The organism is Stenotrophomonas indicatrix, assembly GCF_002750975.1.
GTDB lineage: Bacteria > Pseudomonadota > Gammaproteobacteria > Xanthomonadales > Xanthomonadaceae > Stenotrophomonas > Stenotrophomonas indicatrix.
This window is the reverse complement of sequence record NZ_PEJS01000001.1, coordinates 2,273,253-2,328,981: the sequence shown is the minus strand read 5'-3', so window position 1 is coordinate 2,328,981 and position 55,729 is coordinate 2,273,253. Positions and strand designations below refer to the sequence as shown.

Annotated in this window: 50 protein-coding genes and 7 tRNA genes (1 of these 57 running past the window's edge); 24 read left to right on the top strand and 33 right to left on the bottom strand. The window is 66.7% G+C overall.

Going from position 1 to position 55,729, the window contains the following annotated elements:
• Nucleotides 1-484: 484 nt before the first annotated feature.
• The 4 genes from CR918_RS10770 (at nucleotide 485) to CR918_RS10755 (ending at nucleotide 6,007) form a co-directional block, all read left to right on the top strand.
• The gene (locus CR918_RS10770; protein ID WP_025879252.1) at nucleotides 485-700 is read left to right on the top strand and encodes a hypothetical protein; all 216 of its coding nucleotides are present in this window, start codon (nucleotides 485-487) and stop codon (nucleotides 698-700) included.
• A gap of 207 nt (nucleotides 701-907) precedes the next feature.
• Complete coding sequence (locus tag CR918_RS10765) at nucleotides 908-3,301, top strand: Tex family protein (RefSeq protein WP_099842846.1); 2,394 nt, start codon at nucleotides 908-910, stop codon at nucleotides 3,299-3,301.
• 200 nt (nucleotides 3,302-3,501) lie between these two features.
• The gene (locus tag CR918_RS10760) at nucleotides 3,502-5,703 is read left to right on the top strand and encodes a PAS domain S-box protein (protein ID WP_099842844.1); all 2,202 of its coding nucleotides are present in this window, start codon (nucleotides 3,502-3,504) and stop codon (nucleotides 5,701-5,703) included.
• A gap of 64 nt (nucleotides 5,704-5,767) precedes the next feature.
• On the top strand, nucleotides 5,768-6,007 hold the full coding sequence (locus tag CR918_RS10755; protein ID WP_099842842.1) for a hypothetical protein: 240 nt from the start codon (nucleotides 5,768-5,770) through the stop codon (nucleotides 6,005-6,007).
• A 30-nt stretch (nucleotides 6,008-6,037) separates the two neighbouring features.
• Here the strand turns inward: CR918_RS10755 and CR918_RS10750 are convergent, their stop codons facing one another.
• Nucleotides 6,038-7,126: a DUF5694 domain-containing protein gene (locus CR918_RS10750; RefSeq protein ID WP_099842840.1), complete on the bottom strand. Its 1,089-nt coding sequence runs from the start codon at nucleotides 7,124-7,126 to the stop codon at nucleotides 6,038-6,040.
• Nucleotides 7,127-7,286: 160 nt separating this feature from the next.
• On the opposite strand from CR918_RS10750, the gene CR918_RS10745 reads away from it, so the two are divergent.
• Together CR918_RS10745 and CR918_RS10740 are read left to right on the top strand one after the other, a co-directional pair.
• Nucleotides 7,287-7,580 (top strand): hypothetical protein, encoded by a 294-nt coding sequence (locus tag CR918_RS10745; RefSeq protein WP_025879246.1) that lies wholly within the window; start codon nucleotides 7,287-7,289, stop codon nucleotides 7,578-7,580.
• 256 nt (nucleotides 7,581-7,836) lie between these two features.
• Entirely contained in the window at nucleotides 7,837-9,672 is a 1,836-nt protein-coding gene (locus CR918_RS10740; RefSeq protein WP_099784582.1) for a methyl-accepting chemotaxis protein, read from the top strand.
• A gap of 19 nt (nucleotides 9,673-9,691) precedes the next feature.
• On the opposite strand, the gene CR918_RS10735 is transcribed toward CR918_RS10740, so the two are convergent.
• Entirely contained in the window at nucleotides 9,692-10,258 is a 567-nt protein-coding gene (locus CR918_RS10735) for a GNAT family N-acetyltransferase (RefSeq protein WP_099842838.1), read from the bottom strand.
• An 81-nt stretch (nucleotides 10,259-10,339) separates the two neighbouring features.
• Nucleotides 10,340-10,425, bottom strand: a tRNA-Leu gene (locus tag CR918_RS10730).
• Between the two features lie 138 nt (nucleotides 10,426-10,563).
• Here CR918_RS10730 and CR918_RS10725 point away from each other — a divergent pair.
• Complete coding sequence (locus tag CR918_RS10725) at nucleotides 10,564-10,944, top strand: response regulator (protein ID WP_025879243.1); 381 nt, start codon at nucleotides 10,564-10,566, stop codon at nucleotides 10,942-10,944.
• 9 nt (nucleotides 10,945-10,953) lie between these two features.
• Here the strand turns inward: CR918_RS10725 and CR918_RS10720 are convergent, their stop codons facing one another.
• The gene (locus tag CR918_RS10720) at nucleotides 10,954-11,910 is read right to left on the bottom strand and encodes an SOS response-associated peptidase family protein (RefSeq protein WP_165780897.1); all 957 of its coding nucleotides are present in this window, start codon (nucleotides 11,908-11,910) and stop codon (nucleotides 10,954-10,956) included.
• Between the two features lie 78 nt (nucleotides 11,911-11,988).
• Here CR918_RS10720 and CR918_RS21050 point away from each other — a divergent pair, with 78 nt between their 5' ends.
• Nucleotides 11,989-12,405 (top strand): GNAT family N-acetyltransferase, encoded by a 417-nt coding sequence (locus tag CR918_RS21050; protein WP_025879241.1) that lies wholly within the window; start codon nucleotides 11,989-11,991, stop codon nucleotides 12,403-12,405.
• Between the two features lie 63 nt (nucleotides 12,406-12,468).
• Here CR918_RS21050 and CR918_RS10715 read toward each other — a convergent pair.
• From CR918_RS10715 to CR918_RS10685, 7 genes are all read right to left on the bottom strand, one after another.
• Nucleotides 12,469-12,544: transfer RNA gene (locus CR918_RS10715), tRNA-Glu, on the bottom strand.
• A 49-nt stretch (nucleotides 12,545-12,593) separates the two neighbouring features.
• Nucleotides 12,594-12,669, bottom strand: a tRNA-Ala gene (locus CR918_RS10710).
• Between the two features lie 43 nt (nucleotides 12,670-12,712).
• A tRNA-Glu gene (locus CR918_RS10705) sits at nucleotides 12,713-12,788 on the bottom strand.
• Between the two features lie 49 nt (nucleotides 12,789-12,837).
• Nucleotides 12,838-12,913: transfer RNA gene (locus CR918_RS10700), tRNA-Ala, on the bottom strand.
• 182 nt (nucleotides 12,914-13,095) lie between these two features.
• Nucleotides 13,096-13,171: transfer RNA gene (locus tag CR918_RS10695), tRNA-Glu, on the bottom strand.
• 53 nt (nucleotides 13,172-13,224) lie between these two features.
• Nucleotides 13,225-13,300: transfer RNA gene (locus tag CR918_RS10690), tRNA-Ala, on the bottom strand.
• A 143-nt stretch (nucleotides 13,301-13,443) separates the two neighbouring features.
• The gene (locus CR918_RS10685; RefSeq protein ID WP_099842834.1) at nucleotides 13,444-13,842 is read right to left on the bottom strand and encodes a MerR family transcriptional regulator; all 399 of its coding nucleotides are present in this window, start codon (nucleotides 13,840-13,842) and stop codon (nucleotides 13,444-13,446) included.
• A gap of 183 nt (nucleotides 13,843-14,025) precedes the next feature.
• Between CR918_RS10685 and CR918_RS10680 the strand changes: the two genes are divergently transcribed.
• The 8 genes from CR918_RS10680 to CR918_RS10645 all read left to right on the top strand — a co-directional run bounded on the left by CR918_RS10680 (nucleotide 14,026) and on the right by CR918_RS10645 (nucleotide 24,033).
• The gene (locus CR918_RS10680; RefSeq protein WP_099842832.1) at nucleotides 14,026-15,093 is read left to right on the top strand and encodes a GlxA family transcriptional regulator; all 1,068 of its coding nucleotides are present in this window, start codon (nucleotides 14,026-14,028) and stop codon (nucleotides 15,091-15,093) included.
• Between the two features lie 85 nt (nucleotides 15,094-15,178).
• Nucleotides 15,179-15,982 carry a TlpA family protein disulfide reductase gene (locus CR918_RS10675; protein WP_099842830.1) on the top strand — a complete coding sequence of 268 codons (804 nt, stop codon included), beginning with the start codon at nucleotides 15,179-15,181 and terminating at the stop codon, nucleotides 15,980-15,982.
• A gap of 30 nt (nucleotides 15,983-16,012) precedes the next feature.
• Complete coding sequence (gene dsbG / locus CR918_RS10670; RefSeq protein ID WP_032975238.1) at nucleotides 16,013-16,855, top strand: thiol:disulfide interchange protein DsbG; 843 nt, start codon at nucleotides 16,013-16,015, stop codon at nucleotides 16,853-16,855.
• Nucleotides 16,856-17,376: 521 nt separating this feature from the next.
• Complete coding sequence (locus CR918_RS10665) at nucleotides 17,377-18,819, top strand: DcaP family trimeric outer membrane transporter (protein ID WP_099842828.1); 1,443 nt, start codon at nucleotides 17,377-17,379, stop codon at nucleotides 18,817-18,819.
• A gap of 78 nt (nucleotides 18,820-18,897) precedes the next feature.
• Nucleotides 18,898-20,250 (top strand): arginine/agmatine antiporter, encoded by a 1,353-nt coding sequence (adiC, locus tag CR918_RS10660; protein WP_025879235.1) that lies wholly within the window; start codon nucleotides 18,898-18,900, stop codon nucleotides 20,248-20,250.
• A gap of 20 nt (nucleotides 20,251-20,270) precedes the next feature.
• A complete protein-coding gene (locus tag CR918_RS10655; protein ID WP_099842826.1) occupies nucleotides 20,271-22,559 on the top strand; it encodes an Orn/Lys/Arg family decarboxylase in 2,289 nt (762 codons plus the stop codon).
• Between the two features lie 28 nt (nucleotides 22,560-22,587).
• Nucleotides 22,588-23,490: a cation diffusion facilitator family transporter gene (locus tag CR918_RS10650; RefSeq protein WP_099842825.1), complete on the top strand. Its 903-nt coding sequence runs from the start codon at nucleotides 22,588-22,590 to the stop codon at nucleotides 23,488-23,490.
• 108 nt (nucleotides 23,491-23,598) lie between these two features.
• Nucleotides 23,599-24,033: a RidA family protein gene (locus CR918_RS10645; RefSeq protein ID WP_099784571.1), complete on the top strand. Its 435-nt coding sequence runs from the start codon at nucleotides 23,599-23,601 to the stop codon at nucleotides 24,031-24,033.
• Here CR918_RS10645 and CR918_RS10640 read toward each other — a convergent pair.
• The 10 genes from CR918_RS10640 to CR918_RS10595 all read right to left on the bottom strand — a co-directional run bounded on the left by CR918_RS10640 (nucleotide 24,030) and on the right by CR918_RS10595 (nucleotide 32,472).
• The gene (locus CR918_RS10640) at nucleotides 24,030-24,743 is read right to left on the bottom strand and encodes an energy transducer TonB family protein (RefSeq protein ID WP_099842823.1); all 714 of its coding nucleotides are present in this window, start codon (nucleotides 24,741-24,743) and stop codon (nucleotides 24,030-24,032) included. The two genes, CR918_RS10645 and CR918_RS10640, sit on opposite strands and share 4 nt — an antisense overlap.
• Nucleotides 24,736-25,536 carry a ChaN family lipoprotein gene (locus CR918_RS10635; protein WP_099784567.1) on the bottom strand — a complete coding sequence of 267 codons (801 nt, stop codon included), beginning with the start codon at nucleotides 25,534-25,536 and terminating at the stop codon, nucleotides 24,736-24,738. The genes CR918_RS10640 and CR918_RS10635 overlap by 8 nt, the downstream gene beginning before the upstream one ends.
• Nucleotides 25,523-27,997 carry a TonB-dependent receptor gene (locus CR918_RS10630; protein ID WP_099844340.1) on the bottom strand — a complete coding sequence of 825 codons (2,475 nt, stop codon included), beginning with the start codon at nucleotides 27,995-27,997 and terminating at the stop codon, nucleotides 25,523-25,525. The genes CR918_RS10635 and CR918_RS10630 overlap by 14 nt, the downstream gene beginning before the upstream one ends.
• A gap of 79 nt (nucleotides 27,998-28,076) precedes the next feature.
• Nucleotides 28,077-29,000 carry a FecR family protein gene (locus CR918_RS10625; protein WP_099842822.1) on the bottom strand — a complete coding sequence of 308 codons (924 nt, stop codon included), beginning with the start codon at nucleotides 28,998-29,000 and terminating at the stop codon, nucleotides 28,077-28,079.
• Nucleotides 28,997-29,506, bottom strand: a complete 510-nt coding sequence (locus CR918_RS10620) for an RNA polymerase sigma factor (protein ID WP_099842820.1) — start codon at nucleotides 29,504-29,506, stop codon at nucleotides 28,997-28,999. Before CR918_RS10620 ends, CR918_RS10625 begins: the two co-directional genes overlap by 4 nt.
• Before the next feature lie 141 nt (nucleotides 29,507-29,647).
• Entirely contained in the window at nucleotides 29,648-30,187 is a 540-nt protein-coding gene (locus CR918_RS10615; RefSeq protein WP_099842818.1) for a hypothetical protein, read from the bottom strand.
• Nucleotides 30,184-30,711 (bottom strand): hypothetical protein, encoded by a 528-nt coding sequence (locus CR918_RS10610; RefSeq protein ID WP_099784559.1) that lies wholly within the window; start codon nucleotides 30,709-30,711, stop codon nucleotides 30,184-30,186. Before CR918_RS10610 ends, CR918_RS10615 begins: the two co-directional genes overlap by 4 nt.
• A 68-nt stretch (nucleotides 30,712-30,779) precedes the next feature.
• Nucleotides 30,780-31,004, bottom strand: a complete 225-nt coding sequence (locus tag CR918_RS10605) for a hypothetical protein (protein WP_099842816.1) — start codon at nucleotides 31,002-31,004, stop codon at nucleotides 30,780-30,782.
• Entirely contained in the window at nucleotides 30,989-31,702 is a 714-nt protein-coding gene (locus CR918_RS10600; protein ID WP_099842814.1) for a glutamine amidotransferase, read from the bottom strand. Before CR918_RS10600 ends, CR918_RS10605 begins: the two co-directional genes overlap by 16 nt.
• A complete protein-coding gene (locus tag CR918_RS10595) occupies nucleotides 31,699-32,472 on the bottom strand; it encodes a YggS family pyridoxal phosphate-dependent enzyme (protein ID WP_099842812.1) in 774 nt (257 codons plus the stop codon). Before CR918_RS10595 ends, CR918_RS10600 begins: the two co-directional genes overlap by 4 nt.
• A 76-nt stretch (nucleotides 32,473-32,548) precedes the next feature.
• On the opposite strand from CR918_RS10595, the gene ptsJ reads away from it, so the two are divergent.
• Nucleotides 32,549-33,832, top strand: coding sequence for a MocR-like B6 salvage transcription factor PtsJ (ptsJ, locus tag CR918_RS10590; RefSeq protein ID WP_099842810.1), 1,284 nt, complete (start codon nucleotides 32,549-32,551; stop codon nucleotides 33,830-33,832).
• 10 nt (nucleotides 33,833-33,842) lie between these two features.
• Here the strand turns inward: ptsJ and CR918_RS10585 are convergent, their stop codons facing one another.
• The 7 genes from CR918_RS10585 to CR918_RS10555 form a co-directional block, all read right to left on the bottom strand.
• The gene (locus tag CR918_RS10585; RefSeq protein WP_025879224.1) at nucleotides 33,843-34,349 is read right to left on the bottom strand and encodes a hypothetical protein; all 507 of its coding nucleotides are present in this window, start codon (nucleotides 34,347-34,349) and stop codon (nucleotides 33,843-33,845) included.
• A gap of 82 nt (nucleotides 34,350-34,431) precedes the next feature.
• Nucleotides 34,432-37,542, bottom strand: a complete 3,111-nt coding sequence (locus CR918_RS10580) for an error-prone DNA polymerase (protein WP_099842808.1) — start codon at nucleotides 37,540-37,542, stop codon at nucleotides 34,432-34,434.
• Between the two features lie 5 nt (nucleotides 37,543-37,547).
• Nucleotides 37,548-38,957, bottom strand: a complete 1,410-nt coding sequence (locus tag CR918_RS10575) for a Y-family DNA polymerase (RefSeq protein ID WP_099842806.1) — start codon at nucleotides 38,955-38,957, stop codon at nucleotides 37,548-37,550.
• Between the two features lie 9 nt (nucleotides 38,958-38,966).
• Complete coding sequence (gene imuA / locus CR918_RS10570) at nucleotides 38,967-39,581, bottom strand: translesion DNA synthesis-associated protein ImuA (protein WP_099842804.1); 615 nt, start codon at nucleotides 39,579-39,581, stop codon at nucleotides 38,967-38,969.
• 286 nt (nucleotides 39,582-39,867) lie between these two features.
• Nucleotides 39,868-40,875, bottom strand: a complete 1,008-nt coding sequence (locus tag CR918_RS10565) for a cyclase family protein (protein ID WP_099842803.1) — start codon at nucleotides 40,873-40,875, stop codon at nucleotides 39,868-39,870.
• Between the two features lie 34 nt (nucleotides 40,876-40,909).
• Nucleotides 40,910-41,560: a DsbA family oxidoreductase gene (locus CR918_RS10560; protein WP_099842802.1), complete on the bottom strand. Its 651-nt coding sequence runs from the start codon at nucleotides 41,558-41,560 to the stop codon at nucleotides 40,910-40,912.
• 92 nt (nucleotides 41,561-41,652) lie between these two features.
• Nucleotides 41,653-42,558 (bottom strand): LysR family transcriptional regulator, encoded by a 906-nt coding sequence (locus CR918_RS10555; RefSeq protein ID WP_099844338.1) that lies wholly within the window; start codon nucleotides 42,556-42,558, stop codon nucleotides 41,653-41,655.
• Between the two features lie 178 nt (nucleotides 42,559-42,736).
• On the opposite strand from CR918_RS10555, the gene CR918_RS10550 reads away from it, so the two are divergent.
• Nucleotides 42,737-43,615, top strand: coding sequence for a sterol desaturase family protein (locus tag CR918_RS10550; RefSeq protein WP_243379065.1), 879 nt, complete (start codon nucleotides 42,737-42,739; stop codon nucleotides 43,613-43,615).
• An 8-nt stretch (nucleotides 43,616-43,623) separates the two neighbouring features.
• Here CR918_RS10550 and CR918_RS10545 read toward each other — a convergent pair whose 3' ends face one another.
• Nucleotides 43,624-44,328 carry a helix-turn-helix domain-containing protein gene (locus CR918_RS10545; RefSeq protein ID WP_099842798.1) on the bottom strand — a complete coding sequence of 235 codons (705 nt, stop codon included), beginning with the start codon at nucleotides 44,326-44,328 and terminating at the stop codon, nucleotides 43,624-43,626.
• 268 nt (nucleotides 44,329-44,596) lie between these two features.
• The gene (locus CR918_RS10540) at nucleotides 44,597-45,031 is read right to left on the bottom strand and encodes a VOC family protein (RefSeq protein WP_025878496.1); all 435 of its coding nucleotides are present in this window, start codon (nucleotides 45,029-45,031) and stop codon (nucleotides 44,597-44,599) included.
• Between the two features lie 336 nt (nucleotides 45,032-45,367).
• Between CR918_RS10540 and CR918_RS10535 the strand changes: the two genes are divergently transcribed.
• Nucleotides 45,368-48,163, top strand: a complete 2,796-nt coding sequence (locus CR918_RS10535) for a beta-glucosidase family protein (RefSeq protein WP_099842796.1) — start codon at nucleotides 45,368-45,370, stop codon at nucleotides 48,161-48,163.
• A 147-nt stretch (nucleotides 48,164-48,310) separates the two neighbouring features.
• Here CR918_RS10535 and CR918_RS10530 read toward each other — a convergent pair whose 3' ends face one another.
• Nucleotides 48,311-49,216 (bottom strand): LysR family transcriptional regulator, encoded by a 906-nt coding sequence (locus tag CR918_RS10530; protein WP_099842794.1) that lies wholly within the window; start codon nucleotides 49,214-49,216, stop codon nucleotides 48,311-48,313.
• Nucleotides 49,217-49,320: 104 nt separating this feature from the next.
• On the opposite strand from CR918_RS10530, the gene CR918_RS10525 reads away from it, so the two are divergent.
• The 3 genes from CR918_RS10525 to CR918_RS10515 all read left to right on the top strand — a co-directional run bounded on the left by CR918_RS10525 (nucleotide 49,321) and on the right by CR918_RS10515 (nucleotide 53,178).
• Nucleotides 49,321-50,679: an MFS transporter gene (locus CR918_RS10525; protein ID WP_099842792.1), complete on the top strand. Its 1,359-nt coding sequence runs from the start codon at nucleotides 49,321-49,323 to the stop codon at nucleotides 50,677-50,679.
• Nucleotides 50,679-51,065, top strand: coding sequence for a DUF4440 domain-containing protein (locus CR918_RS10520; RefSeq protein ID WP_099842790.1), 387 nt, complete (start codon nucleotides 50,679-50,681; stop codon nucleotides 51,063-51,065). Before CR918_RS10525 ends, CR918_RS10520 begins: the two co-directional genes overlap by 1 nt.
• Nucleotides 51,066-51,267: 202 nt before the next feature.
• Nucleotides 51,268-53,178: a CocE/NonD family hydrolase gene (locus CR918_RS10515; protein WP_025878501.1), complete on the top strand. Its 1,911-nt coding sequence runs from the start codon at nucleotides 51,268-51,270 to the stop codon at nucleotides 53,176-53,178.
• A 150-nt stretch (nucleotides 53,179-53,328) separates the two neighbouring features.
• Here the strand turns inward: CR918_RS10515 and CR918_RS10510 are convergent, their stop codons facing one another.
• Together CR918_RS10510 and CR918_RS10505 are read right to left on the bottom strand one after the other, a co-directional pair.
• Nucleotides 53,329-54,282 carry a helix-turn-helix transcriptional regulator gene (locus tag CR918_RS10510; protein WP_099842788.1) on the bottom strand — a complete coding sequence of 318 codons (954 nt, stop codon included), beginning with the start codon at nucleotides 54,280-54,282 and terminating at the stop codon, nucleotides 53,329-53,331.
• 91 nt (nucleotides 54,283-54,373) lie between these two features.
• Complete coding sequence (locus CR918_RS10505; protein ID WP_080148554.1) at nucleotides 54,374-54,706, bottom strand: hypothetical protein; 333 nt, start codon at nucleotides 54,704-54,706, stop codon at nucleotides 54,374-54,376.
• A gap of 128 nt (nucleotides 54,707-54,834) precedes the next feature.
• Between CR918_RS10505 and CR918_RS10500 the strand changes: the two genes are divergently transcribed.
• Complete coding sequence (locus CR918_RS10500; protein WP_099842786.1) at nucleotides 54,835-55,593, top strand: SDR family NAD(P)-dependent oxidoreductase; 759 nt, start codon at nucleotides 54,835-54,837, stop codon at nucleotides 55,591-55,593.
• Nucleotides 55,594-55,725: 132 nt separating this feature from the next.
• Nucleotides 55,726-55,729: the start of an MgtC/SapB family protein gene (locus CR918_RS10495; RefSeq protein ID WP_032975262.1), read on the top strand. The gene runs 446 nt beyond the window's last position; the window shows 4 of its 450 coding nt (coding positions 1-4); the start codon lies at nucleotides 55,726-55,728; its stop codon lies beyond the right edge, outside the window.

Here is a 55,729-nt window from a genome sequence, read left to right as displayed (position 1 = left end):
TGCAGAGCCGAGCCTGTGCTCGGCTCTACAGAAAGCGGCCAACCACGCCGCTTTTGCTTTTGATCTTCTTTTCTCTTCCGTGGGTGGCGGCAGGCACCAGAAACTTGTCAGCGGCCGGGTGGGTAGGCATTGCGGGGTGTCCGCGGCATGGATGCCGCGGCCAAGCCCCCAGGGATGGGTTTACGGCGTCCCCGCAATGCCTACCCACCCGGCCAGCCCCAGTAATCTGGCTTTTGCATTCCGCGACCAACCAACCCCACCCACGAGGGGCTGCGCCGTTGGCTGAAACCCTCGTATTCGTTAGTCGGAAGTTAAAGATCCGTAAGCATTCTGCTGCGATCCCGCAGTCATCTGCATGCAACCGATCGTCATTAGTCTTCGTGACGTTCCAGTCAGCTTGGTCGCGGTAAGCTCTATCCCGATGAGCCAACAAGTACCGCTCATCGTGTGCAGTACGCAGTAGCAATTTGGAGGAAGACATCACATGGCAATCGTTCTTTATGTCGGTGGTAGCAAGGATGGCGAGAAGGGCGTGGTGCCCTACGGCTTCAGCAAATCCCGCGCCGATACCGCGCTGGGGCCGGAGTTCTACACGGAGCGGTTCATGGAACTGCAGGGTGTCGGCAAGGTCCGCCTGATGGCGCTGGAGAGCCTGCGTGACGACATCGTCATGCAGCGTGCCGCCCGCCACTACCGCTGACCTTCGCAGTACGCGGCAGGACGCGCTCCACCATCGCGCGTCCGCGCCGGCATCCCAGCCCCGGGGCCAGTCCGAGCCCCTTTTGCCAGGATGCCGGCGTCCCATCCGGACCCGCCGCCTGAACCGCCGCTCTGTCAACGCCTTGTCCCTGCCGCCCGCGCATTGCAAGAATGGGCCTTTCCCGCAATGCGGCCCAGGCCGGAAACAATGCACGACGCCACGCACGCCCAGCGCCAGCTCGCCCAGCAGATCGCCCAGACCATCGCCGATGAAATCGGTGCCCAGACCGCCCAGGTCAGCGCCGCTGTCGGCCTGCTCGATGAAGGCGCCAGCGTTCCGTTCATCGCCCGCTACCGCAAGGAAGTCACCGGCGGCCTGGACGACACCCAGCTGCGCAACCTGGAAACCCGCCTGACCTACCTGCGCGAACTGGAAGACCGCCGTGCGGCGGTGCTGGCCAGCATCGGTGAGCAGGGCAAGCTCAGCGATGAGCTGCGCAACGAGATCCTCGCTGCCGACACCAAGAGCCGGTTGGAAGATCTGTACCTGCCGTACAAGCCCAAGCGTCGCACCCGCGCGCAGATCGCCCGCGAAGCAGGACTCGAGCCGTTGGCCGATGGCCTGTTGGGCGACCCGACACAGGACCCGCAGGTCTTTGCCGCCACGTTCGTGGATGCCGACAAGGGCGTGGCCGATACCAAGGCCGCGCTGGAAGGTGCCCGCGCGATCCTGATGGAGCGCTGGGGCGAGGACGCCACGCTGGTTGGCGAGCTGCGCAGCTGGTTGAGCGAGCAGGGCGTGATCCGTGCCCGCGTTGCCGAGGGCAAGGAAACCGAGGGCGCCAAGTACCGCGATTATTTCGAGCACGCCGAGTCGTTGGCGAAGATTCCCTCGCACCGGTTGCTGGCGTTGTTCCGTGCGCGCCGCGAGGAGATCCTGTTCCTGGAGCTGGACCCAGGCAAGGATGCCGAGGCCGGACATCAGTACGCCGAAGGGCGCGTGGCGCACAACGCCGGTATCCGCGATGCGGGACGCCCCGCTGATCGCTGGCTGCTGGACGCCTGCCGCCTGACCTGGCGGGCCAAGCTGCACATGCACCTGCTGCTGGACCTGTTCAACCAGGCCCGTGAGAAAGCCGAAGCCGAAGCCATCGCGGTGTTCGGTGACAACCTCAAGGACCTGCTGCTGGCCGCACCGGCCGGCCCGAAAAGCGTGCTGGGCCTGGACCCGGGCATCCGCACCGGCTGCAAGATTGCCGTGGTCGACGCCACGGGCAAGCTGGTGGCCACCGACACCATCTACCCGCACGAGCCCCGCCGGCAGTGGGAGCAGTCGCTGCAGACGATCAAGCAGCTGTGTGCCAAGCACAACGTGCAACTGATCGCGATCGGCAACGGCACCGCCAGCCGCGAGACCGACAAGCTGGCCGGTGAAGCCATCAAGGCGCTGGGTGACAACGCGCCGCAGAAGATCGTGGTCAGTGAAGCCGGGGCTTCGGTGTATTCGGCGTCGGAAACGGCGGCCAGGGAATTCCCGGACCTGGACGTGTCGATCCGTGGTGCGGTATCGATCGCGCGTCGCCTGCAGGACCCGCTTGCCGAACTGGTGAAGATCGAGCCGAAGGCGATCGGCGTGGGGCAGTACCAGCACGACGTGGATCAGTACCGCCTGGCGCGTGCACTGGATGCGCGCGTGGAGGACTGCGTGAATGCCGTCGGCGTGTACGTCAACACGGCGTCGGCTGCACTGCTGTCGCGCGTCTCGGGCCTGTCGTCGACGGTAGCCGAGAACATTGTGCGCCACCGCGATGACAACGGTCCGTTCAAGCGTCGCAAGGACCTGCTGAAGGTGTCGCGCCTGGGCGAGAAGACGTTCGAGCAATGCGCAGGTTTCCTGCGTATCGCCGATGGCGATGAGCCGCTGGATGCATCGTCGGTGCACCCGGAAGCCTATCCAGTGGTCGAGCGCATCGTCGCCAGCACCGCGCGCCCGATCAAGGCGCTGATCGGCGACGGCAGTTTCCTGCGCGGCTTGAAGGCCGAGCAGTTCACCGACGAGACATTCGGTGTGCCGACGGTGCGCGACATCCTCAAGGAACTGGAAAAGCCGGGCCGTGATCCGCGCCCGGAATTCAAGGCGGCCCGTTTCGCCGATGGCGTCGAGGACATCAAGGACCTGCGCGAGGGCATGGTGCTGGAAGGCGTGGTCAGCAACGTGGCCGCGTTCGGTGCGTTCGTCGATATCGGCGTGCACCAGGACGGCCTGATCCACATCTCGGCGCTGTCTGATACCTACGTGAAGGATCCGCGTGACGTGGTCAAGGCCGGCGACATCGTCAAGGTGAAGGTGCTGGAGGTGGACGTGCCGCGCAAGCGCATCGCCCTGACCCGTCGTCTGGACGACACGCCCGGCCAGGCCACCAGCCGCCCGGGCAGCCGTGACGAACGCAGCCAGGGGCAGGCGCCGCGCCGCGACGCTGGCAACCCCGGGCAGGGACGTGGCCAAGGGCGCAACCCGGGCAATGGCGGACGCCCGGCACAGGCCGCGCCGCCAGCCAACAATGCCCTGGCCGAGGCGTTCGCCCGGGCCAAGCGCAGCTGAGTCCGCCGTCCCCCTCCCGGCGCGATCCGGGCGGGGGACTTGTCGATGTTCCCCGGCAATGCGCACACTTGCGCCGGAAGGGGCGCCTGGGCCCCTGCTGTCGCTGGGGAGGCCATGCCGTCAGCACCATCCGCCCTGTTCCGTGACCGCTGTGGCTCGCCACGGCCTGCGGGCAGCTGCGTCGGCAGGGGAGGCGGCTGATGGCCGATCAGGGCAACAGCGGCAACGCACTGCTGGAGCGCCGGCTGCAGGAACTGGCCGAAGAGCGCCGCCGCCTGGCGATGATCATCGAGGGCACCGCGGCCGGCACCTGGGAATGGAACGTCCAGAGCGGGCAGATGCGGGTCAACGAACGGTGGGCCGAGATCGTCGGCTACCGGTTGGACGAACTTGAACCGATCTGCCAGAAGACCTTCATCGCGCTGGTCCATCCGGATGATCTGGCGCTGTCCGATGCGGCCCTGCAGGACCACTTCGATGGCCGCACCGACCACTATGTCTGCCTGTTGCGGATGCGCCACAGGAATGGCGAATGGATCTGGATCCACGATCGCGGACGGGTATTCGAATGGGACGGGCAGGGCAGGCCACTGTGGATGGCCGGCGCCCATGCCGACGTCACCGAACTGCAGCAGGCGCGCCAGGACGCGGCCGAAATGCGGCAGCGCCTGCAGGCGATGGTGGATGCTTCAGACGAAGTCGCGGTGATCGCGACCGACACCGATGGCATCATCACCATTTTCAATACCGGCGCGCAGCGCCTGCTCGGCTACACCGCCGCTGAAGTAGTGGGTGAGCGCCGCCTGGATGCCTTCCACGACCCGGTTGAACTGCAGGCGTGGCTGCGACCGCTGGCGACCGCCGATGGACAGGTTCCGGGTGTGTTCGAGGCACTCAGTGCACGTGCCGAGGGCCAGACGTATTCGCGGCAGTGGACACTGCTGCGCAAGGACGGTCAGCGTCGCCAGGTACGCCTGTCAATCAGCCGCATGGATGGCGCCAATGGCGAGCGCATCGGCTATGTCGGCATGGCCATCGACATCACCGAGATCCTGCAGGCGCGCGCCGAGGCTCGTCTTGCGGCGGAAAAGTTCGCCGGAGCGTTCACTTCGGCGGCACTGGGCATGGCGCTGGTGTCGCTGGAAGGGCGCTGGCTGGATGTCAACGATGCGCTGTGCCGCATTCTCGGCTACACGCGCGAGGAACTGCTGCAGGTCGATTTCCAGCGGTTGACCCATCCGGCCGATCTGCAGACCGACCTGGCCCTGGTGCAGGACCTGCTGGCGGGGCGACGCACGCACTATCACCTTGAAAAGCGTTACCTGGGCCGTGAGGGCAACACCATCTGGGCACGGCTGTCGGTATCGCTGGTACGCAATGAGCGCGGTGAACCGTTGCATTTCGTGTCGCAGATCCAGGATGTCAGCGCCCAGCGCAGCAGCGAGCAGCGCCTGTTCGAAAGCGAGCAGCGCAGCCGCATCACCCTGGATGCGGTTGCCGACCTGGTACTCAGCGTGGCCCTGGATGGCCACATCGAATATGCCAACGCGGCCGCCGTGCGAATGCTTGCCGGCGATGGAGCGCTGTCGCTGGCCGGGCATCTCGTGCAGGACGTGCTGTCGTTGACCACCGAATACGCGCCGCAATCGCAGCTCGACGTCAGCGTGCTGCTGGATCCGGAAAGCAACGCCGTTGATCTGCATGCCGATCTGCTGCTGCAGTTGGGCACCGCCGTGGTGCCGGTTGACCTGACCCGGGCCTGGCTTCGTGACGACGAAGGCCAGGTGCGTGGTGCAGTGTGGGTCCTGCGCGATGACACCCAGCAGCGCGCACGCGAGCGCGAGGCACGGCACCTGGCGGAGATGGACCCGCTGACCGAACTGGGTAATCGCCGCGGCTTCGAAGTGCATCTGCAGCAGGCGATCACCCGGGTCGAGCGGACCGGGCAGGCGGCGTCATTGATGTACATCGATCTGGACCGCTTCAAGCCGGTCAACGATACCTTTGGTCATCTGGCCGGCGACGCCGTGCTGTGGGCCGTGGCCAGCGTATTGCGCCATGGTGTGCGCGACTCGGATGTGGTGGCGCGCCTGGGTGGTGACGAATTCGCGGTGATCCTGTCCGGGTGCAGCCCGCGGCGCGCGGCGCGCATCGGCGGCGAGTTGCTGCATACCCTGGCCAACCTGTCCATTCCGTGGGACCAGCACCAGCTGCGGATCGGCGCCAGCATCGGCATCGCACCGCTTGCCGCCGGCATGAGCGTGGACCAGGCCGTCGCCGCCGCCGATGCCCAGTGCTACCGGGCCAAGGCGATGGGTCGCAACAATGTGCAGGTGCAGGGCGAAACCGGCGAACTGCCCGGTAGCTCGCCGGCGGACGGCGGCGACCTCAGCGACGGCTGATCTCAGCCTGTGAGAGGGGCGCGGCGAATACTGCGCCAACGCCCCACCTTGGCAGGAAAACAACATGACGTCCTGGAACCTGAGTGCAGTCCGTGCTTATGCACCGGCCGTTGTCGGCTGGTCCCTGGCTCTCTCCGGCTGGCTCCGGCTGGAGCAGCTGCGCAATGACCAGCAGGCCCGGATGCTGGTCCCCGTGGTGCAGTGGGGCGTGGCGCTGATGCTGCTGGTCACGCTGGGCTGCATCGTCGCTGCCAGCGTGATGATCTGGCGCGCTGCGCGTCGCGATGCGCAGCAACGTGGGTAGCGGATCTGCTGCGTTGATCAGGTGCGGGCCTCAGCGCAGCACCTCTTCGGCATCCACCAGCTGCACGTCGTGCATCATGTTGAGGTAGGCCTCGTAGTAGCCTTTGTGCGAGGCGCCAACGATGGCCAGCAGGCGCGTTCCCGGCCGCTGGCCCAGCACTTCGCGGATGTTGGCGACCATGCGCAGGTTGCGGGTTTCCCAGTAGCCCACATAGTTGCGGCCAAAGCCCTGGGATGAGGGTTCGACCAGCGCGGCACCGAAATCGGCCTGGTAGGCCTGCAGGCCGACGCCGGGGCGGTTGTAGGCGCGATACAGGTCCAGCACGCCACCGACCTTGCCGACGTTGGCATACAGCGGCTCGTCGGCGTCCAGCCGTGCGTTTGCGTGCGGGTTGTCCCAGGCCTTCATCATCGCTTCGCGTGCCGCCTTCTTGTCCTCGGGCGGGGTGGGCGAATCGGCGGTGTGGTCGTCCACGGCCCACAGGCGTTCCAGCCCCAGGCGGGCAGCGAGGACTGCCGCCACCAGGTTGGTTTCATTGCGGCGGGTCAGGCTCTTGTCGAGAATCTCGACCAACGCAGCATCCAGCCCGTCGCCGGCGACGCGCTCCTGCACAGGCAGGCGCAGCCATTGCACCTGCGCCGATCCGCGCTCGCCAGCGGCCAGGAACACCGCGGTCAGATGTCGACGCTGCGCGGCTGTCGGGCTTGCCGGCCATGCCGACAGCAGGCGCCCCATCTCGGCGTTGGCGCTGGGCACGTCGAGGCCGGTGGCGACGCGGGCCTCATCGGTGTCGTAGCAGTAGGTTTCAACGCTTTCGGCATAGCGGCTGGGATTGCGACGCATGAAGTCGCACTGCAGGCCGGACAGGTTTTCGGTGGCAATCGCCTGCGGGCGCCAACGCGCCAGGCGCTGCAGCAAGGGCTCCAGCATGGTCGGCTCGAAGGCCTTTGGCAGTTCCGACAGATGTGCTGTCCCAAGCACCAGTACTTCGTTGTGGCGACCGGCGGGTGGCCCCTTCAGCTGGTCGGGATGGAAGCTGGGACGGAAGCCCGCGTCGCTGGCCAATGCGCCTGCGCTGCAGAGACTGAGGATGATGATGGCGTTCAAGCGTCGAAGCATGCTGCCTCCCAGGAAAAATCCATTCAGTGGGCACATGCTGCCGGCAGTGCGCAGGCAAGGGATGTCCCGATGGTCATTGCAACCTTCTGCGTGCCTGCCGCATCCCCTTTCCGTCAGCGCTGGTCCAGAATGGTGGCTGGAAGACTTCCGGAAGCGCGTCATGGATGAAATCGCCACCATCGTAGCCGCGGGTGCCGTGCTGGGTGCACTGGCCGGCTGGATCGGGCCGGGGAGGTGGCGGTGGCAGCTGTTGCGGCTGGCACCGTTGCTGCTGGTGCCGTTCGCGCTGTACATCCTCGCCACCCGCAGCTGGATCCTGGGCGGAGGCGGGCCGCTGGCGGGGCCGTCCCTGCTGGTCGTCTGCGGCAGTCTGGGCTACCTGCCGGCGGTGCTGGCAACGATGCTGCTGCGCTGGGTTCTGCGGCGCGCTGCCGACCAGGGGCTGGCCCCCTAAAGTTGCTGGCCGTCGCGCCGTTACCTTCTCTGGAGCCCGCTGCAGGCTCCCGCCGCCCGACCCGAGGCTGCCTCCGATGCGCGGCCCGTGCCGTGTGCCTCGCCGCTGTTTGATGACGATCGCAGCTGCCGTACTGTTTTCTGCCAGTCGCTCGAGTGACGCCGGTCGGCGTCTGCACGTCCCAGGCAATCGAAGTTGCCGCCGGGCATCCCGCCCGGCGGGTCGCAACCGCTACCCGGACACCGAGGATCAGACGATGCTTATTTCAGGCTCCATGGAAGGTGCTCAGGCGCCGGTCGAAGTGCTCACCCGTTGGTCTCCCCTGCGCGCGCTGCGGGGGGTGTTGGGCAGGCAGCGCCGCGCCACGGAGGTGGCCGAGCAGCATCGGCGGCACGTCGAGCTCGAGGCCCAGGTGGCCGCATTGCACCGGGTGCAGGCGGTCATCGAGTTCGCCCTCGACGGCACCATCCTGCAGGCCAATGACAACTTCCTGCAGGCAGTGGGATATCGCCTGGATGAGATCCAGGGCAGGCATCATTCCCTGTTCGTCGATCCCGAGGACGCGCGCAGTACCGGATACCGCGACTTCTGGGCGCGGCTGGGCCGCGGTGAGTTCGATGCAGGTCAGTACCGGCGCTTCGGCAAGGGGGGGCGCGAAATCTGGATCCAGGCCTCCTACAACCCGGTGCTTGACCAGCACGGTCGGCCGTACAAGGTGGTCAAGTTCGCCACCGACATCACCGCGCAGAAGCAGCAGGCGGCCGAATCGGCGGGGCAGCTGGCCGCCATCGACAAATCGCAGGCGGTCATCGAGTTCAGCATGGATGGCCGCATCCTGGCGGCCAATGCGAACTTCCTGGCCGCCACCGGCTATACGCTGGAAGAGGTGCGTGGCCAGCATCATTCGCTGTTCGTCGAGCCCGACTACCGGGCCAGTGTCGAGTATCGGCGCTTCTGGGAAAAGCTCGGCTCCGGCGAGTACGACGCAGGCCAGTACCGGCGGCTGGGCAAAGGTGGTCGTGAAGTGTGGATCCAGGCATCGTACAACCCGATCCTTGATGCCGGTGGCCGGCCGTTCAAGGTCGTCAAGTACGCCACCGACATCACCGCACAGGTGCATGAGAGCCAGGCCATGCAGCGCGCCGTCGCGCAGACGCGCGAAGTGGTGGCGTCGGCAAAGGAGGGCGATCTGACCCGGAGCATCGGCATGGCCGACAAGACGGGCCCGATCGCCGAGCTATGCGGTGGCGTCAACGCGCTGGTCGAGGCGATGGCGGCCATCATCGGTCAGATCAAGTTCGCCGCAGACACCATTGCGGTCGGTGCGAGCGAGATCGCCGAAGGCAACAACGACCTTTCCCAGCGTACCGAACAGCAGGCTGCCTCTCTGGAAGAAACCGCCGTGTCGATGAAGGGGCTGGCCGAGACCGTGCAGCGCACCGCGACCAACGCGCGCCAGGCCAGCCAACTGGCCGGCGGCGCCGCCGATGTGGCCGCACGGGGTGGCCAGGTGGTGCATGACGTGGTCTCGACGATGGAGGTGATCAATGCTTCCTCGCGTCGCATCGTCGACATCATCGGTGTGATCGATGGCATTGCCTTCCAGACCAACATCCTGGCATTGAACGCGGCGGTGGAAGCGGCGCGTGCCGGTGAGCATGGTCGTGGTTTCGCCGTGGTTGCCACCGAGATCCGCGAGCTCTCGCATCGCTCGGCAGGTGCGGCAAAGGAGATCAAGCAGCTGATCGATGCGTCTGTTGCCAACGTCGGTGCCGGAACGGCGCAGGTCGAGAGCGCCGGCCGGACCATGGACGAGATCGTGGTCGACGTGCGTCGCGTCAGCGACCTGATGACCGAGATCAGCGCGGCTGCGCAGCAGCAGAGCGATGACATCCAGCAGATGAACCACGCGGTGGATCTGATCGATCAGGGTACGCAGCAGAATGCAGCGCTGGTGGAAGAGGCCTCAGCGGCCGCGCGCAGCATGGAAGAGCAGTCTTCGCAGCTGCTGCAGACGGTGGCAGGGTTCCGTGTGCACGCGGGGGCAGGGCATGGCCATGGCGTGCATTCCCCGGCGCTGCGGGTGGTGTAGGGCGCCGGCCCGCGCCGGCCTATGGGGCGGCGCGGTCTTCGCCCTGGCCACAGTGCAGCCGCGGGTGAGTGTGCGCATACATCCAGAAATCGCGCGGCCGTCCACGGACATGGCGATAGGACTGCAGCAATCCCTCGCGTTGCATGCCTGCCCGTTCCAGTACGGCAATGGATCGCAGATTGCTGTCGAGCACGGTGGCCTGGATGCGCACGCAACCTAGTGCGGCCTGCGCCCAGGCGATGACCGCGCGCGCCGCCCCGGTCGCCAGCCCGCGTCCCTGGTGGGCTGGGGACAGATCGTAGGCCAGTTCCGCGCGGTGGTGCTTGATGTCGATGTCGTTGAGGCCGACGGTGCCCAGCAACTGATCGTCACTGTCGAGGATCGCCCAGCGGCGGCATCGTGTGTTGCGTGCATGGTCGACGATCTGCCGCTGCAGAGCCTCTACAGAGACATCGCCCCAGCTGGTGTGCTCGATCACGCCCGGCAGCGACAGGTAGTTCGACCAGGCGACCGCGTCTGGAAGGACCAGTTCGCGCAGGTGAGCCTGGAACGCTGGGGGAAGGGAGGGAGCGGAGTGCGATGCCATCGCTCCAGTGTCGGCGGCGTTGGTCGGGCAGGGCAAGACCGGAAACGACAAAGGCCAGGTCGTAGACCTGGCCTTCTATCGTGGTGCCGGTGAAAGGACTCGAACCTTCATGGGGTCACCCCCGGCTGATTTTGAGTCAGCTGCGTATACCATTCCGCCACACCGGCAGCAGCGGGCTAGTGTACCCGAGCCGGGCGGGCGTTCATAGAGGTGCGGGCGAACGGGGCCGAAATGGCTTCAAATTGTCGGTATCGGCCGACTGCTGGCTATACTGGCAACGCTTAACAGGCACGGAGCGATAGCCTATGTCAGCGTTGCAGGACCTGCGGGTGCTGGTAGTGGAGAACGACGAGATGAGTGCGGCGCTGCTGCAGATGCAGCTGGTGCATTCCGGTGCTCTGGTCGTTGGTCTTGCCGCGTCCGTTGCCGAGGCACTGCGCCTGCTGGAAGAAGCGAGCCCTGACGTGGCCCTGCTGGATTACCGGTTGGCCCACAACGAGACCAGTGAACCGGTCGCTGCGGCGCTGGCCGCGCGTGGCGTGCCGTTCGTGCTCGCCACCGGCATGACCGCCGAACAACTGCCGGTCGCGATGCGATCGGGGGTGCTGTTGATCAAGCCCTATCTGTCGGCGGAGCTGTCCAAGGCATTGGTCCGCGCAGTGGGGCGTTCCAGCGCCAACGCCTGATCCGACTGCTCAGGCGGCTTCTTCGTAGACATAACGGATCTCCTCGCGGTCGTCGAGGATGGCGTACTGCGCTGCCAGGTTGTCCGGGTCCGGGTTGAGCCAGGTGTCCAGATGCTCGGCGCGGATCGGCAGTACACCCCGGTCATGGCCGGCAGCGGCAACATCGATTGACGGTCCATCGGTGATGGTGGCGAACGACAGCAGGCGTCCTTCCGGGCCCTCCCATTCCGCCCACAGGCAGGCCAGCAACAAGTCGCGCGGCGGATCAGGGCGGAACTCCAGCACCACGTCCTGTTCCTTCTCGTCGTTGTGCAGGGTGCGGCCGGCAATGGCGTGGCGAGGGACGTGCTCGTAGAAGGCCTGTACCACCACCACGCCGTGGCGCAGTCCGAAGGCCCCGCGCCAATAGCCTTCCAGGCTGTCCCGCCGCGCATTGTAGGTGCCGGGGTAGAGGACATCGTTGCGCGCGGGCTTGTCCGGAAGCCGGCATTGATAGCGCATCGGCTTGATCACGCGCCGGCCATTCTCGCTGACTATCACCGGCGCGTAGGTGCCAGGAAAAATACGGTTGTCGCGTGGCAGCAGCTGTTCCCGATGCAGGTCGTCCAGTCGTGCCTGCGCGCGGTCGATGCGGTTGCCGGCAACGCGCAGGTCATTGCGCGCCTTCTGCGTGGGACGGACGGCCAGGGTTGCATTGGCGATGTCGCGACGCTCAAGCTGCCGCTCCAGCTCGGCCTGCAGCTGCTGCCGCTCCTGTGCATGCCATTGCTGGATCTTCGCCACGATGTCGCGGCCCAGTTCGGTGCGCGCACCGGCAAATCCGTCATCCATCGCTTTCGGCGTTTTCGGTCGTTTTTTGCCGGGATCATGCGCATAGAGTTCGGCGAACTCCTCCAGAGACAGGACGGCGCCGAACTCGCGCACCAGCTTGGCGTAGTCGGCGCGGATCAGGGCGGAATAGCACATTGGACTCTGCCGGAAGATGGGTCGCAGCGGCTGCGACGTGGATGCGGCAGGATAGCTCGACCTTCCAGGAGACGTTGCATGAATGATCCAGAGACGATCCAGTTCCGTCAGGCGGTGCCGACGGTCGAGGACTACTGCCAGCTGCGTGCGCTGGCCGGGCTCAGCGCAAAGACCCATGAGGCGGCGACGCGGGCATTGCCCAATACCGTTTTCGGTGTCTGTGCCTACCAGGGCAGCGAGCTGGTAGCGATGGGCCGGATCATCGGCGATGGTGGTTGCCACCTGCAGGTCTGCGATATCGCCGTGCTGCCGCGCCTGCAGGGGCAGGGTCTGGGCAAGGCGGTGATGCAGCGTCTGAGCGACTGGATGCAGGGCAACCTGCCGCCGTCGGCGTATGTGAGTCTGTTGGCCGATGGCGAGGCACATCGGCTGTATGCGCAGTTTGGCTTTGCGGCGACCGCGCCAGCCTCGATCGGCATGTATCGCCGGTTCTGAAACGCGGTCACCAGGGAATCGCAGGCAAAGAAAAACCCCGGCCGAAGCCGGGGTTTCAAAGATTGGCGTCCCCACGGGGATTCGAACCCCGGTCGCCACCGTGAAAGGGTGATGTCCTAGGCCTCTAGACGATGGGGACGCACGAAAAACTTCAAGTTGTAGAACTTTCGACGGCCTAATGCCGAAAGTGGTGGAGCCAAGCGGGATCGAACCGCTGACCTCCTGCATGCCATGCAGGCGCTCTCCCAGCTGAGCTATGGCCCCATGAAACCAGGATTCCTGCTGGGAGCAGGGTCCTCTTTGAAACTGGCGTCCCCACGGGGATTCGAACCCCGGTCGCCACCGTGAAAGGGTGATGTCCTAGGCCTCTAGACGATGGGGACGCACGAAAAACTTCAAGTTGTAGAACTCTCGACGGCCTAATGTCGAAAGTGGTGGAGCCAAGCGGGATCGAACCGCTGACCTCCTGCATGCCATGCAGGCGCTCTCCCAGCTGAGCTATGGCCCCGTGTTACCGAGCCGCCTATCATACCTGCCTGTTCACATTTGTGGAAGCTTTTTTTGAAGCTTTTTCATCGAATCGTTCATTGCCACAAGGGCAGGAGCGTTCCGACGCCACAACCTGAATGCCGGTGGGCGGTGAACAAAAAAGACCCGGTTATCGGCCGGGTCCTCGTTGTTCATGATGAGTGGCGTCCCCACGGGGATTCGAACCCCGGTCGCCACCGTGAAAGGGTGATGTCCTAGGCCTCTAGACGATGGGGACGCAGATCTCATCAATGTTCTTTGCGACCTTTCGACGGCCTAATGCCGAAAGTATGGTGGAGCCAAGCGGGATCGAACCGCTGACCTCCTGCATGCCATGCAGGCGCTCTCCCAGCTGAGCTATGGCCCCACGTCGCTGAGGAGCGAAATAATAGCCGTGCCCCCGGGGGGTTGGCAAGCGCTTTGTTGCACTTTTCTACACATGGCGCGCGATGGCGCGGAGGCGATTTCCGCCTGCCAGGCAGCACATGTGTCGACGCAGACGCCAGGCGCTCAGCGGTCTTCGCCGGTCAGCGCGGCCAGGATCGGGCACTGGTCGAGCGCGCCATGTCCGGGGCAGGCCTCGACCAGTTGCGAGAGGGCGCCATGCATGCGCTGCAGTTCGGCCATCCGCAACTCGATGTCCTGCAGTCGAATCCGCGCGGTGTCACGCACGCTGCCCATGTCCTGCGGAGGATGATCGCTGAGGGAAAGCAGTTCACCGATCTCGTCGAGGCTGAAGCCCAGAGTCTTTGCCCGGCGGATGAAGCGCAGGCGTCGCAGATCCTGCTCGCCGAAGATGCGATAGCCACCTGCCGTACGTGCCGCGGTGGGCAGAAGCTGCTGACGTTCGTAATAGCGGACGGTGTCGATGGGGACGCCGGCCTGGCGTGCCAACTGACCAATGTTCACGGCGGACTCCTCTGGACCTGCCGTGCATAGTCATCCCTGGACTCTGGTCAAGAGTCAAGGCTTTGCCTGCGTCGCCCATTCAGCACACTTTGCAACTTTCTTCATAGCCCCCGGGGCAAAGCAGTTCCTACCCTCAACCTGAACCGGCCGCTCGACGGCCTGAACCGGAAGAGGAGGTGGGGAGTGGAGGGAATCAGCAACGAAGGATTCGTCGAGGTTGCGGTGGTTGAATACCCCGGAGGCGACCCGTCGGCTGCATCGGTGCTTGCCGAAATGGCGCACGTCGCCAATCGTCTGGCGCAGCAGCAGCGACGGCCCTGCAAGCGGGTGCTCGTCACCCGCTGGATTGTGCCTGCCAGCAATACCGGCGTGCATCGCATTGCCGGTGCCGAAATGCTGGACGCGGCAATTCCCGCAGTGATCGCCTTGCCGGGCCAGGTCAGTTCCGGTGCGTCGCTGCGCGCCGAGGATGTCCTGCTGGACTGGTTGCGGGCCCACTACGACGGCGGCAGCCTGCTGGCCGCCGCAGGTGACGGGGTCAGTGTGCTGGCACGGGCGGGTCTGTTGAGGGGGCGCACGGTGTCAGGCCCTGACCTCAACCGCCATCCGGCGCTGCAGGTGCAGGTCGGCAGCTGGGCACCCAGTGAGCGTGCACTCGTCGATGATGGCGATCTGCTCACCGTGGGCGGGGCCCAGGCCTGGCGCTTCCTCGGTCTGCGCCTGCTGTACCGGCTGCACGGCCAAGGCGTGGCCAGCGCGGTGGCACAGCAGTTGGGGATAGTGGTGCCAGTGGGGATCCAGCAGGATCTCGAGCGATTCAGTGCCAACTTCGCCCATGGTGACCGTGACGTGCTGAAGGCGCAGCGCTGGCTGCATACCACGGCTGCACGTGGGGCGACGCTGGGGGCAATCTGTGAGATCTCCGGCCTGGAACCGCGGACCCTGCAACGCCGTTTCCTGAAGGCGACCGGGCTGCGGCCCATCGAGTACTGCCAGCGACTGCGCGTGGCCAAGGCGCAGACGTTGCTGCAGCAGGGCGCCAGCATCGACGAAGTTGCATGGGGGGTGGGCTACGCTGATCAGAGCGCATTCCGCCGGCTGTTCCTGCGCATCGTCGGCATGACGCCCGCCAACTATCGTCGCCACGTCAGCAATAAACGCCGCGACCGTCCGCTGACGCCTGCCGTGGCCGGCAGTCTGCGGGGGCTGCGCGCCTCGCCGGGCACGCAGCTGGGGCGCAACGCCGCTTGATGAACGCTGTTGGATGCGTCGTGCTTGCATCGCAGGCACGACGCTTTGACCATGCGGGTCTATGCAGGCGAGAGCAGGTGAGCTGATGTCGAGTGTTGGGCCGGTGCCGATGCCGGTGGTGTTGATCCTGATCTTCCTGTTGCTGGCGATGGCCATTGCGCGGTTCTGGTCGCGTGCTGAGCCTGGCCAGGCTCGGCCACCTGCAGCCGGGATGGTGCTGGACATGCTGCTGGTTGGCCTGCTGTGTGGCCGGCTGTCCTTTGTTGCCGCGCATTTCAGCCTTTATCGTGAAGCTCCCTGGAGCGTGCTGCAGATTGCCGATGGTGGGTATCACCTGCCCGCTGTGATCGGCGCTGGATTTGCCTGGGCGCTGTGGCGACTGCGCAGGCATCGCGCGTTGAGGGCGCCGGTGCTGGCAGGTGCGCTGACCGGACTGCTGCTGTGGGGCGGTGCAAGCCAGGGGCTCGCGTACTGGCAGGCAAAGCAGATGCCGCTGCCGACACTGCAGGTGGTCGACCTGCAGGGCAGGGCGATCGACCTGCAGCAGTTTCACGGCAGGCCGCTCGTGCTGAACCTGTGGGCCAGCTGGTGCGGCCCGTGTCGCCGGGAGATGCCGGTACTGGCGAAGGCCCAGCAGAAGCATGCCGATATCCAGTTCGTCTTCCTCAACCAGGGCGAGACCCTTGCCGAGGTCCAGACCTTTCTAGCCGCTGAACACCTCTCGCTGGGCAACGTCCTGCTGGATGAGTCATCGGCTGCCTCTACCTCGCTGGACGTCCGGGCTTTCCCCTCCACGCTCTTCTTCGACGCGCAGGGGCGGTTGCAGGAACTGCATCTCGGCGAACTGACCCAGGCCGGTCTTGAACACAAACTGCGCCGGCTGCGGTAGCCTGCGCTGGCATCCCACTACGGAGTTTCCATGTTGTCGATTTCCCCGCGCATCGCGCATACGCTGATGCTGCCGGCCATGCTGGCGCTGGCTGCCTGCAGCCAGGCACAGACCCCGCCGGGCAAGGGTGCCGCTGCACCGGCAACGGCTTCGGCAACGGCAGCCGCCAGGAAGGGTGAGTTGCCAGCTGTCCTGAAGGGCATCGAGAAGCATGGCTTCGAGGTGGTCTCCGAGTTCGACGCGCCGGGCGGGCTGCGCGGCTTTGCCGGCATGGTTGGTGGCCAGCAGCCGGCGGCGGCTTACGTGACCGCCGATGGCAAGCATGTGCTGGTGGGTAGCCTGTTCGACGCCGAGGGCAACGAAGTTGCAGCCGAGACGCTGGAGAAGCTGGTTGCCGCGCCGATGTCGGCCAAGATGTGGAGCAAGCTGGAGGCCAGTGCCTGGGTACGCGATGGCAAGGCCGATGCGCCGCGCGTGGTGTACACCTTCAGTGATGCCAACTGTCCTTACTGCCACAAGTTCTGGGAGGCGGCACGGCCCTGGGTGGACGCAGGAAAGGTGCAGTTGCGCCACATCATGGTCGGCGTGATCCGCGAAGACAGTCCGGCCAAGGCGGCGGCGATCATGGCCGCGCGCGATCCCAGTGCGGCACTGCTGGAGAACGAGCATCAGTTCGATCGCGGTGGCATCAAGCCGCTGCCCAGCATCAGCCGGGACATCGCAGCCAAACTGGATGCCAACCAGGTGCTGATGGTGGAGATGGGCTTCCAGGGTACGCCCGGCATCCTGTTCCAGGATGCGCAGGGCCAGGTGCAGCGACGTGCCGGCCTTCCGCAGGGCAACGATCTGCAGGCGGTACTCGGCCCACGCTGAGGCCCCCGGGCTGCTGAACCGAGTGACAGGCCCACATGGCGACATGTGGGGCCTGTTGCTTTCTGCGACAGTCCCGGCGAAGAGGGCTGCGCACGTCACGAACAGATGTCACGTCTGAATCGTGACTGACATCAAGCATTTCGCTTTGATCCCAATCAAGGCCAAAAGCGACAGTCGAACTAGCCTTGGCGCATGGAATACAGCGTCACTGCGCTATGGATGCCGCACACGTCATGCCCTCGAGAGGGCGTGCGCGCAATGCCATTCACGACATTCTCACCCAGCGCTTGTTACCCAGACCCCTGCGGTCGCCACCCCTTCGGCAGCGCTGCCGCAGTGGAAGCGACTCCGGCGCTGTCCGGGCAGGTGGGGCAATGTCATCGCCCTGTTGCCTGCATCGCGCAGGCTGGCGACGGTCGTCGACGCAGTACCCGCATTTCCAGCAACGGCTCGTTGAGGTCGGGGCGGCGCTCGCGCGCTGCTCGGCCGCGCGGCGGAAGTTCCAGTCCGGGGAGGATGCAATGCGCTTGGCGGTACTGAGTATGGGGTGCCTGACGGCGATGGCAGCGATGCCGTTGCACGCACAGGATGATGCGCAGGCATTGCGTCGGGAGATCGACGCGATGCGGCAGACGCTGCAGGGCATGCAGCAGCGTCTGGACCAGCTTGAACGACGCGAAGAGCGTGCGGCTGCGGCTCCCGTTGTACTGCCGACGCCGACGCCCACTGCATCGCAGGCGACCACGACGGTGTCAACCGCCAGCGGGATCCTGCACCCGACCCAGGTTCCCGGCGTGTCGCCGACCGTGCTGCCACAGCGTGAGTCGGTGGCCGATCCGTCAACGGCGGCCTCGCGCCCGGACAGCGCCGCCGGCCCGACCGATCCGGACCTGAAAGGCTTCTTCGCCATTCCCGGCACCGACACCGTGATCCGCATCGGTGGCTATGCCAAGCTCGATGCGATTGCGGATTCGCGCGGCGCCGGGGACGAGGATCAGTTCATTCCCTCGTCGATGCCGGTGGGCGGCAGCCATCGCGATGTTTCGAACTTCAACATCCACGCCAAGCAGACGCGTTTCAGTTTCGAGGCGCGGCGGCCGACCACCCATGGCAACCTGCGCTTCTATCTGGAGAATGACTTCTTCGGCAGCAGCGATGGCTATCAGTTTCGCCTGCGCCATGCCTATGGCCAGCTTGGCAACACGTATGCGGGTTACGGGTATTCCAGCTTCATGGACCCGGACAGCCTGCCCGACACGCTGGATTTTGCTGGACCCGGCGGCGCCGGTTACCTGCTGGTGGCCGGCATCCATCACAGCTTTGCACTGGGCAACGGCAACACCCTGACCCTGGCCGCCGAAGACCCGGACACCGAGCTGGCCGGCGCCAGCGATGCGATGGCGGCGGTCAATCGATTGCCGGATGTGAGTGCCATCGCGCGCATGGAGCGTGACTGGGGCCACCTGCAACTGGGCGTCGTGGCGCGCAATCTGGCCTACGACGGCGATGCCCGCCGTGGCCGTGTCTTTGCCGGTGGCGCGCAGCTCAGTGGCTCGGCCTCGGTGGGGGAGCGCGATCTGTTGCTGTTCGGCGCGCTGGGCGGCCGCGGCCTGAGCCGCTATACCGCCGATCTCACCGGTTCCGGTCTTGACGCCGTGGTAGGTGCCGATGGACGCATCGATGCGCTGGACCTGCACGGTGGCTTCTTCGGCTATACCCACTACTGGTCTGATCTGTGGCGCTCGAACCTGATCTACGGTCAGCTGACACTCGAGCGCAATGCGGCGCTGCCGAGTGATGCATTCCGGCAAAGCCGATATGGCGTGTTCAACCTGATCTGGAGCCCGGCACCGTCGTGGACGATGGGCATGGAACTGCTGTACGGCCGCCTGCAGCAGCAGAGCGGAGCACGCGGCGACACGGTCCGGGTGCAGGGCAGCCTGCAATACAACTTCATCAAGTAAGCGCCAGCGGCAGCACACCAGCGTAGCCATTCCCCACGCCCGGGTTCACCGGGCCCATGCCAGGTACAGGAGATTGTCATGGCAGAAGCAAAGAAAATCGGGGTGGTCGGAGCCACCTTCCTCGTCGCCGGCAACATGATGGGCTCAGGGGTGTTCCTGCTGCCCTCCAGCCTGGCCAAGATCGGTACCGCCTCGATATGGGGGTGGCTGATCACCACGGCCGGTGCGCTGCTGCTGGCCTTCGTGTTCGCCAAACTCGGCAAGCTGGCGCCCAAAGCGGGTGGCCCGTATGCGTATGCACGCGATTGGTTCGGTCCCTACATGGGCTTCCAGACCAACACCATCTACTGGTTCGCCAACTGGATCGGCAACGTTGCCATTCCCATCGCGGCGGTGGGCTACTTCAGCTACTTCTTCCCGATCCTGTCCGAGCCGCTGGTGCGCTGCATCGCGGTGCTGATCCTGGTGTGGGCGTTGAGCTTTGCCAACATGATCGGACCGGCGTTCGTCAGCCGCGTGCAGACGGTCACCACCAGCTTCGCGCTGGTGCCGATCCTGGGTATCGCCATCTTCGGCTGGTTCTTCTTCGATGCCGACATCTTCAAGGGGGCCTACAACGTCTCCGGCGAGTCGAACTTCGGTGCGATCTCCAGTGCTGCGGCACTGACCCTGTGGGCCTTCATCGGCGTCGAGTCGGCCTCGGTCACGGCCGGTGTGGTCGAAAACCCGGAGAAGAACGTGGCCCGCGCCACCCTGGCCGGTGTGTTCCTGGCCGCCATCGCCTACATCGCCAGCTCGTCGGTGATCATGGGTATGGTGCCCAACGGCGAGCTGCAGGTGTCTGACGCGCCGTTCGCACTGGCGGCGGCCAAGGCCGTCGGGGGCTGGGGTGGTGCGCTGGTCAGCCTGTGCGCCTTCATCGGCGCCGCAGGTTCGCTGGGCGGCTGGATCCTGCTGACCGCGCAGAGCGCCAAGGCGGCCTCCGATGATGGCCTGTTCCCGAGCATCTTCAGCAAGACCAACAAGGACGACGTGCCGGTCAAGGGCGTGCTGATCGTGGCCGTGCTGATGACCCTGGCGGTGCTGGTGACCTCCACCTCAAAGACGGCCTCGGCTCAGTTTGACGTGATCACTTCGGCGGCGGTCGTGCTGACGCTGCTGCCGTACATCTATTCGTGCGTGGCCTGCTACTTCGTGGTGGAGCGGTCGCACACGCTGGTGCACACCGGTGCGTTCTGGACCCTGACCAGCCTGACGGTCGTGTACTGCCTGTGGGCGATCTACGGCTCGTCGGGAACGATCGTGCAGTACGCCTTCCTGTTCGTGCTGTTCATCACCGTGTTCTATCCCTTCTTCAGCGAGGAGCGTCGCCAGCAGCGGCAGCGTTCCCGCGAGGCGGCGGCAATTTCGTCCGGCGCCCAGCGTTCCTGAGTTAGACAAGGAGAATCAACGTGTATTTCAAGTCCCTGGATTATCCGGTCATCGTCATCGACGGTGACTACGACTCGCCGCGCATCGGCGGCATCCTCATCCGTGCGCTGGTGGAAGAGCTGCGCAGCAATGACCAGCGCGTGCTGTGCGGCCTGAACCTGGACGATGCCCGTGCCGGCGCCCGTACCTATGTGGCCGCTTCGGCGGTGCTGATCTCGATCGACGGCAGCGAGGAGGTCGATGGCGAGTTCCAGCGCCTGACCGCCTTCCTGCGCGAGCAGAGTGCGCGCCGGGCCAACCTGCCGGTGTTCCTGTATGGCGAGCGCCGTACCATCGAGAAGGTGCCGAGCAAGCTGCTCAAGTACATCCACGGCTTCATCTTCCTGTTCGAAGACACCAAGAGCTTCATCTCGCGTCAGGTGATGCGTGCGGCCGAAGACTACATGCAGAACCTGCTGCCGCCGTTCTTCAAGGCGCTGATCCACCACGCGGCCGAGTCGAACTATTCCTGGCATACGCCGGGCCATGCCGGCGGCGTGGCGTTCACCAAGTCACCGGTCGGGCGCGCCTTCCACCAGTTCTATGGTGAGAACACGCTGCGCAGCGATCTGTCGATTTCGGTGCCGGAGCTGGGCTCGCTGCTGGATCACACCGGCCCGATCAAGGAGGCCGAGGACGAGGCCGCGCGCAACTTCGGCGCCGACCACACCTTCTTCGTCACCAACGGTACGTCGACGGCCAACAAGATCGTGTGGCATGGCACCGTGGCCCGCGGCGACGTGGTGTTCGTCGACCGCAACTGCCACAAGTCGCTGCTGCATTCGCTGATCATGACCGGCGCGGTGCCGGTGTACTTCACGCCCAGCCGCAATGCGCACGGCATCATCGGTCCGATCAGCCTGGACCAGTTCACCCCGGAAGCCCTGCAGCAGAGCATCGCGGCCAATCCGCTGGCCAGCCAGGCCTACCAGGCCGGTTCCAAGCCGCGTATCGCGGTGGTGACCAACTCGACCTACGACGGCCTGTGCTACAACGCCGAGAAAATCGCCGAGGAGATCGGCAGCGCGGTCGACTTCCTGCATTTCGATGAGGCCTGGTACGCCTATGCCGCGTTCCATCCGTTCTACGAGAACCACTACGGCATGGCCAAGGGCAAGCCGCGCGAGCAGGACGCGATCATCTTCACCACCCATTCCACGCACAAGCTGTTGGCCGCGTTCTCGCAGGCCTCGATGATCCACGTGCGCAATTCGGCCAGCCGCGACCTGGACGCCGAACGCTTCAACGAATCGTTCATGATGCATACCTCGACCAGCCCGCATTACGGCGTGATCGCGGCGTGTGATGTTGCCTCGAAGATGATGGAAGGGGATGCGGGGCGTTCGCTGGTGCAGGAAATGCATGACGAGGCGATCGCCTTCCGCCGGGCGATGCTGCACGTACGCGACGATCTGGGCCGCGATGACTGGTGGTTCAGCGTGTGGCAACCGACAAAGGTCGAGCGCAGCCTGGACAAGGGCGATACACCGGCGCCGCTGATCGCCAAGCGCGAGGAGTGGTACCTGCAGCCCGATGCGCACTGGCATGGGTTCGAGAACCTGGTCGATGACTATGTGCTGATCGATCCGATCAAGGTGACCCTGTTGACGCCGGGGCTGTCGATGGACGGCAGCATAGGCAAGCTGGGCATCCCGGCTGCGGTGCTGAGCAAGTTCCTGTGGGGCCGCGGCATCACCGTGGAGAAGACCAACCTGTATTCGGTGCTGTTCCTGTTCTCGATGGGCATCACCAAGGGCAAGTGGAGCACGCTGGTTACCGAGCTGATGGCGTTCAAGGAGCTGTACGACCGCAACGCGCCGCTGACCCAGGCGCTGCCGTCGCTGGCCGCCGACTATCCCCATGCCTATGCCGGCTGGGGCCTGCGTGACCTGTGCGACGCATTGCATGCGTTCAACCAGGAGTTCGCCGTGGCCAAGGTGATGCGTGAGATGTACGTGGACCTGCCGACGCCGGTGATGACCCCGGCCGATGCCTACAACCACCTGGTGAAGGGCGAGATCGAGCGGGTCGACATCGAGCAGATCAGCGGCCGCATCGCTGCGACGATGCTGGTGCCGTATCCGCCGGGCATCCCGACGATCATGCCGGGCGAGCGCTTCGGCGACCGCGACGAACCGATCATCCAGTCGCTGCGCATCGCCCGCGAGCAGAACGCACGCTTCCCGGGCTTCGAGTCGGACGTCCATGGCCTTATCATCGAGCGCGATGGCGACGTGCCGTCCTACAAGGTGGAGGTGCTGAAGGCCTGAGCCGGTACGGTCGGCCCTTCGGCGGACGATGGATACCGCGCGCGAGCAACGCATCCTGAAGTTCTCGATCGGGGTCACCGTGGCGGTCAGCGCGGTCGGCTTCATCGGTGGCCTGCTGGTGGGATCGCAGGCCATCCTGTTCGACGGCATCTACAGCCTGGTCGACGTAGCCCTGACCCTGGTGTCGTTGTCGGTGCTGCGGCTGGTGGCGCGGGAGCACAGCCCGCGCTTCCAGTACGGCTATTGGCACCTGGAGCCGATGGTCGAGGCGCTGGGCGGGGTGATCCTCTCGCTGGCCTGCGTGTATGCGCTGGCCAACGCGGTGATCGGCTTGACCACCGGCGGGCACGAAGTGAAGTTCGGACCGGCGCTGTGGTGGGCGGCGCTGCTGAGTGCCAGCAACCTGGGCATGGCCGCGTTCGTGGCCCAGCGTGCCCGCAGGCTGCAGTCGGCATTGCTGTGGCTGGATGTGCGCGGCTGGTTGCTGGGGGGCTTGATGAGCCTGGCGGTGGTGCTGGCCTTCGTATTGGCGCTGGTGCTGCATGGCGGTAAGTGGCACCACTGGGTGCCCTATCTGGACTCGATCGTACTGGCGTTGATCAGCCTGGCGGTGTTGCCGGTGCCGGCGCGCAGTGCGTGGAGGGCCATGCGCGAAGTGCTGCAGGTGGCGCCCGATGACCTGGACGAGCGCGTGCAGCAGGTGATGCAGGCATTCGTGGCCGAGCATGGCTATGCCGGCTTCACCAGCCATGTGGCGAAGATGGGGCGGATGCGCTTCATCGAGATCCACATCCTGACGTCGCCGTCGACTCCGCTGGGCACGGTGGGTGAGGTGGATGCGATGCGCGATGAGATTGCAGTGCGGTTGGACGCGCGAAGCAGCACGTTCTGGCTGACGATCGATTTCACCGCGGATCCGGCGTGGACCTGATCCTGCCGATCGTTGCGTGCGTTGGACCGCTCTGTTGCAGGTAATCGGTTTGACCTCAACAGCAGTTGAGGTCGCAGACTGCGTCGCATTCCCCACGAGGCATGCGGTATGAACCTGCTGACCACCCCGGACTTCAGCCATGGCCTGCTGGATCTGTTCGATCCGCCCGGCCTGCACGATCCCAGTGCCAACGGATATTCGCATGTGGCGGTGGTACGACTGCCAGCGCGTGTGATCCATATCGCCGGACAGGGAGGCGAGGACGACCAGGGAAGCCTGTCGCCGAGCTTCGAGGAGCAGGTGTCGCAGGCACTGGACAATCTGCAGACCGCGCTGCGGTCGGCGCATGCGGATCTGGCCGATGTTGCACGGCTGCGGATCCTGGTGGTCGACCACGACGAGGATCGCCTGGGCATCATCGCCCGCCAGGTGCGGAGACGTTGGGCCAATCGCCCAGCGCCGACCTGCACGTTGATTCCGGTGCCGCGGCTGGCGTTGGACGGAATGCTGTTCGAGATCGAGGCAGAGGCCTACAGCGCTTAGCGCAGGTAGTACTCCACCGGCACCACCAGTTCCTGCGGAGCTGGCAGTTCTTCTGGAATCCGGGGCAGAGGCTGCGCGCGGCGGAATGTCTGCAGCGCGCTTTCATCCAGCATCGGCTGTCCACTGGACTGTTCCAGGCGCAATGCCCGCAGGTGGCCGTCGCGGTCGATGCTGGCCCTGACCCATACGGTGCCCTGCTGGCGCCGCGACCTCGCTGCGGCGGGGTAATAGCGGTAACGCTCCAGCCGCGCCATCAGGCGGGCTTCCCACTGGTCGCTGGCGGCGCCGGCCTGGAAGTCCGCCGGTGGTGCGTCCGGAGCGGGCGGTGCGGCCGTGATCGATGCCGGTGCGGAACGGGCATCGGTCGCGGCCGCAGGTGGGGCCACGGGCAAGGGCTGCTGGCCGTCGCCATTCTTCTCGCTGGCGGCGAGGTGGCCCTCGGGTGCCGCCGTGGCCCGCGGTGGTGGGCGTGTTTTCCGCGCCTCGGCTGCCCGCGATTGCTGGGCCTGGCTGAAGCGTTCGGACTGCAGTTCTTCCACCGGCTGCGGCGGCGTGGCTGGCGCCAGCAGGCGCAGGCTGATGCGCACGTCCTGTTCCGGCGGCGGCTGCAGCGGCGGGGTGGACACCCAGTGGACGAACAGCAGCAACGGCAGCAGGTGCAGCCCGATGCTGATCGTCACCGCTTGCCAGTGCTGCCGACGCTCACTCATCGCCGACCACCCACAACAGATCAGCGTCATCTCTCGCCACATCTTCGTCGACTGAGGCCAGCGCGATCACCAGCGCTGGCGCAGAGGTTGGCAGATAACCGGGTACGCCCGTGCCACGCAGCACATGCCAGCGGCCGGCGACGAGCAGGGCGGGTGCCGGCGACTGCATCAGCACCCGTGCCATCCGCGTGTCGCGCGCGTGCTGAACGGCGAGCATGCCGTCGAGCATGGGCGCAGCGTCGGCGTGCTGGGCCAGCACCACTGCTGACAACCGTTGCCGCGCGCCGTCGGCCGGGAACACCACCTCGGGCGATGACGCCAGCAGCGTATTGACTTCAGCGCGCGACAGGTTGCTGCCCTGCAGGCGGATGCCGCTATCGGTGGCGATCTGTACCAGTCCGCCATAGCGTGTCCAAGGCCAGCGGGGATCCCAGTCCAGCAGTTCGGCCAGCCGTTGCGATTCTGCCCGGTTGCCCTTGTCCAGCCAGCGCTGCACACGCTGCAGTCGCGGCTGGCGTTCGCTTTCGATCATCTCCAGCACCAGCGCGCCCTGCGGGCGCTGCTGCTGCAATGCCTGCAGCAGCCAACGTTCGGCGTCATGGTCGGCATCGATATCGTGACGCTCGCCGAGCAGCACGCGCTCGGCGGCAGCAACCCGCTGCACGAAGGCAGCCTGGTCGAGCTCCTTGCCACTGGCCAGGTCGATCACCTTGCCGGGCATCGGCTGCGCGCCGGCTGCCGCCGCCAGCGCGATCAGACCCAGCCCCAGCCAGCGCCGGCTAGAACGCCACATTGACGCCCACCGAGACGGTACGGCCACGGCCGTTGCCGCGGTCCAGGATCGGGCTGAAGATGCTGTCGATGGAGGCGTTGTTGTCATAGGCCTTGTTCTGCAGGTTTTCGATGTTCAGCCACAGCGTGGTGTTGGCCTGTGGCTTGAAGCTGGCGTAGAAATCCAGCAGCACGCCGGTGCCGCCGGTCTTGCGGGTCTGGAAGAAGTCGTAACCCTCTTCGGTGGGGCCGGAGTACTCGGCGCGCACACCGGCCTGCAGGCGCTGCTGCCACCAGCGGCCGCCGACATCCAGCGTCCAGTAGCGGTCGGGCAGGGCGGTGATGTCTTCCAGGTTGACGAATTCGATGGCCGGCGCGCTGGTGCGCGAGCGGGTCCAGCTGAGGGTGGCGTGGTAGTGCTCGCTGGCGTAGTGCGCTTCCAGTTCCAGGCCGCGCATGCGCACCACGCCGGGATGGTTCATCCAGCGCGTGGTGGTGCTGAAGTCGTCCACCTCCAGGCTGTCGGTCCACGCGTTGAGCTGCGGGTCGCTGTCGATCGGTACCACGAGCGGTTCGACTTCCGGCGGATGCACGATCAGCAGGTACTGTGGCTTGATGTAATCGCGGATGCGGTTGTCGAAGCGGGTCAGGCGCAGCTGCACCAGGTCGCCGTCGACCAGCAGCGAGCTGGCGCTGAGGTTGGCGCCGAACTGCAGGTTGCGCGAACGCTCGCGGCGCAGGAAGGGGTTGGCGCCGACGCCGTCGGCATCGCTCATGCCTTCCAGCGGGATCTTCTCGAAGAACATTTCCTGCACGCGCGGCGGCCGCGAGGTGCGCGAGACTTCGGCAAAGAGCTGCAGCCAGTCAGTGGCCTGCACCGACAGTGAGAGGCTGGGGCTGAGCACATGCTGGGTGCGATCGACGTCGATGCCACCACCTCCGATCTCCAGGCATTGCCCAGGCACATCCGAGCAGGTGGGGACGTGGCCGCGGATGTTGTAGCGGTCCTGGCGCAGGCCCGCCGACAGTGCGTAGGTGTCGTACTGCAGCTCCAGCGTGGTGAACACGCTGTCGAGTTGGCTGCGCCCTTGTGGGTTGGCGCCACGCAGGGTGGGGGTATCGGCAACGAAGATGTCCGACTGGTGCTTGATGCCGGTGTTCCAGCGTGCCTGTACGGCGCCGAGGTCGAAACGGCTGGTGTTGTCCACGTTCCAGCTGCTCAGGCTGCTGTGGGTACGCCGGCCGATGTAGCTGGAATCTTCCACCGGCGGGTAGAACAGCCGGGTCTTGTTGGCGCCGAAACTGGCGCGCAGGTCGATCCACGGCGAGTAGGGCGTGTAGTGGTAGCTGGCGCGCTGGTTGCGGGCGGAAATCTGCCAGGGATAGTTGTGGTAGAAGTCGTTTTCATAGCGCATGTGGCTCAGGTCCAGGCGGTGCTGGTCGCTGGGCTGCAGGCGCGCCTTCAGCAGCCAGCTGCTGGGCTGCTGGCTGCCGGGGTCGGCATCGTTCTTCTGGCCATGGGACGTGGCGTATTCGCTGCTGCGGCTGCTGCTGGCGGCGGCCAACAGGCCGAACTGGCGATCGCCACCGTCTTCGCTGTGGCGCCAGGCACCGGCGAAGGTACGTCCGCTGCCATAGCCATTGTTGCCATGCCGATAGCCTGCACGCAGGCCCCAATCGCGGCCATCGGAGACCAGGTCTTCGATGTCCAGGGTGCGGAAGTTGGTACTGCCGGCCAGCGTGCCGGCACCCTCGCCACCACTGACCGCGCCGCGCTGTACGTCGACGCCTGCCAACAGGAACGGGTCCACGTAGGCGAACGGGCCGCCCGAACCATGGCCGGCGTTGTTGCGGAAGGTCTGGGTGACGCCGTCGATCATGGTGTTGACCCGGCCTGCGCCGGCCATGCCGCGGATGTTGACCTGCAGGCCGGGCTGGCTGCGCGAGTGGAAGCTGTGCGTGCCGGGCATCGAGCGCAGCAGGCTGTTGCCGTCCTGGCGCTCGGCCATGGCGACCCGCTCGCTGCCGATCTTCGGCGCGAAGCCATCCTGCGTGGCCGGAATGTACTGGCTGGCACCCGTGCCCGGTGTCGTGGCATGGGCAGTGCGCCCCTGCACGCGCAGCGGGCCGGTGTGGCGGCTACCGTCGCCGGTGCTGGCCGGCGCCGGTTCGAGGGTGGCACGGCGTGCATCGATGAAGCGCGCGCGCAGGCCACTGCCGGCCAACAGCCGTGCCAATGCCTGGGTGTCGTCGAAGTCACCCTGCAGGGCGGGTGCGCTCTGGTTGGCTGGCATGGCACGGCCGATCACCAGATCGACGCCGCTGAGGCGGCTGTAGGCGTCCAGCGCGGTGACCAGCGGCTGTGCGGGAATATCGTAACGGCGGGTTGCGCTGGCCTGCGCCTGCGCGGTGGCAGCAAGCACGGGGGCGATACCGGCGCAGGCAAGAGACAGTGCAAGAACAAGGGGGCGGTGGGACAGCATCGTGGGCTCCAGGGAGTGACGCAGTGCGTCGTCACCCTGGGAAGACGCAGCGGTGGCCCGGATGTCAGGGTCGATGCGTTCAGCGTGCATCGGACGATGCCTTCGCCGGCAGCCACACCTGCAGGTTGGGCCCGATACGGACAACGCGCACGTGCAGTTCGGCGGCCAGCTGGTCGCGGCTGTGCGCGGCCGTATCCGCGTCGGCCAGCACCGTGACCGGCTGCCGCCGCAGTGCGTCGCCGGCGATCCAGGTGCGGCCGCCGTACCAGCGATCCAGATCCTGGACAACGTCAGCCAGCGGCGCGGAGACCCAGGCCAGCCGGCGTTCGCGCCATGCCAGCTGCGCCGGGGCTGCTGCAAGCGCGGCCGAGGGCGCCGTGCCATCGAAGCGCAGCTGCTGGCCGGCGGCCGCTTCGCTGCTGCCCGAGCCACTGTCCACGCGCACCTGGTGTTCGGTGACGGTCACTACGCTGGCATCGCCGTTGACCGCGATATCGAAGGCAGTACCCACCGCCGTGACCGTACCGTGCGGCGTATGCACCTGGAACGGACGGTCGCGATCAGGCGCGACCTGGAACCAGGCCTGGCCGTGCCGCAGCTGCAACGCACGCCGGTTGGCATCGATGCGCACGCCCAGTTCGCTGTCCGGCGAGAGCTGCAGGCGAGAACCGTCCTGCAGGCGCACCTCTTCGATTTCGCCTGATGCCGTGCGCAGTGTCTGTACCGGCGGGAGGGCGTTGTGCCGGGTGTAGAGGCCGAGCGCACACAGCAGCAGCACGGCGATGCCGGCTTCGCGCAGGCGCCGGCGCTGGCGACGCTGCTGTTGCCGTTGCAGGCTTGGCAGTGCTGCACCGGCCTGCCACAGCCGCAACAGGTGCTGGTACTGCGCCGCGTGGCGTGGATCGGCCTCGTACCACTGGGTGAAGGCAGCTTCGTCGCGCTGTTCGTCGTGCGCATGCAGCCACCAGCGCGCTGCCTCGCGGGCAATCGGATCCTGGCTCATGCGGTCGGCACCTGCTGCAGGGCCACCAGCGCGCGCAGCAGATGGCCATGCGCGGTCTGCCGGCTGATGCCAAGCTGGCGGCCGATGTCGGCAAGGCCGAGCTGTTCGACGCGCGCCAGCAGGAACACCTCGCGCGAGCGCGGCGGCAGGGCGGCGATGATCGCGTCTAGGTGACGCAGTTGTTCGGCATCGAGCAGGCGTTGCTCGGGCAACGGGGCGGGATCGGCGATGGCCTGCAGCTGCGCGTCGTCCAAGGCCTCTTCGCGACGCCGCTGGATCAGGCGATAGTGGTCGGCGATCAGGTTGTGGGCGACGCGATACAGGTAGGCGCGGCCATTGCCGAGCAGGCCGCTGGCGGCGACTTTGACGACACGCAGCCAGGTTTCCTGGACGACATCATAGGCGTCACTGCGTTGTGGGAGTTTGCGACGGACGTGGGCGTGCAGCGGCCGGTAATGGGCGGCGCACAGCTGCGCGACATCCGTCGATTCGACAGGCGTGGGCACGGGGCGGGCGAAGGCTGGGGAAGGGAACAGCCCGCGGCGGCAAGGGCAGCGGCATTACCTTACAGTAAAGGAGAATCATTTGCATCTATAGGCGGGGAGGCAGGGTGCCGAGCGGATGGGCGTTGGCGGGTGCAGAGAGCGCTACGGCGAGCGCGCAGCGTTGGCCATCTGCAGCAGCAGTCTGTGGGCAGGGAAAAGGCGCAGGGTGGAGTAGCGGGCGCGGTAGTAAGCATCCCAGTAGCTGGCGGCGCGTTGTCGGCAGAGGTCGAAGAAGGCGTGGTTCTCGCTGATGAGCGCGGCATAGCGCTGCAGGCCGGTGTGCCGCGCCTGGATCGCCACGGTCGATGCGATCTCGTCTACGTACTCACCCAGCAACGCGAGATGGAAGGCATGCACCCAGGGCATCGGCGAGGGCCCCAGCGTCTCGATCGCACGTTGCCGTACATGTCCGTCGCAGTGACGCGAGAGCAGGCAGAGGCAGAGGGCGCGCGTATCACGCTGCAGTTGGGATGCGAGCCGGAACAGGTCCGTGGCGTCGGCGTAGATACGATAAGGGAACCGCAGCAGTTCGCCTTCGATGATGAGGCTTCGTTCGCCATTGCCCGACAGGTTGTCGATCCGGCCCAGCCGTTGCTGAAGGTCGGTGCAGGTTGCCTGCAACACGCGGGGAACGTCGATCAACGCGACGGTTCCGCCAGCGTGATGCCGCGATAGTCGCAGTGGATCTGCAGGCTCTCCGTGGCGTTGGGGTGCAGATCGAAGCCGCATCGCTGCAGTGCATCCTTGGCCGCTGCAACGGCGTCGGCATGGCGGCTGACGCGCTGCTGCTGCCAGCGCAGTGGAGTGAACACGCCCAGCGGAAGCAGGCGCAGGCGCTGGCCGTGCAGGACCAGCGAGACATCCACATGACGCCCGTCCAGATCGTGGCCATTGGCGCCGAAGATGGCGTCGATCTCATCATGGCGATGCCGATAGCAGCAGCGGAACACGGCGATGCCCAGCCGCCGGACCACGCGCCGGAAGCCGCCCAGCTGTCCCTGGCTGCATTCGAAGCCGCGGGTGACCAGCAGACGCAGCGTGGACGGCAGCAGGGCCTGCGCGTCGAGCAGGCGCTGCAGAACCTCGGCCTCGACGATGACCTGTGACGCGGGCCAGCGTGGGGCAATGCGCAGGCCGTCGATGGTGCCGCGTGACAGTTTCAACATGCGTGAAGCTTCGCATGGGAGTGGGTAGCCGGGTAGTGCCGGCCGCTGGCCGGCACCTGGCGCGATGGTCAGAGATCGCGGTATTGGATCTGCGCGGCCAGCACGCGCAGGCCATCGGCAGTGCTGGAGAGGATGCGCTCCTCACCGATGCCCTTCTGCCGTTGCAGGCTGAAGCCTTCGGCGGCGGTCAGGCGTGCGGCGATGGCATCGATGCGTTGCAGCGCGTTGGGACCGTCACAGTTGAAATGGCCCCAGTGGATGCCGTTGTGCTGGATGGTCAGGCGGTAGTGCATGGGCGGGTCTCCGGCAGGTCGTGCAGCCACTGTTGGAACATCGCGGTCGCCGCGGCGGCGAGAGGCCCGCCGTAGCGGCGGGCCTGCGCGCGCAGGTCGATGGGATCGATGCCGGCCGCGGCCAGTTCCAGCGCATGGCCGATCAGCCAGCGCTCGAACTGGCGCGCATCCAGTTCGGGATGGCATTGCAGGGCGAGTGCATGGTGGCCGATGGCGAAGGCCTGGTGGCGACAGGCGGGCGTACTGGCGAGGCGGCGTGCGCCCTCCGGCAGTTCGAAGGCTTCACCATGCCAGTGCAGCACCGGGATGCCCTGCAATGCCTGCAAAGGTGAGCGCTGGCCTTCATCGGTGAGCAGCAGCGGTGCGAAACCAATTTCCTTGCCGCCGGTGGGGGCAACGACCGCATGCAGTGCGCGCGCCATCAACTGGGCGCCCAGGCAGATGCCCAGCGTCGGCCGCTGTTGCTGCAGGCGACGCTGCAGCAACGCGATGCTGTCGGCGAGGAACGGGTAGGCCGCTCCATCGTTGACGCTGATCGGGCCACCCAGCACCACCAGCAGATCGGCATCTTCGGCTGCATCGAGTGCATCCACGCCGGCTTGCAGTGCATGTACCTGCCATCCCTGCGCGAGCAGCAGCGGACGCAGGGTGCCAAGATCTTCAAAGGCCACGTGCTGCAGGGCAACGGCGCGCTTCATGCCGGTGCTCCCGGGGTGGGCCAGTAGAAGCTGTCGGGCGTGGAGCGTGCACCGAAGATCGCCTGGCCAACGCGGACGACGGTGGCACCTTCCTCGATGGCGACTTCAAAATCACCGGACATGCCCATCGACAGCTGCGACAGGTCCAGGCCTGCCGGCGCCGCCTGCTGAAGCTGGTCGCGCAGCTCGCGCAGGCGCACGAAGCAGGCGCGTACGCGTTCCACCTCGGGGGTGAAGATGGCGAGGGTCATCAGGCCACGCACGCGCAGGCGGTCGAAGGCGGGCAGCTGCTGCACGAAGTCGGCCACCGCTGCTGGTTCCAGGCCGTATTTGCTGGGCTCGGCCGAGGTGTTGACCTGTACGAACACATCCAGCGTGCGGTCCTCCAGCAGCAGCCGCTGCTGCAGCGCCTCGGCCACGCGCAGGCTGTCCAGCGCCTGGAACTCGCTGGCGAAGCGTGCGACGTACCGGGCCTTGTTGGTCTGCAGGTGGCCAATGACCGACCAGTGCACGCCAAGGTCAGCCATGGCCTCGGCCTTGCGCTGCGCCTCCTGCACCTTGTTTTCCCCCAGCTGGTGGCAACCGGCGGCTACGGCCATGCGGATGCGTGCTTCATCGACGGTCTTGCTGACCGGTAGCAGGCGCACGCTGGCCGGATCACGACCGGCGCGGGCACAGGCGCTGGCGATGCGCTGGTGCACGGTGGCGAGATTGGCGGCGATCTGTTCGACGGACTGGGCGACGGGCCAGTCGGCGGCGGCGAGGGACATGGGGGCACCTCCGGTGCGGGGTGGCCAGGGTGGGATACACTGGCACAGGACAAGAGATAGTTTGGCATAGGACAAAATGAAAATCACCGGGAGCAGCGCCGAAGCGATCTTCGACAGCATCCGCGAGGGCATCGGTAGCGGCCATCTGGCGGCCGGCAGCGTGCTGCCGCCGGTGCGGGATCTGGCCGATCGACTGGGGGTCAACCGCAATACCGTAGCCGCTGCCTACAAGCGGCTGGACGCGGCGGGCCTGGCCAGTACGGCGGGACGTCGCGGCACCGTGGTGCGCGGCCTGCCGGCGACGATGGCACGCGAGGGCAGTGCACCGGGATTGGCCCTGCACGATCTGGCCGGCGGCAATCCGGATCCGCGCTGCCTGCCCAGCCTGCGGGTGGCTGCGACGTCCTCGCGCCTGTATGGGGTGGAGACGGTTGATCCACGCATGCAACGCCTGGCACGAGCCTCGCTGGATGCCGATTGCCCGCCGGGCTATGCGCTGGAACTGAGCCACGGCGCGGTCGATGGCATCGAGCGCCTGCTGTCGGCGTGGCTGCTGCCGGGGGACCGCATCGCGGTGGAGGATCCCTGTTTCCTGGGCAGCCTCAATGTCCTCGGTGCGGCTGGACACGTGCCGTTGCCGGTGGCGGTGGATACGCACGGCATGCAGGTGGAATCACTGCGGCAGGCGTTGGATGCGGGTGCACGCGCGGTGCTGCTGACTCCACGCGCGCACAATCCCACCGGTGCCAGCCTGGATGCGAAGCGTGCGCGTGCGCTACGCCAGTTGCTGGCCGGCTATCCGCAGGTGGCGGTGCTGATCGACGATCACTACGCGCTGCTCTCGCAGCAGAGCTATCACTCGGTGCTGCCGATGGACGGTCGGCGTTGGGCGCTGCTGCGTTCGTTGTCCAAGGCATTGGGCCCGGACCTGCGCGTGGCCTGGTTGGCCTGCGATGGGCAGACCGCGGTGCGACTGCGCCTGCGCCTGGCGGCGGGCACCGGCTGGGTCAGCCATCTGCTGCAGGATGCAGCCAGTTCGGTATTGGAGTCGGCGCAGCAACGGGCGAAGGTGGCTGCCGCCGGTGAGCGCTACCAGCAGCGGCTGCAGGGTCTGCAGGCCCTGCTGCAGGCGCGCGGGCTGCCGACACCGATGCCGATGGAAGGCTTGAATCTGTGGCTGCCACTGGCGGCCGACAGCACGCCGCAGGTGCTGGCGCTGGCGGCGCGTGGCTGGCATGTGCGTGGGGGGGAAGTCTTTGCGGTGTCTGCACCGGCGCATGGGTTGCGCATCACCTGTGCGGCACTCGGCCCGCCGCAGCAACGTCGGTTGGCCGATGACCTGGCGGCGGTGATGCGCTGAGCGTGCGCGCTCAGGGCGCAGCGCTGGCGCCGGGGCGCACGTAGTAGGACTGGCCGCTGTCGTCGAGGAACACCAGCTCCGGCTTGCCCTGCCAGGAACTCAGCATGGCGCCGGTGTTGTTCTGGTGCTTGACCATCAGGCTGGCACCGCGGTCCGGGTTGGCCACCACCTTGAAGACTTCGGTGGTGCCGGTGGCATCGTCAAGGGTCAGCAGGGCTTCGCCACCCCGGTCGCTGGTGCCGTAGCCGCCGCGCTCGGAGCCATCGGGGCCGAGCAGGATCAGGCCGGACAGGGCGGTGGCACGTGGCCCCTGCGGGCGGCCCCGGCTGAGGGGGTCGGGAACCGGGGCGCCAAGGATCACCCGCGGCTGGCCGCTGGCATCGTGGATGATCAGGCCGCGCGCTTCGATCACGCGGTGCGGTGACTGGCTGCGATGCAGGTTCCAGGCGGTCCAGCCGGAAACGAGCAACGCGAGCATGGCGACCACCAGGGTGGTCAGGGTCAGGGCACGAGCCATTGTGTATTCCTTCCTTGGACGTGGCCGACGATAGCGGAATCCGGTTGGCCGTGGCCAGTTCGGTGTGTGACGGTGTGTATCGTCAATGGAAGTCGCGGCTGTGGCTGCGCAGTCCCTGCAGCAGTTCGTCCAGGCAGTGCATGCGCTGCACGATCACATGCTGCACGCCATCCACGCGTTCCAGCCGGCCGTCGATCTGCATCAGCTGCGTATCCACCAGGACGTGGTGCTGGCGGTCGGCCAGATGTCGCCAGACCACGGCGTTGACCATGCCGGTTTCATCTTCCAGGGTAAGGAAGGTGACGCCGCTGGCGGTCTGCGGGCGCTGGCGCATGCGTACCAGGCCGGCGATGCGTACGCGCCGGCCATGACCATGGTTGGCCAGCTGCGCGGCATCCAGGCAGCCACGGGTTCGCAGCTGCGCACGCAGGAACGACATCGGATGGCGGCCGAGGGTGGTGCCGGTGCTGCGGTAATCGGCCTGCATGTCTTCCCAGGCGCTGGGCAGGGGCAGGGCCACGCGCGCTTCGGCGGTGGCGCGGGCCTGGTCGAACAACGGCAGGCGGTTCTCCACGCCGGAGATATCCCAGCGTGCGCGGTGGCGATGGCCGCTGAGGCCGCGCAGGGCGCCGGCATCGGCGAGCAGGCCCTGCTGGCGGCGATCCAGTGCGGTGCGCTGGCAGAGATCGCCGACATCGTCGAAGGGGCGTCGTGCGCGTTCACGCATGATGATCTGCGCGGCCGGTTCGCTGCAGCCATCGACCAGGCGCAGGCCGAGCCGGATTGCCGCCGCGCCCTTGCTGAAGTCCAGCGTGCAATCCCAGTCGCTGTGGCGCACGTCCACCGGCAGTACCGTGATGCCATGCCGGCGCGCATCCTGCAGCAGCTGGTCGGGGCTGTAGAAGCCCAGTGGCTGGCTGTTGATCAGGCTGGCGGTGAATGCAGCCGGGTGGTGGCACTTCAGCCAGCAGCTGGCATAGGTGAGCAGGGCGAAGCTGGCCGCGTGGCTTTCCGGAAAACCGTAGTCGCCGAAGCCCTTGATCTGCTCGAACAGGTGCTCGCCGTATTCCAGGCTGAAGCCGTTTTTCAACATGCCCGTCAGCAGCTTTTCGCGGTGCGGTTCCAGGCCGCCACGACGCTTCCAGGCGGCCATCGAACGGCGCAGGGCATCGGCTTCGCCTGCGGTGTAGCCAGCCGCGTCCACCGCCAACTGCATGACCTGTTCCTGGAACAGTGGCACGCCCAGTGTGCGCGCGAATACGCGTTCCAGTCGCGCTGGATACAGCGGGTTGTCCGGATCGTTCAACGCATCCGGGCCTTGTTCGCGCAGGATCCGCCGACGTTCCAGGTAGGGATGGACCATGTCGCCCTGGATCGGGCCAGGGCGCACGATCGCCACCTCGATCACCAGGTCATAGAAATTACGCGGCTGCATGCGTGGCAGCATCGCCATCTGCGCGCGCGACTCGATCTGGAACACGCCGATGGTGTCGGCGGCGCAGATCATGTCGTAGGTCGGCTTGTCATCGTCCTCGATTGCATCCATGCGTCCTTCGTGCAGGCCGTGCTGCTGCAGCATCGCCAGGCATTTGCGGATGGCGGTGAGCATGCCCAGTGCCAGGCAGTCGACCTTCATCAGGCCGGTGGCGTCCAGGTCGTCCTTGTCCCACTGGATGACGGTGCGGTCGGCCATCGCTGCGTTCTCCACCGGCACCAGCGTCGACAGCGGATGCTCGGAAATCACGAAGCCGCCCGGATGCTGCGACAGATGGCGCGGAAAATCGATCAGCTCGGCGGTCAATGCCAGCAGCCGGCGCATCAACGGTGTTTCCGGATCGAAACCGCGCTCGCGCAGGGTTTCCGGCAACGGAATGTTGCCGCCCCAATGGTCCATCGCCGCGCCCAGCTCGTTGACCTGGTCCATCGGCAGGCCCAGCGCGCGGGCGACATCGCGGATCGCGCTGCGGCCACGGTAGCTGATCGCCACCGCCGTCAGCGCGGCACGCTCGCGGCCATAGCGGTTGAATACGTACTGCAGTACTTCCTCGCGGCGCTCGTGCTCGAAGTCGATGTCGATGTCCGGTGGTTCATCACGCTCGGCGGAGATGAAACGCTCGAACAGCAGGTTGCTGCGCGCTGGGTCGATCTCAGTCACACCCAGCACGAAGCACACCGCTGAATTGGCGGCCGAGCCACGGCCCTGGCAGAGGATGTCCTGGCTGCGGGCGAAGCGCACGATGTCCTGCACGGTGAGGAAATAGGAGGCGTAGTTCTTCTTTGCGATCAGTGCCAGCTCGTGTTCGATCTGCTTGCGCTGGGCTGGCTCGATGCCCTTTTTCCAACGCCAGGGAATGCCGCGCTCGACCAGCACGCGCAGCCAGCTGTCCGGGTCGTGGCCTTCGGGCACCAGTTCGCGCGGGTAGGTGTATTTCAGCTGGTCCAGGGAGAAGTGGCAGCGTTCGGCGATGCGCAGGGTTTCTGCCAGCAGGTCGGGCGGATACAGCTGGGCCAGTGCAGTGCGCGGGCGCAGATGGCGCTCGCCGTTGGCAAACAGGCGCCAGCCAGCCTCAGCCACGCTGCAGCGGTGGCGGATCGCGGTCAGCGTATCCTGCAAGGCACGACGCCGGCGCACGTGCATGTGCACGTCGCCACTGGCGACCAGCGGCAACTGGTGGCGCTCGCCGAAGGCCTGCAGCTGCTGCAGCCGGCGCGTGTCGTCGTGTTCGTGGTGCAGCTCCACGGCCAGCCACAGGCGCTGCGGAAAACAACGGCGCAGCAGTTCCAGTTCGGTGGCCGCCGGTTGCCGGTCCAGCCACAGGCACAGCAGGCCCTCGGGCAGTCCCTGCAGATCCTCGCGCAGGCAGCGGTATCCGCCCTTGGCTGCCCGCCGGCGACAGGTGGTGATCAGCTGGCACAGCCCGGCGTAAGCGGCCTGGTTGGTGCACAGCAGGGCCAGCTTGGGCCCGTCTTCAACCTGGAATTCGGCACCGACGATCAGCGCCACGCCGTGCGTCTTCGCCGCCTGCCATGCGCGTACGATGCCAGCCAACGAGCATTCGTCGGTGATGGCCAACGCGCGGTAACCCTGGCCGGCGGCGCGTGCGAACAGTTCCTCGGCGGTGGACGCGCCACGCTGGAAGCTGAAGGCCGACAGGCAGTGCAGTTCGGCGTATCCGGGCAGATCGGTGTGCATGGGGCTCAACCGAACCAGCCGTGCAGCATCCACGGCGCATGCGGATCATTGCGCGTGCGGAAGGCCCAGCCACGCTGGCCCTGCGCGGTTTCCACCACGTAATAGTCGCGGCGTGCATCGGCCTGGTCCCACCAGCCCGATTCGATCCGTTCCGGCCCGGCGACGATACGCAGGCGCGGATCGCGCAGCGGCTGTGGCGTCTCCAGCAGCCAGCCGGGGCGCAGCGGCCACCAAGCGGGTGGCTTGGCCGGTGGCTGGGTGCCACTGGCGCGTTCGGGGCGGTGGTCGGCCTGCACGGCCAGTGGCTGCACGGCGTCATCGCCGAGGCGGGCACGCAGGCGCTCGCGCAGCTGGGTCCATGGCATCGCCTGCGCCGGGCGGGTATCGAACAGGTCACGTGCGGCCGGCACGAACGGCGGCAGCTGCTCGGCCTGCAGGCGCAGCGCACGGCTGCCGGCGGGCAGGGCGAAGGCTTCCATGCGGTTGCGTGCGATCTCGAACAGCAGCGCCGCATCGCGTTCGGGGGCCAGCAGGCCGATGGTCAGCACGCTGGCCGGCAGCAGGTCATGCTCGAAATGCAGATCGAAACGCTGCACGCCACCATCGCGCGAACACAGGAATGCGGCCAGATCCAGCAGCAGGCGCCGCAGCGGGAACAGCAGGGCCTGGCTGGATTCGATCTCGTATTCGAATTCGATGCGCGCATCGAACCGGTCCGGCGGCTTGTAATAGCGCAGCGGCGCGTTGCCCAAACCGCGCACGGCATCCAACTGCTGCAGTACCTCGGGGGCGAAGCGGCGGGCCAGGCTTTCGCGCGGCAGGTTGAAGGCCGCCCCCAGCGTGCGCAGACCGGAGCGTGCCAGCACGGTCACCGCATCAACGGGCAGGCCACTACGTGCCAGTGGCAGCTGTGCCAGTGCGGCGGGCAGCTGCTGCGCATCGATGCCAAGGCCATCGTGCACATTGGCCAGCACGCGCGCGGCATGCGGGTTGGGGGCAGCGACCAGGCGATGGCGGAAGCCCAGGTCGTGCAGGCCGTTGCGCAGGCGTTGTTCGATCGTCAGCCAATCGCCGAACAGGGCACGGCTGGCACCGATCTCCAGCACCAGCGCATGCGGAAAATCGAGGCTGACCAGCGAGCTGGTGGCATACAGCCAGCTGGCCAGCAACTGCCGGGTGTGCTGTTCGGCGCTGGGATCGTAGTCATGCAGCTGCAGGTCCTGCACCAGCACCTGCGCGGCCGACAGCAGCATGCCCGGGCGCAGCCCCGCTGCCCGCGCGGCAGGGCTGACCGCACGCAGCACACGACGCTGCGCCGGCCCCTGCAGCAGTACCAGTGGCCGCTGTGGATCGGGCTGCAGGCGCAGCACGCTGTCCAGCGCCAGCTGCGGCAACAACAGGCAGGCCCAGTGCATGGCGCGGCCTCAGTGGGCGATGGCCAGCGGCAACGGCTGCGCTGGTGGCAGCCCGCCGCGGCACTTCAGCACCCGCACCTGGCCATGGTCGAGCTGCAGGCGCAGGCTGGCCGGGGAGGGGTTGCGGGCGGCGCGGGCCTCGCGGAACACGAAACCCAGGCACTGGCCGCTGTCGGCGGCAACCTGCAAGCGGCGCAGGGCACGATCGTCGGCCTGCTGCGGCCAGCACAGCACGGCGGCGCAGGCGGCAGAGCGCAGGCACTGCTCGGCCGCCCACAGCGCCTGCTTTGGTGCGGCGTGGATGATCTGCAGCTGGGCCAGGTCGAGCCCGGCGGCGGCCCATGCCGGGGCGTGCGGGCGATGGGGTGGGGCGACCAGCACGATCGGTCGTGGTTGCTGGCTCAGCTTTGCCAGCGCCGGCCAGACCAGGGCCAGTTCACCGACCCCGGGTGCGGCCTGCAGTACTTCGCACAGCCCGCTGGCTGGCCAGCCACCGCCGGGCAGGCGCGCGTCCAGCGCCGGGTGGCCACTGGCCAGATGGTCGCGGGCCTGCCCCTGGCGTGCCGGCCCGCGCCAGACCTGGCGGCCGTCCAGCAGGCGGTCGAGGGCGACGACGGCGCCCATCAGCCGGTCCTCCGGGGGAGGCGCCGGGCTGGCGGGAAGCGGCAGAAGTGGGCGGAAACGGCAGGCATGGAGCGAGTATCGACAGGCCGATATCAGGGGCTGAGACCGGACATGCTACTCGGCTTGTGAGTAATATTACTAATGAAATCGGAGGGCGGGGTTTCAGCTTGCTGAAGGAGGTAAAGCATCCACGCAGGGCGTGGATCTACTGGGGAACGGGGGCCTGGATGCGGGAAAAGCGGTGCCGGCCAAGGTCGGCACCGCCCACCCTGGCCCGGCTATCGGGTCACGGGCGGACCGGCAGGGCCACCGGGCGCAGTGGCGCGGCGTCGCCGCCGCGGATCTTCAGCGGGCCACCGATGAAGGCGAACTCGTAGACCTTGTCGCGCGCCAGTTCATCCAGCGCCACCAGCTCGATGATCGGCGCGCCCTGCTGCGCCAGCAGGTAGGTGTGCAGCGGCACGTAGTCGTCGGACACTTCGGAAGGGAAGGTCTCGAAGCTGAGGTTGTCGGCGCCGACGATCATCGCGCCGCTGTCCTCCACCAGGAAACGCGCCGCATCCAGGCCCATGCCCGGCGGGTTGGCCATGTAGGCCTTGGGCTGTTCGAACAGGCGCATGCGACCGGTGCGGATCAGTACGATGTCGCCCTGCTGCAGCTGCACGTGCTGGCGTGCCAGCGCATCCTTCAGGTCCTGGCGGGTGACGCGGTAGCTGTCCGGCAGCATGTCCATGCCCTTGGCGCCGGCCACGTCGATCAGTACGCCACGGGCGATCAGCGGCGGGAATTTCTCGATGCCGGTGACGTTCCAGCCGCGGTCGCCGAGGTGCTTGTCGGCCTCGAAGCCGTTCCAGATCTTTCCATGGATGCCGAAGTGGTTCAGCGCATCGATGTGGGTGCCGGTGTGGCTGTACATCGAGAACGCGGTGCCGGTGTAGCTGCGGGTGAGGTTCATCGTCTCGCCTACGCCCATCGGGTCGTCCATCACCGTGCCGCGCGGGGTGTGGGTCATCCAGAACTGGTAGTGCGGGTCGCCGGCATCCTGCCAGCTGGGCATGCCGACGTAGTACTCGGTGGCCAGATCGTAGGCTTTGCCGTCGCTGACCCGCGACAGGATCGCTGCGCGTGAGGCCTCGGTGATCAGGTTGAGGCGGCCGATCTCGTCCTTCGGCCCCCAGGGGCTGGTGCCGACCTGCTGGCCGGAGGGAACGCGTTCGTGCGCGGACACGGTGGTGGAAGCTGCGGCGCCGGCCAACAGCAGGGCCAGGGCGGTGTCCAGGGTACGTGGGGTCATGGGAATCTCCTTGAAGGTGGGGGAACGGTGCGGCTCAGGCCGCGACCAGCGGCGCCAGGGCCTGGCGCAGTTGCGGCAGCGGCAGGGTCTGCAGGCGCAGGCCGTTGCCGGTGATGACGGTGGGGATGGAGCGGATGCCGAGCGCGGCAGCTTCAGCGCGGTCGGCCTGCACGCGCTGGCGCACCTCATCGCTGCGCATCCGGTCGGCGAAGACGCCACGCTGATGCCCCAGGTGTTCGGCGATGTCCAGCAGCACCTCGACGTCACCGATGTTTCGGTGCTGGTGCAGGTGCGCCCACTGCACGGCATCGAACATCGCGCCGTGTGCGGCGTTGCCGCCGAGCATGCCGGCGGCCTGGCAGGCCAGTGCACCCAGCCAACCGGAAGGGTATTCGAAGTCCTGTGCCCGCATGCCGTCGATATCGATGCGCGCGCTGTCGTCATGCGCGGCGCAGTCGGCCCAGTGGCGCAGGATGATGGCCTTGGTGCGCGGCATCGAGCCGAATACCTCGATGATCTGTTCGCGCGAGTCCTGCAGCACGAAGCTGCGGTGGCGGACCTGGATGCCGAGTTCGACCGAGACCTGCTGCAGGCGCGGGGCCAGCACGAAGCACCAGCCGCAGACCACGTCATGAAAGAAATCGACCACCGGTGCAGTGGTGGTCAGCGAAGGAGAGGCGATCATCGGCCTGCCGTCCGTGAGAGGGGAGGCGGCAGAGTAGGCAGTGGCGCCGGGCCGAAACAGCACGCGGCGGGCAGCTCAGTTTTCGCTGGCGGTTACGAATCCAGCCCGGCGCAGGCAGGCAGCTCGGCGTGCAGGAAATCGATGAAGGCGCGTACCTTCGGTTGCAGGTGGCGCGCGGTGGGGTAGACCGCGTAGACGAACCGCGGCGGATAGCGATGGTCGGGCAGCACCTGCTGCAGTTCGCCGCTGGCCAGTGCCGGTGCGGCCAGGAACGAGGGCAGCGCACCGATACCGAGGCCGGCGACCAGCAGGTCACGCAGCAGCAGGCTGTTGTTGGCGGTGACCCGTGTCGGCAGGGGCACCGTGACCTGGCCATCGGGGCCGAGCAGCGGCCAGCTGCCGGGTGAATCGGACAGGCTGTAGCCAAGCACGCTGTGCGCCTGCAGTTCTTCCACCACCTGCGGTGCCGGATGCTGCTGCAGATAGGATGGTGCCGCGCACAGCACCTGCTGCAGTGAAGCCAGGCGGCGTGCGACCAGTCGCGAATCTTCCAGTTCGGCGCGGATGCGCAGGGATACATCGAACCCTTCGCCAACCGCATCGAGCAGCCGGTCTTCCATCACCAGGTCCAGTGCAAGTTGCGGATGCTGCTGCAGGAAGCGTGGCAGCAATGGCGACAGCGTGCTCAGCGCGAATGACTGCGGTGCATTGACGCGCAGACGTCCGCTTACTTCGCCGCGCTGTTCGGCGATGCCGCGCTCCAGCGCGTCCAGCTCATCGAGCAGGCGGCAGCATTCGCGGTAATAGGCATGGCCGGTTTCGGTCAGGCTCATGCGGCGGGTGGTCCGCTGCAGCAGTACTACGCCCAGGTGCGTTTCCAGCGTGCGCAGCTGCTTGCTCAGCCCGGCTGGCGACAGGCCCAGGTCTTCGGCGGCGCGGGCCAGGCTGCCGCGTTCGACGATGCGGCGGAAGGCGCGCATCAAGGTGAAGGAGTCCATGCCGGTCCCGGCCGCGATGAGGTCGTCATTGTAGATCCACGCCAGACGTGGATCGCCCACCAAGGTGGGCATTCAACGTGAGCGGACGCGGGGTTGCGCTGTTTGTTCAAGCCTGCAGCCCGCATGCCGCGCCAGCATGCAGGCCCCTCACTGTTCAGAGCCAGCCATGAAGCACTGGATGCTCCGCCTGTATGCCCCGTTGTTCCTGCTGGGTTTTGTTGCCGCCGCCATCACCTGGGTCGGCCACTCCCACGGTGACCCGCTGTGGCTGCTTGCCTTGCTGGCTGTCGCCATCGCGGTGTCGTTCGCTGCCGAGCGGCTGTGGCCATACGATCCGGCGTTCAACCACGACCAGGGGGACCGCCTGCGCGACGTCCTGCATGCGCTGGTCAATGAAAGCCTGAACCTGCTGGCGATCGCCACGGTGCCGATGCTGGCGGCAATCGTGCCCTGGCACGTCTGGCCGACGCAGTGGCCATTCGCGCTGCAGGTGCTGGTGGCGATCATCGCGGCTGACCTTGGCATCACCCTGGTGCACTACGCCAGCCATCGCATCGGCTGGTTGTGGCGGCTGCATGCGGTGCATCACAGCGTGACCCGCATGTATGGCTTCAATGGTTTGATGAAACACCCACTGCACCAGGCCGCCGAAGCGGTGGGCGGCGTACTGCCGCTGCTGCTGTTGGGCATGCCGATGCCGGTGGCTGCGGTGCTGGCGTTCGCCATCGCGATCCAGCTGCTGCTGCAGCATTCCAACGTGGACATGCGCCCGGGTGTGTTGGGCCGGGTGATGGCATGGGCACCGCTGCACCGCTTCCACCACATCCGCTATGGCACTGCAGGTGATGTCAATTTCGGTTTGTTCTTCACCGTGTGGGACCACCTGCTGGGGACCGCGTTTGATGCACCGGGCTATCGGTTGCGGCAGCGTGATCTGGGCATCGGCAGCCAGCCGGACTATCCGCAGGCTTATTCCGCACAACTGCTGGCCCCCTTCCGCGCGCTGCCCCATGGCGAGGTGCCGGAACTTCCGGAAGGACTGCGCAGGCGCGGGTGATCGATGCGTCAGGCCGCGTGCAGCTGCAGGCCCTGCAGTTGCGCGGCACCGATGCCGAACATGCGGCGCAGGCTGCGCGAGAGGTGGGGAAGATCGGCGAAACCGGCGGCATGCGCGCTGTCGGTCAGGCTGTGCCCGCGCAGATGATGCGCCAGCGCACTGCGCAGCCGTTGCCACAGCACCCAGCCGCGCAGGGTCACTGCCAGCTCGGACTGGAAGCGCCGATGCAGCTGGCTGGTCGACAGATGCGCGGCCTCGGCGATATCGGCGGCCGGCACCGGGCCGGGCAGGTGATGGGTGATGCGGGCCAGCGCCGCCTGCACACGGCGGTCCAGGGGCTGTGGGCGGCTCAGTCGCGGCAGCCACTCGTGCAGCTGCGCGGCATTGCCGGGCAACGACTGCAGATGCTGCTGGATCTGTTCGAGGTCGGCATGTGCCGGTTCGAGGAACACCGTGCAGCCGTCAGCGGGCGCCGACAGGATCGCGTGCGATTGGAAGGAGCGCAGCCACAGCCGTTCGCCCTGCTGCTGCACGCCATCGATCTCGACCTGCCAAGGGTCGCCGTCGCTCAGCAGCAGCTGATGGGCGTAGTGCGCATGCGCGGCGCTGTCACCGGCGTGGCCCTGCAGCACGGCCACGTGTGCATCCAGCAGCAGGGTGCCATTCCAGGGTAGAGCGGGGGTGGACATGGAGGAATTGTAGATCCACGCCATGCGTGGATGACATATGCCGCAAAGGTTCATGGGAAAAACATCCACGCATGGCGTGGATCTACTGCGCGCCGGAGATCTGTCGAAGGCGGGGTGGGTCCGGTTGCGGGGGCGTGAGCGCCATGGATGGCGCGACCGAGCCTCCATGGATGGATTCACGGCGTCCCCCGCAACCGGACCCACCCCGCCTACCCATAGGAGCCCAGCTTTTGCTTCTGCTGTTGCATTGGCCGTTGCCTCTGCGGGTGCCGGGCGCAGCCCGGCCGCCACCTCACCGCCCCTGCGGGTCCGGCCGGTGGTGCACGTACTCGACCACGGTGCCATCAGGATGCACCGCATTGAACGCCGCACCGGTCGGTACCACCTGCAGCGGAAAGATGATCTCGGCGCCGGCGGCCACCAGCTTGTCGTGATAAGGCCGAACGTCGTCGACCAGCAACGTGCCCGTGGTCGACGTGAACGGCGCCAGCGCCTCGTCGCAGCCTTCGATCAGCAGGAACGCACCGACCATCGCCAGCCGCAGGCCCGCATCGGGAAACGGAAAGCCGGCATCGGCGACCACGCCCTGCAGCTGCTCGTAGAAGGCCACGCTGCGTTCCAGTTCGCCGGGGGCGACGAACACCCGGATCAGCACGCGCGGGCTGCGCTGGCTGGAGGTGTCACAGCGGTCGCGCCAGAGATGGTCGAAGTCGCGATGTACGGTCATGGGCTCGATTCGTCGCCGGGGAGAACCATTATCGGCAGCGCCGTGCAGCCCGTTGATGACCGCCGGTGATGGGCTGATAACCAGTCCGCACATCGCGCCTGTGACTTAGGTCCTGTTGACAGCGATGAACGCCCTCGCACACTCTTCACATGATGGGTCGCCCTGCGCGGCCCGGACAGGCAGGTTGTCACGCACGGGAGGAGGGTCCCGCGCGCAGACCGGCCCGTCCTCTGGCCTGCAAGGCGTTGCCCGGCAACGCATGCGCGGCATGACGCTGCACCCTTCGGCGGCACTTTCCCTGGACCGATTGCCTTGGCAACGGAATTACGCCCGCCGATGAAAACGTTTACAAAGCCGCTCGCCCTGTCCCTGGCCCTGTCTGCCGCACTGGCCACCCCGGCCTGGGCCGACTCCGCCGCCTTCACCGTGCTGACCCTGGAACAGGCGCCGACCGCGGACGCGATGCCGGCCCTGGCTGCCCAGTTGAAGACCCTGCAGGTGGATGCGGTCAGCGTTCGCCAGGTACAGCGCGGCATCGGCCAGGTCGATCCGCTGCAGCTGCTGGCCGATGGCCTGGGCTACCAGTACCGCTTCATCGCCGCCGGCAAGGATGACGGCCAGACCCAGCACGGCCAGGCCGTGTTGACCCGGCTGCCGATCGCCGCCGAATCCGGCCCCGACCAGCCGGGCCTGAACTACCTGCGCCTGGATGACGGCCGCCATGCAGTGGCGGTGTACACCGACGCTGGCGCCGGTGCTTCGCAGTTGCCGGCCCTGGTGTCGCGTTCGCGACTGGGCGCGCCGGCGGTGCTGCTCGGCGCGGTGGCCGGTGAATCGGCCAAAGCGGCCGGCTTCGATCCGGCACGCGTGGCCCTGGAGGCCGATGCCAGCTATTTCAGCGATGGCTTCCAGGCCGCCAGCAGTGCGCCGTTCAAGGTTGAAGGCAGCGCGCTGCGTGCAACCCTGCTGACCCTGGCCTATGCGGCGGACAGGGGCGGCGAGCAGCCGTGGATGGATACCACGCTCACCGCCGATGCGCGCGCTGCGCTGCTGCTGAAGGCGATGACCGAGGACGAGAAGTTCCAGATGCTGCACAGCTACTTCGGGCTGGGCAAGGACGGTGGCAAGCTGCCGGAAGGTGCGGTGGGTTCGGCCGGTTTCGTGCCGGGCGTAGCGCGCCTGGGCATTCCGTCGCAGCAGTCGGCCGATGCCGGCGTGGGCGTGACCAATCCCGGTGGCATCCGCCCGGGTGATTTCGCCACCGCCATGCCGTCGGGCCCGTCCACGGCGTCCACCTGGAACCGCGGTGTTGCTTTTGCCGGTGGCGCGACGATGGGCCGCGAAGCCTGGCAGCAGCGCTTCAACATCCTGCTGTCCGGCAGCGTCAACCTGCAGCGTGACCCGCGCAACGGCCGCAACTTCGAATACGCTGGTGAAGACCCGCTGCTGGCTGGTTCGATGGTCGGCGCAGTGATCCAGGGCGTGCAGAGCCAGCACGTGATCTCCTCGATGAAGCACTTCGCGCTGAACGACATGGAGACCCGCCGCAACTTCCACGACGTGCGCATTGGCGAGCAGGCCATGCACGAGTCGGATCTGCTGGCGTTCGAGATCGCGCTGGAAGCTGGCCGCCCGGGCGTGGCGATGTGCTCGTACAACAAGATCAACGGTACCTATGGCTGCGAAAACGGCTACCTGATGAACCAGGTGCTGAAGCAGGAGTGGAAATTCCCCGGTTTCGTGATGTCCGACTGGGGCGGCGTGCACAGCGGTTCGAAGGCGGCGCTGGCCGGCCTGGACCAGCAGTCCGCCGGTGAAGTGTTCGATGCGGCGGTGTTCTTCGATGAGCCGCTGCGCCTGGCCGTGCACGGCGGCGTGGTACCGCAGGCGCGCCTGAACGACATGGTCGCGCGCATCCTGCGCACGATGTTCCTGCACGGCAATTTCGACAACCCACCGCAGCACCAGAAGGTCGACGCCGAAGCCGGTTTCGCCGTGGCCCAGCGCACGGTGGAAGAAGGCAGCGTGCTGCTGCGCAATGAAGGCAGCCTGCTGCCGCTGGCCGACAGCGCCAAGCGCATCGTCATCATCGGTGGCCATGCCGACAAGGGCGTGATCGGTGGCGGTGGTTCGTCGATGGTGGGCGTCACGGCCAAGGGCACCAACGCGGTGCCGGGCGTGCTGCCGACCACCTGGCCGGGCCCGGTGATCTTCCATCCGTCCTCGCCGTTGGAATCGCTGCGTGCCGCGCGTCCGGACGCCACCATCACCTATGTGGACGGCACCAATGCCGCCGCTGCGGCCAAGGCTGCTGCACAGGCGGATGTGGCCATCGTGTTCGCCACCCAGTGGGCGGCCGAATCGGTGGACCTGCCGGACATGCAGCTGCCGGACAACCAGGATGGGTTGATTTCGGCGGTGGCCAAGGCCAACCCGAAGACCGTGCTGGTGCTGGAAACCAACGGCCCGGTGCGTACGCCGTGGCTGGCGCAGGTGCCGGCGGTGCTGCAGGCCTGGTACCCGGGCATCCGTGGCGGTGAAGGCATTGCCGCACTGCTGACCGGCCAGGCCAATCCGTCCGGCCGCCTGCCGGTGACCTGGGTGGTGGACGAATCGCAGTTGCCGCGCCCGCACATCGATGGCCTTGGCTTCAAGCCGGCCAAGCCGTTCGGCGACGTGTTCGATTTCGATATCGAAGGCGCCAACGTCGGCTACAAGTGGATGGCGGCCAAGGGCCTGACCCCGACCTTCGCCTTCGGCCATGGCCTGTCCTACACCTCGTTCGCCTATGAAAACCTGAAGGTGAGCGTGGAGGGTTCGCGCCTGGTTGCCAGCGTCGACATCCGCAACACCGGCAAGCGCGCCGGTGCCGACGTCGCCCAGCTGTACCTGAAGCTGCCGGCCGGCAGCGCCACGCCGATCCGCCTGATCGGCTACGACAAGGTCGAGCTGCAGCCGGGCGAACAGCGCCGCATCCGCATCGAAGCCGAGCCGAAGACCCTGGCGCATTACGATGCGCAGGCACGCCAGTGGAAGATCGCCGGCGGCACCTACCAGGTGCAGTTGTCGCGCAACGCCGCCGAGCCGCTGCAGACGGTGGACGTGCAGCTGGTGGAGCAGGTGCTGCGCTGATCCGCTGCGGTACTGATGGTTGAAGACACGGCCCCGCAAGGGGCCGTGTCTGTTTACGGGGTGCCGCTGCGCTCGCCGGGCATGGCCCGGCGCTACCCGATTGCGGGCATTCCGGTAGCGCCGGGCCATGCCCGGCGGGCGAAGGATTCAGCTGGCGTCGTCACCAAACCACCCGCGCAGGAAATCGATCAGCTGCCGCACCTTCGGCGAGGGCTGGCTGCTGTGCGGGTACACCGCGTACACGCTCTGCTGCGGGAAACGATGCTGGCGCAGCACCGGCCGCAGGCGGTCGTGGGCGAGATCGTCCTCGATCAGCCAGCGTGGCAGCACGGTCACCCCTGTGCCGGCCACGGCGAACGCGCGCAGGCTGCTGGCCCCATCCACGCGTATTACCGCGTTGCCCGGATTGGTGGCGAACAATGCATCGCTGCCATCCGGCGCGACCACCGGCACATCGGCCAGGCGCGGATAGCCGAGGCGGGGCAGGGTTCCCAGCAGTACCGGATCATCCACCGCCTCGGCGGACCCCAGGCGCGCCAGCAATGCCGGAGCGGCGACCGCGCACAGCGGGTGACGTTCCAGCTCGGTGGCATGCAGTTGCGAATCGGGCAGGCGGCCGAGGCGGATCGCCAGGTCGAAGCGCTCGGGAATCAGGTCGGCCGGGGCTGGCGAGGTCGATAGATGCAGCACCAGCGCTGGATGCTGCGCGCGGAAGGCTTCCAGTGCTGGAATCAGCCGCAGCTGCGCGTACTCCGGGGTGGTGGTCAGGCGCAGTACGCCCTGCAGTTGATGCTGGTCGCGGCGCGCGGCATCGATGGCGGCCTGCGCGGCATCCAGTGCCTGCACGCAGTGCTGCAGGAACTGTTCGCCGGCCTCGGTCAGCGCCAGGTGGCGGGTACTGCGCAGCAGCAGGGTTACCCCCAGCTCCTGCTCCAGCCGCTTCAGGTTGAAGCTGACCACGGCCCGGCTCAGGCCCAGGCGCTCGGCGGCGGCGGTCAGGCTGCCGGCCTCGACCACGGCACGGAAGATATCGAAGCGATCGAGGCTGACCATGGTGGCTGATTGTCAAAACAGGTTTGACAGTGTTGCAGCTGCTGTCGTGTTTTTCCAACAACGCTGGTCCGCGATGCTGTCGCCTTCGCTGCCGGAGCCTGCTGATGCCTTCCCCACGCCTGCGCCATGAGGCGATCTTCCTGCTGGTGTTCGCCCTGGACCTGGTCAACATGTTCATCGCCACCGTGGCCTACCCGGCGCTGGCGGCCGAGCTGCATGCGGACATCGGCACCCTGGCCTGGGTGGGCACGGCCTACATGCTGGGCCTTAGCGTGGTGATTCCGCTGGCACCGTGGCTGGCCGCGCGCTGCGGCGAGCGTCGCCTGCTGCTGGCTGCCTTGTTGCTGTTCGCAGTGGCTGCGGGCCTGGCCGGCGCCGCGCCGTCCATCGGCTGGCTGCTGGGCTGGCGGCTGCTGCAGGGGTTGGCTGGCGGGCTGCTGATTCCGGTGGCGCAGGCGGCGGCGTACCGGCAGTGCACGCCTGAGCAACGCGGTGCGCTGACCCGGCGCATCCTACTGGTGGCGTTGCTGGTGCCGGCACTTGCACCAGCTCTTGGCGGCCTGCTGGTGCAGTGGCTGTCCTGGCGCGGCGTGCTGTGGGCCAGCCTGCCGCTGGCGGTGCTGGCGATCGCCCTGGTGCTGGCGTGGATGCCGGCCGATGGCCTGCGCAGTGCGCCACGCCTGCAGGGCTATGCACTGGCCACCGCCATGTCTGCGCTGGGTGCGTTGCTGCTGGCATTGACCTGGCTGGGTGAGCCCGGCCATCGCTTCGCCGGCGCAGGGTTGCTGCTGCTGGCAGCAGTGCTGGCCGTCGCCCACCTGCGTAATGCACGCCGGCAGCCGCAGCCGCTGCTGCGCTGGTCGCTGCTGTCCCATCGAGGCCTGCGCATGGCGATGCTGGTCTATCTGGCGGTGCCGGGTGTGTTCATCGGCAGCCAGCTGGCCAGTACCCTGCAGTTGAACCACGCCGGTTACAGCGCCGCGCAGATCGGCGCCTTGATGTTGCCGTGGGCGCTGGCCTCGGCACTGGCAATCACCGGCAGCCGGCGCTTGCTGGCGCGCTTCGGGCCGGGCGCGGTGCTGCGGCTGGGCATGGTCCTGCAGGCCAGCGGTCTGCTGCTGATGGCGCTGCAATCGCAGCCCTCCTTCGCGCTGGCCGCAACGCTGTTCGCCCTGATGGGCGCCGGCGGCAGCCTGTGCAGCAGCACCGCGCAGACGCTGGCGTTCCATGGTGTGGACGCCGAGGCGCTGGGCGATGCCAGTGCACTGTGGAACCTCAACCGCCAGCTCAGCTTCTGCCTGGGTACCGCCGCCATTGCTCTGCTGCTGGCCTTGGCCATGCAGTGGTGGCCGGCGCATGCCACCGGCGTGGCGCTGGGCCTGGCGGCCGTACTCACCCTGTTGCCATTGGCGCTGCTGCGCCGGTCGCAGCTGCATTCCCTTTCCACTACGGAGACTGCTTGATGGACATGACCGCCGAACACGAAATCCACCTGCTGCACGACAAGCTGCAGGCCTGGTTCCGCGCAGAGGTCGCGGCCGATGCACTGGCTGATCTGATGGAACATTTCTGCGCGGACTTCAGCATGGTCGGCATCTCCGGTCGCAGGTTGGACCGCGCTGCCGTGCAGGCGCTGTTCGTGGGCGGACACGGCGCCCGGCCGGGACTGCGGATCGCCATCGAGGCCGTGCAGGCGGTGGAAGCGCCGTCGCCGCTGGCGATGCTGCGTTATCGCGAGGGACATGCCGTGGGTGTGGGAGAAACCGCGTGGCGGGAATCGCTGGCAGTGCTGCGGCAGGAAGGAGGGCACTGGCGCTGGCTGGCCCTGCATGAAGTACCGGTGGCGTGATGGATCCGCCGGGCATGGCCCGGCGCTACCGTGGTTGGTCGTGAACGGGTAGCACCGGGCCATGCCCGGTGAGCGCGGCGGCAGCAGACCGCACATGTGCCATCAGTCCTGCCTGTAAACGCCGCAGAATGCAAAGCAGGCACACGCTTTGCCGGGGGCTACGGGAGTAGGCTGGGGCCTTTCCTGCCGGGAGGTGATGTCCATGCGTGTGCGTGCCGTTGCTGTTGCCGTAGCCCTGAGCCTGTCCAGCGCCGTGCTGGCCGCCGACACGCCGCCGATGACCCCGGACATCAGCGGAAAACCCTTCGTCGCCCCCGATGTGGGCCGCGACTACGACAAGCGCGTGGTGATGGTGCCGATGCGTGATGGCACCAAGCTGTACACGGTGATCGTGGTACCCAAGGGTGCCCACAATGCACCGATCCTGCTGACCCGCACACCGTACGATGCCGCCGGCCGCGCCAGCCGCAGCGATTCACCGCGCATGCGCGATCTGCTGCCGCAGGGCGATGAAGTGTTCGTCGATGGCGGCTACATCCGCGTGTTCCAGGACATCCGTGGCAAGTACGGCTCCGAAGGCGATTACGTGATGACCCGGCCGCTGCGTGGGCCACTGAACGGTACCAAGGTCGATCATTCCACCGATGCGTGGGACACCATCGATTGGCTGGTCAAGCATGTGCCGGAGACCAACGGCAAGGTCGGCATGCTCGGCTCATCGTACGAAGGCTTCACCGTGGTGATGGCGCTGACCGATCCGCACCCCGCACTGAAGGTGGCCGCGCCGCAGAGCCCGATGGTCGATGGCTGGATGGGTGACGACTGGCTCAACTACGGCGCCTTCCGTCAGGTCAATTTCAACTACTTCGCGATGCAGACCGAGAAGCGGGGCAAGGGCACGCCGCTGCCGTCGCTGGGCTACGACGATTACAGCACTTTCCTGCGCATCGGCTCGGCCGGTGACTACGCCCGCTTTACCGGCGTGGACCAGCTGACCTGGTGGAAAAAGCTGGTACAGCACCCCGCATACGATGCGTTCTGGCAGGGCCAGGCGCTGGATGCGGTGATGGCGAAGACGCCGTTGAAGGTGCCGACCATGTGGCTGCAGGGCCTGTGGGACCAGGAAGACATGTGGGGTGCCAACCACGCCTACCAGGCGATGGAAGGGCGCGACACCGGCAACACCCACAACTACCTGGTGATGGGCCCGTGGCGGCACAGCCAGGTGAACTATGACGGAAGCCAGCTTGGGGCGCTGAAATTCGATGGCGATACCGCGCTGCAGTTCCGCCGCGACGTGCTCAAGCCGTTCTTCGACCAGTATCTGGTGGATGGCGCGCCGAAGGCCGATACGCCACCAGTGCTGGTGTACAACACCGGTGAAAACCACTGGGACCGCCTGCAGGGCTGGCCGCGCAGCTGCGAGAAGGCGTGCGCGGCAAACAGCAAGCCGCTGTACCTGCGTGCCGGTGGCAAGCTGGCGTTCCAGGCGCCGGCGGCGGGCGAGGGCGACTTCGAGGAATACGTGTCTGATCCGTCCAAGCCGGTGCCGTTCGTACCGCGTCCGGTGCGCTTTGGCGACCGCGACATGTGGACGACCTGGCTGGTCAAGGATCAGCGCTTCGTCGATGGCCGCCCCGACGTGCTGACCTTCATCACCGAGCCGTTGACCGCACCACTGCGTATCGGAGGTACGCCGGTGGTGAACCTGCAGGCGTCCACCAGTGGCACCGACAGCGACTGGGTGGTGAAGCTGATCGACGTGTATCCCGACCAGGAAGCATCGACACCGGAGATGGGCGGCTATGAGCTGCCGGTGTCGCTGGCGATCTTCCGTGGCCGCTACCGCGAGAGCTTCAGCGACCCCAAGGCATTGGCGGCCAACCAGGTGCTGCCGTACCGTTTCGACCTGCCCAATGCCAACCACACCTTCCAGAAGGGCCACCGGGTGATGGTGCAGGTGCAGTCCAGCCTGTTCCCGCTGTACGACCGCAACCCACAGACCTACGTGCCGAACATCTACCTGGCCAAGCCGGGTGACTACCAGAAGGCGACGCAGCGGGTATGGCACAGCGCCGCGCAGGCCAGTTACATCGAACTGCCGGTGTACTGAGACGGAGGGGATGACGCCGGGCACGGCCCGGCGCTACCCCGGTCGCGCGATGTCGGTAGCGCCGGGTGTGGTAGTGCCGGCCGCTGGCCGGCAACGCGGTGGTGCGAAGGCGTGTCGACCAAGGTCGACACCTGCCCGGGCAGATGCGCTTCAACCAACCTTCGAAGGGCCGGTGCGCCAGCGGCTGGGCACCAGCCCGAAGCGCTTGCGGAATGCGGCAGCGAAGTTGCTGGGATGCCGATAGCCGGTTTCCGCAGCCGCCTGTTCCACGCTCCAGCCGGATTCGCGAAGGCCCTGCTCGGCACGTCGCATGCGTTGTTCGTGCAGGTAGTCGAACACCGAGCAGCCATACGCCTGGACGAAGTGCCGGCGCAGTGCGCTGGGGCTCATGCAGGCCAGTTGGGCAAGTTCCAGCAGGCTGTGCGCATGGCCAGGGTCGTCGTGCAGGAACGTCCGTACGCGTTCCAGCCGCGCCCGCTGGCCACTGCGCAGCGCACGCGCACCTTCGGCGTGCAGATCATCGGCCTGCAGGCCGGTGGACAGCAACTGCAGGGCAATGCCCTCGCGCCACAGCGCGTCCAGGCCGTCCTGCCAGGGGCTGTCGAACAGCTGCGCGAGAGGCGGCAGCATCGCGTGCGGAATCGCCCAGTGCCTGCATTCCATGTGTGAACCCAATGCCCGCTGCAATTGCGGTTGCCGCAGCAGGTCCGGGTCCAGATCGGCTGGCACCATCAGGCTGATGCCACGCAGGCGCATATTGCCCGGATGGACGCCGACCATTGCCACATGGTCGCGGTGGCTGGTGGTCACTGCGGTGCCTGCGCGCAGGCTGAAGTCACTGCGGTTGGGAACCTGCACGTCGACCTGGCCCTGCAGCATCACGCGGATGACCAGGCCGGGCCGTTCGTGCGCTGTGGCGGTGTAGGCGATGCGGTTGTGCACATCCGATGCGAGCAGGCTCATGCCGCCGCGCAGGGTCTGTTCGTGCAGGTCGCCGTGACCGGCCCACTGTTCTTCGCGCAGGTGGCTTGGATCGGCACGGTAGTCATAGCCGTGTCGCTGGCCAAAACGGCGGTAATCGGCAAACGTGAAATATCGGGACATCGCTCGGCGCTCAACCATGGATGATGGGTGCCGGCGACGATGTGCCCGCACGTTCCATCGTGCACCTGCAGCGCGGATCGGTCCTGCGCTTTCAGAGTTGGAAATAGATTCCTGTCATTTTCTCCAATGCGAGCCCGAATGCGATATCCAACGGGTCAATCGATTGGCATTTACGGCCAAGTTGAAGATCGCGCAGCAATGCGCGTCCGTACTGTAGCTGCTCGGGACGGGTGATCGATTCGTCTTCGTAGTGGTCAAAGAGCAGGCCGAACCGCGTATTGAGGGTAGTGAGGAAGCCGCTGTCGAACAGCAGATCGACCGTGGCATCGCTGAGCATCACTTCGTACAGATCGCCAGGCAGGCAGGAATCGGTATCCAGCCGCCGTTCGGCATCGGCAGAAAGTGGAACGCAGGCTGTACGCATGGGAGCTCAGGTGGCGGGCATGCGCGCAAGTATCACGCATGCAGCGCTTTCGTCACGAAGAAGGGCGTAGTGTCGATGAGGTCGGAGGGTTCTGTCCGCATCGATTTCCCAACAGATGGAGACCACAGATGATTGATTACCGACTCAACGGAAAAACCGCGATCGTCACCGGCGGTGTATCCGGTATCGGCCTGGCGGTAGCGGAAACGCTCGCTGAATCGGGCGCGCGCATTTCGGTGTGGGACCTGAAGCAGGATGCGGTGGATGCCACGGTGGCCACGCTGCGCAACCAGGGGGCCGAGGCCATCGGTGTCGCGTTGGATGTCACCGACGAGGCGGCGGTGGAAGCGGCGGTGCAGCGCACGGTGAAGGAACTGGGCGGCGTGCATGTTGCAGTGAATAACGCCGGCATCGGCGGGCCAGCGGCAAGCAGCGGCGACTATCCCATTGATGGCTGGAAGCGCGTGGTCGATGTGAACCTGACCAGCGTGTTCCTGTGCCAGCGGGCGCAGATCCAGGCGATGCGCACGGCGGGCAGCGGCGGCAGCATCATCAACATGGCCTCCATCCTGGGCCAGGTCGGGTATGCCGGTTCGACCGCCTACGCGGCGGCCAAGCACGGCGTGGTCGGCCTGACCCAGACGGCTGCATGGGAGCACGCTGCCGATGGCATCCGCATCAATGCGGTGGGCCCGGGCTTCATCAACACGCCGTTGCTGGAAAAGATGGACGCCAAAGTGCGTGCCACCCTGGAGGGCCGGCATGCACTCAAGCGCTTGGGAACGCCGCAGGAAGTGGCCGCGCTGGTCGCCTGGCTGGCCAGCGACGATGCCTCGTTCGCGACGGGTGCCTACTACGCCATCGACGGTGGTTATCTGGCGCAGTAGTGCCGGCCGCTGGCCGGCAACTCCCGTTGCATGGAACAAGGCGGCATCGCCCGGTGAAGAGGGCGTGCCATCGCCTTCACCCCCGTCCCACGGCCGCCGAGCAACGCTCCGGGAAACTTCCGGAGCCTCCCCATGG

Bases quoted from the DNA above. Each gene is read 5' to 3' on its own strand.
- CR918_RS10760 (WP_099842844.1), top strand. From the start codon at position 3,502: ATGGCCGATCAGGGCAACAGCGGCAACGCACTGCTGGAGCGCCGGCTG.
- CR918_RS10535 (WP_099842796.1), top strand. From the start codon at position 45,368: ATGAAAACGTTTACAAAGCCGCTCGCCCTGTCCCTGGCCCTGTCTGCC.
- CR918_RS10750 (WP_099842840.1), bottom strand. From the start codon at position 7,126: ATGCTTCGACGCTTGAACGCCATCATCATCCTCAGTCTCTGCAGCGCA.
- CR918_RS21050 (WP_025879241.1), top strand. From the start codon at position 11,989: ATGAATGATCCAGAGACGATCCAGTTCCGTCAGGCGGTGCCGACGGTC.
- CR918_RS10585 (WP_025879224.1), bottom strand. From the start codon at position 34,349: ATGGCTCGTGCCCTGACCCTGACCACCCTGGTGGTCGCCATGCTCGCG.
- CR918_RS10650 (WP_099842825.1), top strand. From the start codon at position 22,588: ATGGATACCGCGCGCGAGCAACGCATCCTGAAGTTCTCGATCGGGGTC.
- CR918_RS10540 (WP_025878496.1), bottom strand. From the start codon at position 45,031: ATGACCGTACATCGCGACTTCGACCATCTCTGGCGCGACCGCTGTGAC.
- adiC (WP_025879235.1), top strand. From the start codon at position 18,898: ATGGCAGAAGCAAAGAAAATCGGGGTGGTCGGAGCCACCTTCCTCGTC.
- CR918_RS10505 (WP_080148554.1), bottom strand. From the start codon at position 54,706: ATGCGTACAGCCTGCGTTCCACTTTCTGCCGATGCCGAACGGCGGCTG.
- CR918_RS10520 (WP_099842790.1), top strand. From the start codon at position 50,679: ATGGACATGACCGCCGAACACGAAATCCACCTGCTGCACGACAAGCTG.
- CR918_RS10580 (WP_099842808.1), bottom strand. From the start codon at position 37,542: ATGCACACCGATCTGCCCGGATACGCCGAACTGCACTGCCTGTCGGCC.
- CR918_RS10720 (WP_165780897.1), bottom strand. From the start codon at position 11,910: ATGTGCTATTCCGCCCTGATCCGCGCCGACTACGCCAAGCTGGTGCGC.
- CR918_RS10545 (WP_099842798.1), bottom strand. From the start codon at position 44,328: ATGGCGTGGATCTACAATTCCTCCATGTCCACCCCCGCTCTACCCTGG.
- CR918_RS10530 (WP_099842794.1), bottom strand. From the start codon at position 49,216: ATGGTCAGCCTCGATCGCTTCGATATCTTCCGTGCCGTGGTCGAGGCC.
- CR918_RS10555 (WP_099844338.1), bottom strand. From the start codon at position 42,558: ATGGACTCCTTCACCTTGATGCGCGCCTTCCGCCGCATCGTCGAACGC.
- CR918_RS10765 (WP_099842846.1), top strand. From the start codon at position 908: ATGCACGACGCCACGCACGCCCAGCGCCAGCTCGCCCAGCAGATCGCC.
- ptsJ (WP_099842810.1), top strand. From the start codon at position 32,549: ATGAAAATCACCGGGAGCAGCGCCGAAGCGATCTTCGACAGCATCCGC.
- CR918_RS10510 (WP_099842788.1), bottom strand. From the start codon at position 54,282: ATGTCCCGATATTTCACGTTTGCCGATTACCGCCGTTTTGGCCAGCGA.
- CR918_RS10595 (WP_099842812.1), bottom strand. From the start codon at position 32,472: ATGTCCCTCGCCGCCGCCGACTGGCCCGTCGCCCAGTCCGTCGAACAG.
- CR918_RS10735 (WP_099842838.1), bottom strand. From the start codon at position 10,258: ATGGCATCGCACTCCGCTCCCTCCCTTCCCCCAGCGTTCCAGGCTCAC.
- CR918_RS10645 (WP_099784571.1), top strand. From the start codon at position 23,599: ATGAACCTGCTGACCACCCCGGACTTCAGCCATGGCCTGCTGGATCTG.
- CR918_RS10740 (WP_099784582.1), top strand. From the start codon at position 7,837: ATGCTTATTTCAGGCTCCATGGAAGGTGCTCAGGCGCCGGTCGAAGTG.
- CR918_RS10500 (WP_099842786.1), top strand. From the start codon at position 54,835: ATGATTGATTACCGACTCAACGGAAAAACCGCGATCGTCACCGGCGGT.
- imuA (WP_099842804.1), bottom strand. From the start codon at position 39,581: ATGGGCGCCGTCGTCGCCCTCGACCGCCTGCTGGACGGCCGCCAGGTC.
- CR918_RS10560 (WP_099842802.1), bottom strand. From the start codon at position 41,560: ATGATCGCCTCTCCTTCGCTGACCACCACTGCACCGGTGGTCGATTTC.
- CR918_RS10725 (WP_025879243.1), top strand. From the start codon at position 10,564: ATGTCAGCGTTGCAGGACCTGCGGGTGCTGGTAGTGGAGAACGACGAG.
- CR918_RS10675 (WP_099842830.1), top strand. From the start codon at position 15,179: ATGTCGAGTGTTGGGCCGGTGCCGATGCCGGTGGTGTTGATCCTGATC.
- dsbG (WP_032975238.1), top strand. From the start codon at position 16,013: ATGTTGTCGATTTCCCCGCGCATCGCGCATACGCTGATGCTGCCGGCC.
- CR918_RS10635 (WP_099784567.1), bottom strand. From the start codon at position 25,536: ATGTGGCGTTCTAGCCGGCGCTGGCTGGGGCTGGGTCTGATCGCGCTG.
- CR918_RS10550 (WP_243379065.1), top strand. From the start codon at position 42,737: ATGCTCCGCCTGTATGCCCCGTTGTTCCTGCTGGGTTTTGTTGCCGCC.
- CR918_RS10525 (WP_099842792.1), top strand. From the start codon at position 49,321: ATGCCTTCCCCACGCCTGCGCCATGAGGCGATCTTCCTGCTGGTGTTC.
- CR918_RS10630 (WP_099844340.1), bottom strand. From the start codon at position 27,997: ATGCTGTCCCACCGCCCCCTTGTTCTTGCACTGTCTCTTGCCTGCGCC.
- CR918_RS10640 (WP_099842823.1), bottom strand. From the start codon at position 24,743: ATGAGTGAGCGTCGGCAGCACTGGCAAGCGGTGACGATCAGCATCGGG.
- CR918_RS10515 (WP_025878501.1), top strand. From the start codon at position 51,268: ATGCGTGTGCGTGCCGTTGCTGTTGCCGTAGCCCTGAGCCTGTCCAGC.
- CR918_RS10610 (WP_099784559.1), bottom strand. From the start codon at position 30,711: ATGTTGAAACTGTCACGCGGCACCATCGACGGCCTGCGCATTGCCCCA.
- CR918_RS10745 (WP_025879246.1), top strand. From the start codon at position 7,287: ATGGATGAAATCGCCACCATCGTAGCCGCGGGTGCCGTGCTGGGTGCA.
- CR918_RS10575 (WP_099842806.1), bottom strand. From the start codon at position 38,957: ATGCACTGGGCCTGCCTGTTGTTGCCGCAGCTGGCGCTGGACAGCGTG.
- CR918_RS10755 (WP_099842842.1), top strand. From the start codon at position 5,768: ATGACGTCCTGGAACCTGAGTGCAGTCCGTGCTTATGCACCGGCCGTT.
- CR918_RS10625 (WP_099842822.1), bottom strand. From the start codon at position 29,000: ATGAGCCAGGATCCGATTGCCCGCGAGGCAGCGCGCTGGTGGCTGCAT.
- CR918_RS10600 (WP_099842814.1), bottom strand. From the start codon at position 31,702: ATGAAGCGCGCCGTTGCCCTGCAGCACGTGGCCTTTGAAGATCTTGGC.
- CR918_RS10605 (WP_099842816.1), bottom strand. From the start codon at position 31,004: ATGCACTACCGCCTGACCATCCAGCACAACGGCATCCACTGGGGCCAT.
- CR918_RS10770 (WP_025879252.1), top strand. From the start codon at position 485: ATGGCAATCGTTCTTTATGTCGGTGGTAGCAAGGATGGCGAGAAGGGC.
- CR918_RS10665 (WP_099842828.1), top strand. From the start codon at position 17,377: ATGCGCTTGGCGGTACTGAGTATGGGGTGCCTGACGGCGATGGCAGCG.
- CR918_RS10565 (WP_099842803.1), bottom strand. From the start codon at position 40,875: ATGACCCCACGTACCCTGGACACCGCCCTGGCCCTGCTGTTGGCCGGC.